Genomic DNA, 56,426 nt, shown 5'->3' with positions numbered 1-56,426 from the left:
GACGCGGGCGTGCTCGCGCGCGCCATGAAGGGCGCCGCCCAGCCTGTCCTCGACGCCATCAACGGCAACGTCTCGGATCGCAACCGCGAGATCCTCCAGTCCGAGATCGCCGCCGTGGGCCCGGTCCGCGCGTCCGAGGTGCAGGAGGCCCGAGCCTCGATCGTCCGCGCCATCCGCGAGCTCGAGGCGAGCGGCGCGATCACGGTGCGCCGCGGCGAGGAGGACGACCTTGTCTACTGACGCTTCCCTCTGGACCGCTCCTGATGCGGTGACTGCCAGGCCTGTCGTCTACCCGGCGCTCAGCCCGTCCGGGGAGGCAGAGGGCTTCACGCGCGGCCACGCCGCCGGCTACGCGGCGGGCCTCCGGCGCGCCGAGGCCGAGCTCGCGGCGCGCCGCGAGCAGCTCGATGCCCAGCACGCCGAGGAACTCGAGCGCAGCCGGGTTCAGCTCCGCGGGGCCCTCGCGGTCCTCGACGAAGCCGCCCGCGCGCTCGCCGGGCGCACCGCGCCCGTCCTCGAGGAGGCGGACGCCCAGCTCTCCGCCGCGGCCCTCGCGCTCGCCGAGGCCGTCATCGGCCGCGAGCTCTCGGACGCCCCCACCGCGGCGCGGGCCGCGCTCGAGCGGGCGCTCTCCGCGCCCGACGCCGACGCGGTCGTCGCCGTGCGGCTCCATCCCGCGGACCTCGCGCTGCTCGAAGCCGCGGCTGGTCCCCTCCCGGGCCCGGCCGCCGTCGTCCTCGTGCCGGACCCAGCCCTGGGGCGCGGGGATGCCGTAAGTGTCTACCCCGATGGCGAGCTTGACGCTCGGATCGGGACCGCGCTGGCCCGCGCCGCGGCGGAGCTTGCGGGGGAGGGCGCATGAGGGGTTTGGCCGCCGCTCTCGATGCTGCCGCCCCCGAGCGCGCCGGGGTGGTCACCGCGGTCCTGGGGCTCGGGCTCGAAGTCGACGGGCTCGCGTCCGCCGTCGGAGACCTCGTGGCCGTGACGAACGACGACGGCGCCGTCACCGAGGCGGAGGTCGTCGCCTCGGCGCGGGGCGTCCTCACGTGCATGCCGCTGGGGCGGCTGGCCGGGATCCGTGCGGGCAATGCGGTGCGCGCCCGGCGCGGGGGGGCTCCGCGTCCCGACCGGCGCCGGGCTGTTCGGCCGAGTCGTCGACGGGCTGGGGCGCCCGATCGATGGCCGCGGACCGATTGCAGCCGCTGAGCGGGTGCCGCTCGACCACGACGTGCCGCCCGCGATGAACCGCGCCCGCATCGACACGCCCCTGCAGACCGGAGTTCGCGCCCTCGACACCCTCACGACCGTGGGCCGCGGCCAGCGCCTCGGCCTGTTCGCAGGTTCGGGTGTGGGGAAGTCCTCGCTCCTGTCCATGGTCGCCCGAGGGACCGAGGCTGAGGTCTCCGTGATCGCGCTCGTGGGCGAGCGCGGCCGCGAGGTCCGGGAGTTCCTCGACGACGATCTGGGCCCCGAGGGCCTAGCCCGCTCGATTGTCGTGGTCTCGACCTCGGACGAGCCCGCGCTCATGCGCCTCCGCGCGGCGTTCACCGCGACGCGGATCGCAGAGTCGTTCCGCGACCGCGGCGCCCACGTGCTGCTCATGATGGATTCCCTCACGCGTGTGGCCATGGCCCAGCGCGAGATCGGGCTCTCGGCAGGCGAGCCGCCCGCCACGCGCGGCTACCCGCCGTCGACCTTTGCCCTGCTCGCGCGGCTCCTCGAGCGCGCGGGGACCGCGGAAGCCGGCTCCGTGACGGGCATCTACACCGTCCTCGTCGACGGCGACGACCACAACGAGCCGGTCGCCGATGCTGCCCGCTCGATCCTCGACGGTCACGTGGTCCTCGACAGGAAGCTCGCGGTCATGGGCCACTACCCGCCGATCGACGTGCTCGGCTCCGTCTCGCGCGTCGCATCGAAGGTCAATCCGCGCGAGCGCACCGAGTGGGCCGCCAGCCTGCGACGCGTGCTCGCGGCTCGGAAGGCCGCCCAAGACCTCATCGATGTGGGGGCGTACCAGCGCGGCAGCAATCCGCTCGTGGACGCGGCCCTCGACCACCGTGGCGAGATCGACGCGTTCCTCTCCCAGCACCTCGACGACCAGACGCCGCTCGACGTCGCGTGGGCCCAGCTCGCGCGGCTCACCACGATTCTCGGAGGTGCCCGATGAGCCGCCAGTTCCCCCTCGCCGGCCTGCTCCGGCTGCGCCAGCTCGAGCAGGACCAGGCCGCCGCGCGCTTCGGTGCCGTGAATGCGCGTTTCCGCGCGCTCGCGGGCCGTGAGGAGGCCGCACGCGAGCAGGCCGACGGCATCACGTCCGAGGTCGACAGCTCCGCCGCGCTCCGGGCCGTGGCCGCCGCGCGTGCCTCGTCGATGAGCATGCTCGCCGACCTGCGCGCGCTCAGCGAGCTCGCCGCATCCGAGCGTGAGGATGCCCAGGTCGAGTTCGCCGCCGCCCGCGCCCGGACGATCGGCCTCGAGAAGCTCGAGGCCCGGCACTCCGAGGCCGTCGCGGCGGCCGAGCTCGCCGCGGAGCAGGGCGTCCTCGACGAGCTGGGCACCGCGGCGGGCGGGGCCTCCCGGCGCCCCCAGACCGTGGGGCAGCAGGCCGGGCAGCAAGCCAGCGTGCAGCAGGCCAGCGTGCAGCAGGCCAGCGGGTCGCGGGCGGTGGGCCCGTGAGCATCACCGACGCCATGGGGCGGGTCCAGGAGATCCAGTCCACGCTGACCCGGTTCGATCCGTCGGGCGGACTGCGCGCCGCGTCGGCGGTGGCCGGGGCATCGGAACCCGGCTCCGCTGCGCGGGCGAGCGCTACGGCCAGAGCGGGCCTGTTCGGTCAGATGCTCGCGACGACCGCCGCCAGCGATCCGGCCGGCATCGGCTCGCCCGACAGCCCGTCCGGCACACCGACTGGCGGGCAGATCGCCGCGGACGCGCAGAAGTATGTGGGCGTGCCCTACGTGTGGGGCGGCACGGATCCCAGCACAGGACTGGACTGCTCGGGGTTCGTCCAGCGGGTCTACCAGGACCTGGGGGTCTCGCTCCCGCGCGTCGTCCGTGATCAGATGACGCAGGGGACGCCCGTTGCCTCGCTCGCCGACGCGAAGCCGGGGGACCTGCTCGTGAGCTTCGGCGGCGAGCATGTGGCCATCTACCTCGGCGATGGCAAGGCCATCGACGCGCCCGAGCCGGGAAAGACCGTCCAGGTCCGAGACGCGTGGGAGAAGTACGGCCATCTCACGGGGATCCGACGGATCGTGCCGGAGGCGACCGCCTCGGGCGCCGGGCTCGCTTCGCCTGCCGGGACCGCGCCGCTCGACGCGACGCAGCTCGGCTACGCCCGCGCGATTGTCGGGGAGGTCCGGGCCCGCGGCCTTCCGGACCAGGCGGCCGTTGACGCGATCTCCACCGCGCTCCAGGAGTCCTCGCTGCGCATGTACTGGAACCCGAAGGTCTCGGGCTCGCAGGCGCTCACCCCGGACCGGTCGGCCGTGGGCACCGACGGGTATTCCGTGGGCCTCTTCCAGCAGCAGGTCAACGGGAGCCAGTTCTCGTGGGGCACTGCGGCGGACGCCATGAACCCCGTGAAGTCGACCGACATGTTCCTCAACCGGCTCACCGCCATCCCCGCCTGGCAGAGCCTGTCCGTCTCCTCCGCCGACCAAGCGGTCCAAGGCTCCGCACACCCCGACGCGTACGCGAAGTGGGAGCCCAAGGCTCGCCAGATCGTCGCCGCGCTCTCGCAAGGCGGGTCGGCGTGAGCGGGGCGCTCGCGGGGGCGGCCTCCGGGTCCGCGATGTCCGGCGCCGCGTCGTCGAGTTCTGGGCGTGCTGGAGGGGCGGCGGACGCGTCCGCCGGGGTCGGGCTGTTCGCGGCGGCGCTTGCAGCGCTGCAGCCCGGGCGAGGGGCGCAGGCCGGGGCGCGTGAGAACGACGGCGACGCCCCTGCAGCGCCGACGGCGCCGTCCTCGCCTTCCCGGCTCGCGCAGGCTGGCCAGGCCGAGCTCTTGGCCCGGGCCAACGACGGCGGGGTTCGCCGTGCGGGCTCCAAGCCCGGCGACGCAGGCGGGCAGGATTCGGTGACGGCCGGGTCTCAGGGCGCAGGGATCGCGGTCGACGGGACCGGGGCCGCCGCGACGTTCGCCGCTCTCGCGGCCTCGGGAGCGGGTCTTCTTCCGGGGGCGATTTCTCCTGCGGCGTCCGCTGCGGCCACGGGCGATGCGCTGCCCGAGCCGCCCCTTCGGGCGGGCGCGATGCCGTCCGCCCCCTCGACTCTCGGGAGCCCGCCGCTGGGGGGTGGGCTCCCGGGTGCTGTCTCCGCGCAGCCCGTGGCTGCGGCGTTCGGGGCCGCGGTGCAGGGCTCGGCGGTGCAGACTTCGAGTGTGCCGAATGGGGCTGGGCCGAACGGGGCAATGCAGAATGTCGCCGGGCCGAACCGGGCTGCGCGCCGCACGGGCACGCCAGACTCAGCCGCGCCGGACCCAGGTGCGCCGGGCTCAGCCGTGGCGGGAGTCGCGGAAGGTGCGCGGTCGCCGTCGTACGCCGTGGCCGGATCGCCTTCCCTGCCCTCGCCGGCGTTCGGGCCGGAGGCCGGCACCAGGCCGGTCGGCGCGCGGCCCGGCCATGCGCTGGGCGAGGCGACCGGGGTGCCCGGTTCGGCGGGGACGGCCGCGGCCGCCGCCGTCGTCCGTTCCGAGCTGGCCGCTCCCGGGCAGGCCTCCATGGCGCAGCCGTCGGCCGCGCAGCCCGCCACCGGGCCCACGCCCGCGCCGCCGGGATTCGCCGCGCAATTCGCGCGCCCGCTCGCGGGCCTCGCCACCTTGGCGCCGGGGGAACACGTCCTGACGCTCCGGGTGACGCCGGAGAACCTCGGGCCCGTGACGGTTCAGGCGCACATCGGCGCGGACGGCGTGCGGTTGGAGCTCTTTGCGCCGTCGGACGCGGGGCGCGCCGCCGTGCAGGCGGTGCTTCCGGACCTCCGGCGGGACCTCGCCGGCACCGGGCTGGGGGCAACTTTGGACCTCTCAGGCCGCAGCGCCCCGCAGTCCCACGGCGGGCGGGGCGACGGCGGAGACCCCAGCGGTCGGTCCGACGGCGGCCGGTCCGACCGGGGCCGCGACGGCGCCCGCTCGGCCCGCACGCCGCGCGTCGACGGCGCGCGGCCTTCCCGCGCGGCCCCGCCCGCCCGGTCCGGCATCGACACAAGCCTCGACATCCTCGCCTAGGAGCCCAGAACTATGACAATTGGTCCCGTCAGCAGCCCGGTCGGTGGGACGGCCGCGAGCAGTCCCGTCGGCACGACGAGCCTGACCTCCGCGACACCCACGCGCGCACCCCAGCAGACCATGGACTCGAGCGTCTTCATGGACCTGCTCGTCACGCAGCTCAAGAACCAGGACCCGAGCTCGCCCATGGACACGAACGCGATGATCAGCCAGACCACGCAGCTGGCCATGATGGAGAAGCTCACACAGCTCGCGTCGGACACAACCTCCGGGCTCAGCGTCCAGCAGCGCTCCGCCGCGGCCGCGCTCATCGGCAAGGCCGTCACCTATCTCGCCGCCGACGGCACCGCCGCCAGCGGCACCGCGAGCTCCGTCGCCTACAACGGCACGACGCCGACCGTCACCGTAGGCGGCGCCTCCGTCCCGCTCAATTCGATCACCGGAATCACCGGCTGACCCTCCGAACCCCACAACCCGAAAGGCAGTGCCATGCTCCGCTCGCTCTATTCAGGCATCTCCGGCCTGCGCGCCCACCAGACCATGCTCGACGTCACGGGCAACAACATCGCCAACGTCAACACGGTGGGCTTCAAGGGGTCGTCGACCGAGTTCGAGGACACGCTCTCGCAGCTGACCCAGGGCGCCTCCGGACCGCAGGCCACAACGGGCGGGACAAACCCGGCCCAGATCGGTCTCGGGGTCAAGGTCGCGGCCGTCACCACGAACTTCAACCAGGGTTCGGCACAGTCCACGGGCAAGGCCACGGACATGATGATCTCCGGCGACGGCTTCTTCATCACGAGCCGCGGCGGGCAGCAGCTCTACACCCGCGCGGGCTCCTTCGGGTTCGACGCCTCCGGGCGGCTCGTAGCGCCCGACGGCGGCCTCCTCCAAGGCTGGACCGCGGACGCTGCGGGGGTCATCAACACGGGCTCGCCGGTTGGGAACATCACGCTTTCGCCGACGGCGACGATCGCCGCCGTCGCAACGACCACGGCGACGGTCGACGGCAACCTGCCCTCGGACGCAGCCTCGGGGACCGCGCTCGAGCGGGATCTGCGCGTCTTCGACGCCAACGGCGTGCCGCGCAACCTCGCGCTCACGTTCACCCGCTCGTCGTCCGGCTGGGACGTCTCCGCCGCCGACGCCAACGGGGCCGCGGGCGCGGGTTCGCTCACGTTCACGAACGGGAAGCTCGCGTCCGGGGGCTCGCTCGCGGTGGGCGGGATCACCGTGGACCTCGGCACGGTCACGGGCTACGCAGGCATGACGACCGTCGCGGCCACGGGTCAGAACGGCTCCGCCGCCGGAACGCTCGAATCCTTCACCCTCGGCGGCGACGGCTCGCTCGTGGGGGCGTTCAGCAACGGCCTCAAGCAGACCGTGGGCCGGATCGCCCTCGCGAAGTTCACGAACCCCGCGGGCCTCGAGAAGACCGGCGACTCCGACTACACGACCACGGCGAACTCGGGCACCCCTCAGATCGGGCAGGCTGGGGACCCCGGATTCGGCTCGCTTGCGGGCGGGGCCTTGGAGATGTCGAACGTGGACCTCTCGCAGGAGTTCACAAACCTCATCGTCGCGCAGCGCGGCTTCCAGGCGAACGCGCGCATCATCACGACGTCAGACCAGGTGCTGCAGGAGCTGGTGGATCTGAAGCACTAGTTCTTGGGGAAGCGCTGTCTCCGGCGGGGCATTTGTTCTTTTGGTCAGGTGAGGTGGTCGAAGTCTCCGCGCATCCAGTGGATCTGCCGCTGAGCGGAACGCTGCACCTTGAGATCGGCGTCTTCCGTGATGGCGATTCCGAAGTTCGACCAGAGCTGCTGGTAGCGCAAGCTGGACATGGCGCGCGCGATTCTCTCGACAACCGTGCCGGAGAGCGGGATGCGGTTGGGGTAGCTGCGCAGGAAGCTCACGGTCTCGCGATCGCTGTTCACCATGACTGTGTCGCCGGCCAGGACAACGCCGTCGCCGCCCGCACCGGCGGACCAGTGGGCGATCGCGCTTCCCGGGAAGTGCCCGCCGAGCGTGTGCAGGCTCAGGCCGTCGGTCAAGGCGAGGGTGCCCGACCACTCCTTCAATGCCGGGTCGCGGCGCTGGACCCAGGCGCCGTCGGCCGCGTTCACCAGCACCGGCGGGTTCCCCAGGGCGCGGGACCAGGCCACTTGCGCGCCGTACATATGCGGGTGGCTTGCGACGATCGCCAGGATCGGACCCAGGGAGCGGATGAAGTCCGCCGTCTCAGCGTCGACGAAGCCCGTGGGATCCCACAGGAGCACGCCAGCGGGCGTGCGCACGACCTGCATCGTCTGGCCTATGCCGACGTGCTGGGCGGTGACGCCCCACTGGTCCGGGCCGAGTTCGGTGATGCTGACCTCGGCCCGCGCGGCCCACTCCGCCTGGGTGATCCAGGCCTGGCCGGTGGCGGGGACATACTGCCGCTCGTCGGCGCAGATGGGACACAGCTCGGGCAGCGCGTGGCGTTCGGTCCCGAATTCGACTCCGCACGTGGCGCAGCTGATGGTCTCCGGTTCGGTCGGAATGGCGGGCATGGCGGTTCCCTTCGGCAGGCGGCTGCGGCTGCTGGCTGGGGCCATTCTTCCGGACAACGCGCACGGGTGGGGCGGATCGCCGAAGCGGCTCCCCGCCGTCGTCCGATAGAAGGACGACGGCGGCACTCGCCCGCGCCGTCGGCCTCGGCTTGATTGCCCCCCCGGCGTCCGCGACCTCTGGCCATCTGCCGCGCGGCTGCCTACGGTCGTGGTGGAAGCCGATTCGAAGGCCTCCGGGAGCGGCCCGGGGTCGACGGCGACGAAGGGAGGACTGCGATGTCGAGTGCGAGCGGGCCCGAGGAAGTCGATGTGGAGGGCCTCGAGGAACAGGGCGGGTACGGCAGCCCGACCGTCGAGCAGGAGACCGCGCCGCCCCAAAAGGACCCCGGCCAGCAGGGCGAGGTCTCAGATGCTGAGGGCGACGAGACCCCGGCGGATGAGTCCGACGCCGGATAGGCGCGGTTCTGCGCGTGCCGCGGGGTAGCGGGCGGTTGCTCTGCCGGGCCGGCAGGGGTCAGCTCACGGCATCTCTGCCCACCGGCGCGACGGGCGCAGAACGACGGCGGCGCCCCCTGATGTCAGGTGGCGCCGCCGTCGTTCGACTTCTGGGTTACATGCCCGGCATCGACAGGCACTCGAAGACCTCGAGCGTGCCAACCATGGTGTGCGGGTGGCCTTCGAGAATCGAGTCCAAGGCCTCACGCGAGTCGGCCTGAAGGATCGAGTAGCCGCTGACTGACTGATCGGGGCCGGAGAGCGGGGAGCCACCGTCGATGACAGCCTCGCCAGCCTTGCCGAACCAATCCGTCCAAGCCTTCATGCCTTCCTGGGCCTGCTCGGGGGTGACGTTTGCCATCTGGTCGACAGCACTGACGTCCGAACGGTAGAGAACGAGGAACTTGGCCATCTGATTGCTCCTTGCCTAGTGAGTTGATTCTGCTGGGAGTTAGGCCTGAGCCTTGACCCAGGCCCGGTCGGCGCGAGCGGCGCTTCCCGGGATGATCTGGAAGAGCGTTTTCGGCACGATGCCGAGGAAACCATAAGTAGCGCCGTTTGCGGTCACCGTGTAATTCGGGTTTGCGTCGGGTGCCTTCGCGGCAGCGCCCACGGAAACCGCAAACGCGCACTTGCCGTCGAACGCCATCTGCTTGCCGGTCATCTGATCCTCATCTCGTCGTGCTGTTGCGAAAGGTCGGCCGCGCAGCAGCTCTCGAAGGACCGATCCCACCGAATACGTTAGCAGTGACTAACGCATTATGCAAGCGCGCGCCCCGGGCCCTGTCGCGGGGGCGCACGTTTCCTGCCGGGGCGCACGTTTCCTGGTGTTGAGAGGTGCGCCCCCGCAGTTTTCATGCGCTCTCGCGGCTCGGTTGTCGCGTGGTCTCGGCGAGATGCCGAGATTGCGTACTTTGGGCTCCGCACAGAGTGGCGCCTCTGGACTCAATCACGTACTCGCCACTCGTGTCCCGAGCAAAAAATGGGGCGAAGCTTGATCGCGTCGGCAGTTCCGGGATGGGGAGGTCTGGTGGGCGAGCACAGCATCATGGACGGCACATCGGTACCGGTGCAGGAGACTAGCCATGAAGGCTGATGCTGCGTTTCGGGCGGAGCTGATGAAGAGAATTCGGACGCAAGAAGCCGGGTCTGTAGTCCTGAACACAATCATTCCGAATGTTGAAGCCGAGATCGACGCGCTGTTCGCGGTCGTTCACAGCCCCAGCGGGAGCCTCATCGAGGGTCAATGCTCCAGCTGCGGGCAGATATGGCCTTGCGGTGTATTCCGGAGCACCGCGGCGAAATACCACATGACGCCGTTCGGCTGACTGCGGGTCCTGGTGGGACTCGAATTATGCCGGCCCTTCGGTGAAGGGTGAGGCCTTTGGTTGATGAGGAGGCAGCGGCCGCCGTGCGCCTGAGCGTGAGCTGCGCCCGTCACGGCGGCCGCGCCTGCCCTCATCAGTGCTAACTAGCTGCGGCGCGTACGGCGCATGCCTGCGAAGAACGCGAGGCCTGCGAGCAGCAGGCCACCCATGAGGAGCAGCGCCCAGAAATGCGGAGTGCTGTTGCCCTGCTTCTCGGCCGCCGTCTGGATGTTCAGGCCGCGACTGGTGTTCTGGATGCCGCTAGCCTGAACGCCGACGCTCGACGCCGATGCGCCGCTCGCAGCGGTAGCAGCGCTGTTGCCCGCGACGTCAGAACCGGAGGTGCTGTCGGTCGAGCCACCCATTCCTGCCATTCCTGCCGTGCCGGTCACGTCAGTGGCGCCGCCGATGCCTGCACTCGTGGCGGGGTTGAGCTGGACGCTGACCTCCGGAGCGGGAACCGTGCCGGCGCCAGGGAGACCCGGGGTCACTGGCGAGCCCGCGACTGGCGAGCCCGAAATGGACGCGCTGGTCGTCGGGTTGAGTGCTGCGAGAGTGCTGACCGTGGCGGTGGCCGGGACGGCCGGGGCCGTGACGGTGGCCAGCGGGGAGCCGGTGTTCGTGCCGGCGACCGGACCGGCGACCGGGCTGGCGGTGGTGCCGGTGGTGGTGCCGCCCGGGTTGAGTGTGGCGGTGTTGGCGACGGTGGCTGTTGCCGGGACGGCCGGGGCCGTGACGGTGGCCAGCGGGGCGCCGGTGGTGGTGCCGGTGACCGGGGTGGTGATCGTGCCGGTGGTGGTGCCGCCCGGGTTGAGCGCGGCGGTGTCGGCGACGTTGGCTGTTGCCGGGACGGCCGGGGCCGTGACGGTGGCCAGCGGGGCGCCGGTGGTGGTGCCGGTGACCGGGGTGGCGGTCGTGCCGGTGGTGGTGCCGCCCGGGTTGAGCGCGGCGGTGTCGGCGACGTTGGCTGTTGCCGGGACGGCCGGGGCCGTGACGGTGGCCAGCGGAGCGCCGGTGGTCGTGCCGGTGACCGGGCTGAGGGCCGGGGTCGTGCTGGTGCCGCCCGGGTTGAGCGTGGCGGTGTCGGCGACGGTGGCGGTTGCCGGGACGGCCGGGGCCGTGACGGTGGCCAGCGGAGCGCCGGTGGTCGTGCCGGTGACCGGGCTGAGGGCCGGGGTCGTGCTCGTGCCGGTGGTGGTGCCGCCCGGGTTGAGTGTGGCGGTGTCGGCGACGGTGGCTGTGGCCGGGACGGCCGGGGCCGTGACGGTGGCCAGCGGGGCGCCGGTGGTGGTGCCGGTGACCGGGGTGGTGACCGGGCTGGCGGTGGCGCCGGTTGTGATGCCGGTGCTCGTGCCGGGTGTTGTGCCCGGGTTGAGTGCGGCGGTGTTGGCGACAGTGGCGGTTGCCGGGACGGCCGGGGCCGTGACGGTGGCCAGCGGAGTGCCGGTGGTGGTGCCGGTGACCGGGGTAGTGACCGGGCCGGCGGTCGTGCCGGTGCTCGTGCCGGTGGTGGTACCGCCCGGGTTGAGCGTGGCCGTGTCGGCGACGGTGGCGGTTGCCGGGACGGCCGGGGCCGTGACGGTGGCCAGCGGAGCCCCGGTGTTCGTGCCGGTGACCGGGGTGGTGACCGGGGTGGTGACCGGAGTGGTGATCGGGCTGGTGGTCGTGCCGGTGCTCGTGCCGGTTGTGGTGCCGCCCGGGTTGAGCGTGGCGGTGTCGGCGACGGTGGCGGTTGCCGGGACGGCCGGGGCCGTGACGGTGGCCACGGGAGGGGTGGCGGCTGAGGCGGCTACCTCACCGAGGCCCATAAGGCCTCCGGCGATGGCTGCGCCAAGCAGTACGCGTCGGGCAAAGGTATTCACAATGTCTTCTCCTGGCTTGACAGTGAGCGCGTCAGTGGGCGCGCGGGACGGGGGCGTGTCCGCCGTGAAGGCAGACCTTGCCCCTGTCAGTCAGGAGTTGAGCCCGGATCGAACGCGGGGGAGGACTGAACGTGTTCGTTCGAGGGCCGAAGAAGGCCGGTCACCTCGAGCGCGGGGACAAAGAGGAATCCTGCGGCGAGGGCCGCGTGGCTGCCCGCGGCGCCGGTGGGGCCAGAGTCCCCGCCTAGGCCGACACCGCTCGGCTGCGGAGCGGGCAGCGGCGCGGGGGCAGGGTTACCGGTCGGAGTCGCGGGCGTGCCGACTGGAGGTGCGTTGTGGGCGACGGCGGTCGCTGACGACGTCGCCGCCAGAGCCGACCAGGGCGTGACCTCTGCCGAAGTCGCAGCGCTCGCAGACGACGGCGCCGCCGCGCCGGTCGCGGGCACCGCAGCATCTTCCGGGGCAGAGGCAGGGGCCTGGGCGGACGAGGTCGAAGGCGCCACAGCAGGTGCCGAGGTGCCGAGCGAGTCGCCCAGTGCCGAAACGGCTCCTCCCGCGCTCGAAGCGGTCGCGTTCACGACGGGGGCGGCGGGCGCAAGGGGACCCGTCAGTATGGGTGCCACGACGGCCGGAGCCGATTCGACGACGCCGGAGAGCGCCGTCGTCGTCTGCTGGACCGCGGTGCCGGCCGTGCCAGCCACCTGGGGCACGGCCGGGTGGACGCCAGAGGCGGCCCTGCTGACCGGCGCGGTGATCGTGGCCGCGGCCGCCGAAGCTCGTGGCGTGACATCGGAGACCGTCGCCTTGATCGGGGCCGCCACGGGTGCCGCGACGGAGGAAGAAATGGAAGTGAGGGGGTCTGTGCCCGAACCAGTCGACGGGGTGCCGAAGTGGTCGCTCGAGGCAGAGGCGGCAGTGCCGGAGAGCAGCAGCCATGCGAGGCCGAGGCCCGCGGCGATGAGAGCGCAACGCAAGAAGGCAATGACGCGGAATTGCAAATAACGCATGCTGCCCCCTTCAGCGCCCCCTGCGTTGTGACGCAGAAGTATTCCCCGATTCGAGTGCGGCTAACCACACCCGACTATTCCCCAAACACGATTTATCCTTACCCGGGCCAACTGATCAGCACAAGGCGCGAGGCGCGTCGAATTTCTTTTCGGATCGGAGCAGCGGCTGGCGAAAGTGCAGACCGCGTCTCTTCTGAGCAGGGCCGCGGCCCGTCAAACTCGGTCCGTTAAACGCGGCACCGGCCCTCGAATTCATCGTCGAATTCGGGGGCCGGCGCCAGCTGTTTGAACGGCCTTCTGGGCAGCCGCCCGTGGTCTGCGTGCGTCGGGAGGCGTCAGCCGCCCCACACATCGCCGGCGGAGAGCCGGGCGATCTGGGCGCGTGCCTGCTGCTCGCTCAATCCAGCCTTCATGAGCGACGCGAGCAGGCGTTCCTGCCCGGTGACGGTTTCGTAGTCGGCGGGGCGGTGTCGGCGTTCTGAATCCACAGTTCTCCTCTCGGCGGGTCCACGGCGCTCAGACTCGATCGGCCGGAGCCGTGAAAAGTGGGTAGGAACTAGCCTCGCGAAAACGGGAGCTTGTCCACAGGGCCCAAAGTCCCTTGACGGGATCCGTCGGGCGCGCGATGGCCGTGTGGGTCCTTCCGTTGGAAGGCTAGGGGCGGCTAACCGGTGCTCGCGACGCGCGCGGCGAGGGTCGCCTCGATGCCCGCGGGGGAGAGGATGTGCTGGGAGACGAGCTGGCTCGCTCCCATCACGGCGGCGCGTTCGCCGGCGCGAGAGAGGACGATGCGCAGATTGGTCGTGGCGAGTGGCGGCGAGCGGTGGTAGACGACCTCGCGCACGCCGGCCATGACGTGCTCGCCCGCGGCGGCCATTGAGCCACCGATCACGATGACGCTCGGGTTGAGAAGGTTGACGCACGTTGCGAGGACCTCGCCGATGTCGCGCCCTGCCTGGCGGAGCGCCTGGATTGCCGGGAGGCTGCCATGGGCGGCGAGTCCCACGACGTCTCCGCCGCTCTCCGCTGGCACGCCGTGGGCGGCCAGTCCGCGGGCGACGGCGGGGCCTGAGGCGAGCGCCTCGAGGCACCCTACGTTTCCGCACCGGCAGACGATCCCGTCGCCGCGCGCCACCCGCACGTGCCCGAGGTCGCCGGCTGTTCCGTCAGCCCCGCGTTGAAGCTGACCGCTGCTGATGATGCCCGAGCCGATACCGGTTGCGACCTTGATGAACAGGAGGTCGTCGACGCCGGGCCAGAAGCCGGCGCGCTCGCCGAGCGCCATGATGTTCACGTCGTTGTCCACGAGCACGGGCACAGGGAGGGCGCGCTGTACGAAGCCGACCACGTCGAAGCCGTCCCATCCGGGCATGATCGGCGGCTTCACGGGGCGTCCTGTGGCGTGCTCGACGGGGCCCGGAAGCCCGATGCCCACCCCGGCGAGGAGCGTTTCTGGCCGATGGACGTCGCCGAGGAGACGCTTGCCGGACTCGAGGACGTAGCCGAGCACGGCCTCGGGGCCGGAGGCGACCGGGAGCGCCGTGCGCTCTTCAGCGAGCACGTCGCCGTTGAGGTCGGTGAGCGCCACACGCACATGGCTCGCGCCGACGTCGACTGCCAGGACCGTGCGCGCCTGGGCGTGGAAGGCAAAGCGCGACGGCGGGCGGCCGCCGCTCGAGAGGGCCTCGCCCACCGAGACTACGAGCCCGGAGCTCAGAAGCTGGTCGACCTTGCCCGCGACGGTGGACCGTGCGAGTCCCGTGGTCATGGCGAGTTCGGCGCGCGTCCAGGGCTTTCCGTCGCGCAGGAGTTGGAAGAGATCGCCGGCGCGGTAGACCGCGGCGGCGGAGGCCTGCTCGCCGGGGGCGGTCTCAACGAGCGTGCGTGGCCCGTTGCGTCGGTCGTCAGCCATGCAGCATAGTGTCGCACAGGGGCTTCCGCAATTCCACAAACCAAAAGCACGACGGGCACTTTTCAACTTTTGCTTGCGTGCCGTCAAAAGTCCTTCTACGCTGCCAAGTGAAGCAGCTCACAGGCGTTGAGGCCATTCACCCTAGCCGACTGCCTAGCTTGAGGCTCGCTACCGACCCGATATCTACCGAGAGGACACTGGTTCCCATGGCCTATTCCGTCCAGCTCTACACCGTCCGGGAAGCCATCGAGGCCGACCTGCCGGGCGCGGTCCGGCGGCTCGCCGAGATCGGCTTCACCCAGGTCGAGCCCTACAAGTTCGCCGAGCGTGCCGTGGAGTTCGCGGCGGCGTTTGCCGAGAACGGCCTCACCGCCCCGACCGGACACGCGCCGCTGCTGTCCTCGGACCAGGACGAGATCTTCGCCGCCGCGAAGCGCCTGGGCATCGGCACGGTGATCGATCCGTACCTCCCGGCCGAGCACTGGCAGGACGCCGAGACGATCCGAGACACGGCCGCCCGCCTCAACGCGGCCGCGAAGAAGGGGGCCGAGTACGGCATCCGCGTGGGCTACCACAACCACAACTGGGAGCTCGAGTCGAAGGTCGAGGGCACCACGGCGCTCGAGTACTTCGCGTCGCTCCTCGACCCCGAGCTGATCCTCGAAGTCGACACCTACTGGGCCGCCCAGGGGGGCGTGGATCCCGTCGCGCTGCTCGAGCGGCTCGGCGAGCGGGTTGTGGCCATCCACATCAAGGACGGTCCCCTGAACGGGGACCGCTTCGCCCAGGTCCCCGCGGGCCAGGGCGAGGTCGACGTGTGGGGCGTGATCGGTGCCGCGAAGCACCTCGAGGTCGGGGTCGTGGAGTTCGACGAGTACGCCGGTGACATCTTCGAGGGCGTCGCGGAGTCGCTGCGCTACCTTGAAGCTGGCGCTCCCGCCGCGGCGAACTCTGGGGCTTCCGCGTGAGCCGCGGACCGGTGGGCGTCGCCATCATCGGCGCGGGCGTCATCAGCAAGCAGTACCTCGACAACCTCACGAAGTTCCCGGACGTCAAGGTCCACGTGATCGCGGATCTGTTCCCGGCGGCTGCCAAGGCCCGCGCCGAAGAGTACGGGATCGCCGAGCACGGCGCCCCGGAGCTCGCGCTCAATCACCCGGACGTCGACATCGTGGTGAACCTGACCATCCCCGCGGCACATGTCGAGGTCGCCACCGCCGCGGTGCGCGCGGGCAAGCACGTGTGGAGCGAGAAGCCCTTTTCGCTCGACCGCGAGAGCGGGCTCGGGCTGCTCAAAGAAGCGGACGACGCCGGCCTGCGGCTTGGGTGCGCCCCGGACACCTTCCTGGGAGCGGGCCTGCAGACGGCGCGACGGGTGATCGAGCGCGGCGACATCGGCGTGCCGCTCACGGCCCAGACGGTGTTCCAGAACCCGGGCCCCGAGTCGTGGCACCCGAACCCCGCGTTCCTGTTCCAGCGCGGCGCCGGCCCGCTGTTCGACATGGGTCCGTACTACCTCACGGCCCTCGTGCAGACCTTCGGCAGCATCCGTCGGGTCGCGGCGCTCGGCTCGAAGGCCAAGGCGACTCGCGTGATCGGGTCGGGGCCGAAGGCCGGCGAGGAGTTCGAGGTCGAGGTGCCCACGCATGTGAGCGCCTTGGCGGAGTTCGAGTCTGGTGCCTCCTCGCACAGCGTCTTCAGCTTCGAGTCCCCGCGCTCTCGCGTGGGCTTCGTCGAGATCACCGGGTCCGAGGCCACGCTCTCCCTCCCCGACCCGAACTACTTCGACGGCGATCTCGAGATCTGCAAGGCCGGCGAGCACGAGTGGACCAAGGTTCCGACGACCGGCCCGGCGAACGGGCGGGGCATGGGCGTGCTGGACATGGCCCGCTCGATCCGTGCCGGCGAACTCCACCGCGCCACGGGTCAGCTCGCCTACCACGTGCTCGACACCATGGTGTCGATCTCCGAGTCCATCGACTCGGGTGCGTTCACCGACGTCGCCAGCTCGGCGCCGTCGTCCGCTCCGCTCCCCGAAGACTGGGCGCCCGAGGAAGCGACACTCGACGGGGTCCTCACATGAGCGGTTCGGCAGGCGCTCCCGGCGGCCCGCTCGGGGTCGCCGGAATCGGGTATGCCTTCATGGGCAAGGCGCATTCGCAGGCGTGGCGGAACGTGGCCGCTTACTTCGACGTGCCGGCGGTTGAACAGCGCGTGCTCGTGGGCCGGGACGCCGAGCAGGTCGCTGGGGTGGCGGCCCGGTACGGGTGGGCCGAGTCAGCGACGGACTGGCGCGAGGTGATCGCGCGGGACGACATCGACATCGTGGACATCTGTGCCCCGGGGTGGCTGCACGCCGAGATCGCGATCGCGGCCCTCGAGGCGGGCAAGCACGTGCTCGTGGAGAAGCCGCTCGCGAACTCGCTCGCGGAGTCGGAGCGGATGGTCGCCGCGGCGGCCGCCGCGCGCGGTCGCGGGGTCCAGTCGATGGTCGGGTTCAACTACCGCCGGGTGCCGGCCCTCGCGTATGCGTGCCAGCTCATCGCGGACGGGCGGCTGGGCGTGGTCCGGGAGGTCCGCGCGTCGTACCTGCAGGACTGGCTCGCCGACTCCGAATCGCCCATGACGTGGCGGCTGCACAAGGAGACCGCCGGGTCCGGGGCGCTGGGCGACATCGCCTCGCACGCGATCGACCAGGTCCAGTTCCTCCTCGGCGACACGGTCACCGAGGCGTCGGGGCGGCTGCACACGTTCGTGGGGCGCCGGCCCGGCCCGTCGGGGGTCGAGGACGTCACGGTCGACGACGCCGCGTGGGCCACGCTGGTCCTCGCCGGCGGTGCCGTGGCCTCTATAGAGGCCTCCCGGGTCGCGCTCGGCCGGAAGAACTCGCTGCGGATCGAGGTGTACGGGTCCGCGGGGGCGCTCTCGTTCGACCTCGAGCGGCTCAACGAGCTCGAGTTCCTCGACGGCACTGGGCCGGCGGCGGAGCAGGGGTTCCGGCGGATCGTCGTGACAGAGCCCGAGCACCCGTATCTGGAGGCGTGGTGGCCGCAGGGCCATGTGATCGGATGGGAGCACACGTTCACGCACCAGATCCGCGACTTCCTGCTCGCGATCCGCGACGGTGCCGCGCCGTCGCCGTCGTTCGAGGAGGGGCTTCAGGTCCAGCGCGTGCTCGCCGCGATCGAAGAATCCGCCGCCGCCAAGTCCGCCACGGTCCACCTCTAACCGTCTCGGGTACGCCAACTCGCGCCTCTGACCGTCTCGGGTACGCCAACTCGCGCCTCTGACGGTCTCGGGTACGCCAACTCGCGCCTCTGACCGTCTCGGGTACGCCAACTCGCGCCTCTGACCGTCTCGGGTACAGATCATCTGTACCCGAGACGGAGAAGCCACAGCCTCGGGTGCAGAAACACACTCGGCAGATACACACTCGGCAGATACACACAAGGAGAGGAATCCCATGCCCCGCCCGTTCACCCTGTTCACCGGCCAGTGGGCCGACCTGACCCTCGAGGAGGTCGCCCGGCATGCCTCGGAGTGGGGCTACGACGGGCTCGAGATCGCCGTCTCGGGCGAGCATCTGGACGCGTGGCGGTGGGACGACGAGTCGTACATCGCCGAGCGCCTCGGGATCCTGGAGCGCCACGGCCTGAAGCTGTTCGCGATCTCGAACCACCTCAAGGGCCAGGCCGTGTGCGATGACCCGATCGACTTCCGCCACCAGGCGATCGTCGGCTCGCGGGTGTGGGGCGACGGCGAGCCCGAGGGCGTGCGCCAGCGCGCTGCGGAGGAGCTGAAGAACACGGCGCGCCTCGCCAAGGCCCTGGGCGTGAAGACCGTCGTCGGGTTCACCGGATCGAGCATCTGGCAGTACGTGGCCATGTTCCCGCCCGTCCCGGCCGAGGTGATCGAGGCCGGGTATCAGGACTTCGCCGACCGGTGGAACCCGATCCTGGACGTCTTCGACGAGTGCGGGGTCCGCTTCGCCCACGAGGTCCACCCGAGCGAGATCGCCTACGACTACTGGTCCACCCAGCGCGCCCTCGACGCCGTAGGGAACCGGCCGGCGTTCGGCCTGAACTGGGACCCGTCCCACATGATGTGGCAGGGCCTGGACCCGGTCGCGTTCATCACCGATTTCGCGGACCGGATCTACCACGTGGACTGCAAGGACACCCGGATGCGGATGGGCAACGGCCGCGCCGGGATCCTCTCCTCGCACCTTCCCTGGGGCGATCCGCACCGCGGCTGGGACTTCGTCTCCGCCGGCCGCGGGGACGTGCCGTGGGAGGACTGCTTCCGGGCCCTGACCGCGATCGGCTACGACGGGCCGATCTCGGTCGAGTGGGAGGACGCCGGCATGGACCGGCTCCAGGGCGCGCCCGAGGCCCTCGCCGCGCTCAAGAAGTTCGACTTCGCCCCCAGCACCCAGTCCTTCGACGCAGCCTTCAGCAACCAGGGCTGACCACAACACGGACGACGGCGCGCGGCGGCTCACGCTGGGAGCCGCGCTCCGCCGTCGTCCGCTCATGAAAGCGTCCCGACTTTGAGAGGAGCTGCAGTGACCGCGGTCCCTATCCGCCACACGGTCGTCTTCCGGCTTGTCCACGAGCCCGGCTCGGCCGCGGAGTCGGAGTTTCTCCGCTCGGCTGCGGAGACGCTGGCGGCCATCGATGGCGTGGCCGAGTTCGAGGTGAACCGGCAGATCAGTGCGAAGGCCGACCTCGACTGGCAGTTCTCGATGGTCTTCGCCGATCAGTCCGGCTACGACGCCTACAACGCGCATCCCGCGCACGTGGCGTTCGTCGAGTCCCGCTGGAAGACCGAGGTGGCCGCGTTCCAGGAGTACGACTTCACAGCTGGGTAGGGGTCGCCACGTGGGTAAGGGTCGTCACGCAGACCCGTCCGCTCATCAGTGTCTCGGGTACACCAACTCGCTCTTCTAGGCGTCTCGGGTACAGATGATCTGTACCCGAGACGTCTGAGGGTGGGGAGTTTCTGTACCCGAAACGAGGCGAGGGAGCTTCGGGCGCAAGGAGTCTTGTCCTGGCCGTCGCCCTTTCGGCATACTGGCTGGTCCGAGGGGGGGAACATGCGTCTCGCTGGAACCAGGTCGTGGGAATTCCGAGCCGACATCGGGCAGAGCACGCACGCCGCGCTCTATGTCCGGGACTCACTTCGATTGGAGCATTCTGGCAGTGGAGTCCCGCCTGGTCTCATGGGCGACGTGCCCGACCAGTCGGAGCTCCTCGACGCCGCCGAGCGCGCCGCCGTCTCGCGCGAGTGGCTCGAGGCATGGCACGGAATGGCTGACCACCCGCCCGTGGTCCCGACCGTCCGCGCGGACGATGCTCGGATCCGTGCGCTCTACGACGAGGCCCACCTCTGGTTCCAGCCAGTCCGGCGGAACGTGATTCGCGAGAACCCGCAGCTCATCGCGTGGGCCGTCATCCGCGATGCAGTGAAAGACGTGGCGAGCGCTCGGGGTGTACCCACCGGAAGCCTTCGTGGTACCGCCGAGGTGCTTCTGGTGCGAGGGGTCTGGTGGCGCGTGCTGTCGCCGGGATTTGTGCTCGCGTCAGTCGGGGCAGTGAGTGACCCCGCGGCGGCAGGCGACCTCGTTCGTGCGTGCCTCGAGTCGGGGCTCGACGGCACGGCGCCCTAGCGCGAAGTCACCTTCCCGCAGACCCGAGTCACTGTGCCGCAACCACGTGCCCTCGTCGCAGACTTGTCGGCGAGAAGGTGACTGCCATTCGCGAGAAGGTGACTTCTGGGGTGTATCTGTACCCGAGACGTCTCAGGAGGGGAGTTTCTGTACCCGAGACGTCTCAGGTGGGCAGTTTCTGTACCCGAGACGGGGGTGGGGGGCTAGGTTTGCAGCGACTCCCGCATGGTGCGCATGAGCGACGCGAAGCGCGGGTTGGCCGCGAGCCCGTCGAGCAGGACCGCCTTGCCGTCCGGCCCCGCGAGCGGGATGTGCCAGTTCGGGTACTCCTGACTCGTCCCCGGCTGATTCTGCGTGCGAGTCTCGCCGACCGCGTCCACGAGCGCGACGCCGAGCAAGGACGACGGCGTGAGCGCCGTGAACGCGTACAGCGCCTCGACGATGCGCTGCACCTCGTCGGCCGACCGTGCGCCGGGGTGCGGCCCCGGTCCGGACGCGGATCCGGCCATCGCCCCGTCGCTCGGCGGGAGGAGGCCGCGCTCGCGGACCCGCTCGAGCACGGACTCCTGCTCCGCGGCGTCGGCCGCCCGCTCCTCGTCGACCGGCCGCCGCAGGAGCCCGAGCGACTCCCGCAGCGTCACATGCTCGCCCGCGAGGTAGCCGGCCGTGGGCGGAAGATCGTGCGTGTTGACGCTCGTGAGGCACTGCGTTCGGTACCGCTCGGGCGCAAGGGGAGCGCCGTCGTCGTGCTCGAACCACAGGATCGAGGTGCCGAAGATGCCGCGCTCGGAAAGGTAGTCGCGCACCCACGGCTCGAAAACTCCGAGGTCTTCCCCGATGACGATCGCCCCCGCCCGCTGCGCCTCGAGCGCCAGGATCCCGATGAGCGCCTCGTGGTCGTAGTAGACGTAGGTGCCCTGGTCGGGCCCGGCACCCTCGGGGATCCACCACAGGCGGAACAGGCCCAGAATATGGTCGACGCGGATCCCGCCCGCGTGGCGCAGGATCGTGCGGAGCATGTCGCGGAACGCCGCGTACCCCGAGGCCTCGAGCCGCCCCGGATGCCACGGCGGCTGGCTCCAGTTCTGGCCCTGCTGGTTGAAGACGTCCGGCGGCGCGCCCACCGTGACGCCGCGGGCCAAGACCCCGGACAGCATCCACGAGTCCGCGCCGTGCGGCTCGACGCCGACCGCGAGATCGTGCACGATGCCGAGCCGCATCGCGGCCTGCGCGGCGGCGCGCTGCGCCGTCTCGAGCTGGTCGTCGCAGATCCACTGCAGCCAGCGGAAGAATTCGATCCGCTCCGCGAGCCGCGCTCGGTGCGCGGCCACGGCGGGCGCGCCGGGGCTGGCGAGTTCAGCCCACCCGGACGACGACGCCGGCATCTCCTCCCGCAGCGCGCACCACAGGGCGAAGTCGTCGAGCCCCGGCCCCAGCTCAGCGCAGAAGCGCCGGTATTGGGCCTCGCGCACGGGGCTCCGCGGCACCTCGAACACGAGCCCGAGCGCGCCGAGCTTCGCGTCGAAGCTCGTGTTCCGGTCCAGCAGGTCGGCGGCGTGGTTGGCGGGGTGCATGCCCTCGGCCAGCTCCTCGATCTCGGCGCGGGCCGCGGGCTCGAGGTAGCCGAATTCGACGATGTCCTCGACCCGGATGTAGAGCGGGTTGAAGAAGCGCCGCGACGTCGGAAGGTACGGAGAGTCCTCCACAGGCGGGGCCGGCTCGGCGGCGTGGAGCGGGTTCACGAGCACGAAGTCGGCACCCTCGGCCCCTGAGACCGCGGCGAGGTCTGCCAGGTCGGCGAAGTCGCCGATGCCCCAGGAGCGCGACGAGCGCACCGAATACAGCTGCGCCATGACGCCCCACCGCCGCCGGTCCACGAGCCGCTCTGTGTGGAGCCGCACCGGCGTCACGACAAGCGGGCACTCGGCCGTGCGGCCTTCGGTCTGCGCGTGCAGCGTGTGCCAGCCGAGCGGGAGGTCCTGGGGGAGGGCGAACGTCGCGCGGCCGGTCAAGACGCCGTCTACCTCGCGCGGCTGCTCCCAGTCCTCCTCCTGCGCCACTTCGTGGTGGCTGCCGTCCTCCGCCGTGATCCAGACCCGGACGTCCGAGCCATGGGGCACGTGCACCCGCACGTGGTAGTCCCAGCCCTCGCGCTGCACGACGACGGGCGGCAGGAAGCGCCGCCACGGGACCAGATCGTGCTCGGCGAGGGACGCCTCGACGGCCTCCGGGGTGTCGGTCGGGACGCCGAGCGCGGCGAGGACCTTGCGCAGCGTCGCGGGGGAGACGGCCCGCTCGGCGCCGTCCCACCCGTAGAACGAGGTCGCGACGCGGTGCCGTTCCGCAAGCTCGAAGAGGAGTTGGTCTACGTTTTCGTGCCGGGCGTGCTCGGTTCCGTCCACCATGGCCCCCACTGTATTGGGCTGTCGCGGGGTGGGAACAGTCACGCCGCGGCGGGTCACGGCAGCCCGAGGAGATCGCGCACCCGGGTGCGGGCAGGGCCCTTACGCCCGGGCCGCGCCCGCCGATAGAGGTGAGGGAAAGAAGACGCCCCGGCTCAGCACGACCAGAAACGGCCCCATGATCGTTGTCACCCGCCTCAATGGGTCCCGCTTCGCGGTCAACCCGGACCTCATCGAGCGCATTCAGGAGAACCCTGACACGACGCTCGTGATGGTGGAGGGCACCACGTACGTGGTGCGGGAGAGCCTCGCCGAAGTCATCGGGCTCATCGCGGACTACCGCGCGCTCGTCCTCGCGACCGCGCGCGGCCTCCCGGCCGTGGAGGGGCAGCGGCTCAGCCTCGTGCCCCGTCCGCCCGAGGACGGCGCCGACGACGAGCCAGACGGCGAGCCGGACGACGGCGGCGCACCCCACAGCGGCGCGGGCGACGGCGGCGCGGGCGACGGCGGCGCACGCGGCCCGGGCGCCGCGACACCCCTCAGGCCAGGACAGCGCTAGGAGCACGGACTATGGACCCCTCAGCAGTCGTCGGCCTGCTCCTCGCGTTCGGCTCGGTCGTCGCGATCGTGACGCTCGAAGGCTCGAACATCTCGGCCCTCCTGCTCCCGCCGCCCATGATCCTCGTGTTCGGCGCGACGCTCGCCGTGGGCCTCGCCGGGAACACGCTCAAGGACACGCTCCAGGCCTTCAAGGCAGTCCCCCAGGCCGTGGTGGGCAAGGCCCCGAAGCCGCAGGAGAGCATCGACAGGATCATCGGGCTCGCGGAGAAGGCCCGGACCGAGGGCCTCCTCTCGCTCGAATCGGAGGCAGGCGACGCGAAGGATCCCTTCCTCGCGCGCGCCCTCCAGAACGTCGCCGACGGCACGGATGCCGAGGAGCTCCGCGTCATGATGGAGGACGAGATCGGCACGAAGTCGCGGGCCGATCACGTCAACTCCAAGTTCTTCGCGGCGCTCGGCGGCTACGCCCCGACCGTCGGCATCATCGGCACGGTCGTGTCCCTCACGCACGTGCTCGAGAATCTCTCCGACCCCGGAAAGCTCGGCCCCATGATCGCGAGCGCGTTCGTGGCCACGCTGTGGGGCCTGCTCTCGGCCAACTTCATCTGGCTCCCGCTGTCCTCCCGCATCGCTCGGCTCTCGGAGCTTGAGATCGAGCGCATGACCCTCGTCATGGAGGGCATTCTCGCGGTGCAGGAGGGCGCGCAGCCCATGCTCCTCGCCGACCGCCTCCGCGCAATGGTCCCGGCCCACCACTTCAAGGGCCAGGGCAAGGCGGACGCGAAGGAGAACGTCAGGTCGGCAGCGTGAGGCAGCCATGATGAAGGGGACAGCGTGAGTCCGCGCCGCCGTCGCCCGCTCAAGAAGCCCGAGCCGTTCCACGTCGATGAGCGCTGGGCTGTCTCCTACATGGACATGATCACGGTCCTGTTCTGCCTCTTCGTGGTGCTGTTCGCGATGTCCGCCGTGGACCAGAACAAGTTCGAGAAGCTCCGGAACTCGCTCGCGACCGGCTTCGGGACCACGGTCACGGACAAGATCGACACGGCGACCGGCACGGTCGTGCCGGCGGACCAGGCCAACAAGGACGCGCAGGGCTTCTCGAACCTCGACCTCGCGCGCAAGGAGGCCGACCGGCTCTCCGCCCTCGAAGAGCAGATGAACAAGACGCTCACGGCCGAGGGCCTGAGCCAGGACGTCCAGTTCCAGATCGATCAGCGCGGCCTCACGGTCAAGCTCGTGGGCTCGCAGACGTTCTTCAACCCGGACAGCTCGGACCTGACCCAGACCGCGGACCGCGTGCTCGACGCCATCACCCCCGCGATTGTGCCGACCACCCTCGACGTCTCGATCGAGGGCCATGCGGCGAACCTCTCCACGGCCTATCCGTCGGTCTGGGAGCTCTCCTCGGAGCGGGCCACGAAGGTGCTCCGGTACATGGTCGAGCACGATCGGCTGCCGGGCCCGCGCGTCGGTGCCACGGGCTACGGGGCCTCGCGTCCGGCCAACGCCGACCAGACGGACGCCGAGCACGAGCAGAACCGCCGCGTGGACGTCGTCGTCCTCTCGGACCAGCCCGAGGCGGTCCGCGCGCTCATCCCCGAGGCACTCAAGGCGCGCGCGGCACAGCGCTAGAGCCGGGGAGGCGGACCTCTCGGTCCGGCCCGAGTAGGGCCGGTCCGATCCCGGGCGGACTCGAGTACAGGCAAGTGTGGTTTCTGAGTACGGCGCCTTGGGACAGTGGATGTACCGGGCACCTGAGATAGGTCATAGGGGAGCTGAGGAGGGCGCGGTCATGGTGGGCACGGATGATGTAGTGCATGTCTGGCACCGGGCGGGGAACCCGATGCCGGAGCAACGCCTCGGCCTGTACGCGAAGGCCCTCACCGCGGACCATCCGGTGGGCGCGTATCACGCCCTCGACGACGACCAGGAGGACCGCGCGATCCTGGCCCTGTACCGCGTCGACCGCCCCCGCGCGACGTTCGCGGACCTCCATCAGGCGCCGCCCCTGGCCCTCTCGAGCTACTACCAGATGCTCCACGACCTCGCGCGCGAAGGACTCGGCCCGCTCGAGCTTCGGTAGCGCACGGGAGTCCACGTGCCCGCGGCGGCCTTACGCACCTGCGGCCCCTGCCGATAGTGCGGGGCGTGACTGTGCAGGACCTCGGAGTGCCCGCCCCGAAGACCGTCGAGGCGTACGACTTCCGGCGTCCCACGACGCTCGCGCGCGAGCACAGCCGCATCCTCGAGGTCGGCTTCGAGACCTTCGCGCGCCAGTGGGGGACCCAGCTCACGGCCAAGGTCAGGGTCAAGTCCACGGTCGCGGCCGAATCGCTCGTCATGCAGTCCTACGACGACTACGTGGCCTCCCTGCCGTCCACCACCTCGATGGTCCTGTGCGTCATGGACGGGCAGAGCAATTCGGGGAAGATGGTCGTACAGTTCCCCACAGCGGCGGCCCTCGGCTGGGTGGCCCGCATGCTCGGCGGGCACGGCGACAAGTCCGGCCTCGAGCGCAAGTTCACCCCGCTTGAGTACGCGCTCATCAAGACGCTTGTCGACGAGGCGCTCGACGTCCTCTCGTACTCCCTGGGCGGCCTCCTGACGGGCACGGCGCACGTCGAGTCGATCCAGTACAACTCGCAGTTCGCGCAGGCGGCCGCCACGACGGACCTCATGATCGCGGTCGCGTTCTCGGTTCGCGTGGGCGATTCGGCCACCGGGGTGACCCTCGCGATCCCGGCCGATGCGCTCCTCCCGCAGCTCGGTGCCGTGAACCCGATGGCGAGCCATGCCAACGCGGCGGGGCTGGTCCGAGACCAGCTCGCGCACGTCCCGGTCGACGTCGCAGTGCGGCTTGCGCCCGCGGCCGTCACGCCGGCCCAGATCCTCAACCTCGCCGTGGGGGACACGATCCCGCTCCCGCATCCCGAGCACGAGCCGTTTCACGTCGCCGTCGGCGGCAAGGACCTCGCGCAGGCGATGGTCGTCCGCAAGGGCTCGCGCGTCGCGGCCCGCATCGTCGCTGTCGAAGGAAGAAGCCTTGACTGAGGAGAACCTCCCGTGAGCAACCTGGCCCTCCACGTCTCCGCCGCCGAGCGGCTCGCCGTGTCGCTCCCCGTTGCGGGGCTCGCCGTGACGGGCACCCTCGACGCGGGCGCGCTGCCGGTGGCCGGCGCGACCGTCGTCTCGGCCTCCTTCGTAGGAGCGCTCACGGCGGACTTCGCGCTCGCAATGGCCGACGCCGGCTTCGTCCCCGAAGCCGGCGGACGGACGACGGCGCGTCCCACCGACGTGCTGCGGCCAGCCTTCGAGAGCGCCGCCGAGGCGCTCCAGGGAGGGGTCCTCTCCGAGCTGGCCGAGGGCGATCCCGCGGCGGTCTTCGCGGATCCGGACGCCGCGATCTTCGAGATTTCCGACGGCGCCGCGCCGTTCGGCTGGTTCGCGGTCCGGATCAGCGAGGGCCTCGCGGGCGCGATGGACGCCGGCGACACCGCCGCGTTTGCGGGAAGGCTCGGCCGGATCCACGACGTCGAGATGGCCCTGACGGTCGAGATCGGCCGGACGCGCATGAGCGTCCGCGACGCGCTCGCGATGGAGCCCGGGAAGGTCATCGAGCTCGACCGCTCGGCCGGGGCGCCCGTGGACGTGCTGCTCAACGGGCGCAAGATCGCGCTCGGCGAGGTCGTCGTGGTGGACCAGGACTACGGCGTCAGGATCACCCGGATCCTCGACGTCGCCGAGGCGCCCCGCTGAATGGACCAGCTCATCCTGGGCCTGCGGGTCCTCGTCTCCCTTGCCGCCGTGCTCGGGCTCATGTGGGTGCTGGCCCGGCGACTGCGCCGCGGGACGGCCTCGCCGAAGGCCAAGGCGCTTTCCGTCGTGTCGCGCCAGACCGTGGGACCCAAGGCCACGGTGGTCCTCGTGGACACGGATGGCCGGCGCTTCCTGCTCGGCGTGACCGAGCACGGAATCAGCGTCCTGCACAGTGGCGAGGCCCCGGCCGTGGAAGCCCTCGTGTCTGAGCCGGTTGGCGGCGCCGACCGCGAGGCTGCTTCCGTCCGTGCGGCTGCTCCCGTCCCCGAGGCTGCTCCGGCCCCCGAGGCGGCTCCCGGCCTCGAGGCGGCTCCGGACCCCGAGATGGTGCCCGAAGCGGTGCCGATCTCGCGCCGCGCGGCGCGCCACGCCGTCGACCCCTCCGCGTTCGACCGGGAGCTGCAGCGGCAGCTCGCCACCGGTCCCGAGTCGCAGCCCCTCGCGGGCTCGATCCTCGACCTCGACACGTGGCGGCAAGCCGCGGGCGCGCTCCGGGCCGGTCGCCGGCCGTGATGCGCGGGGGTCTCGCGCTCACGGCAGGCCGGATCGCCGTCGTCGTCCTCCTCGCGCTGGTGACGGTCTATGCGGTGCTGCTCGTCACGTCGGCCGCGGTGCACGCCGCCCCGGTAGGCCCGGTCCAGCCGAGCGCGCCCGCGACTCCGACGCCCGCGCCGTCGTCCGGCACCCTCAGCCTGCAGATCAACGCACCGGACAACGGCCCGTCCTCGGCGGTCGTGACGCTCATCGGGATCACGCTGCTCTCCGTCGCGCCCGCGTTGCTGCTCATGATGAGCTCGTTCACCAAGATCTTCGTGGTCCTCGCGATGACGCGGAACGCGCTCTCGCTCCAGTCCGTGCCGCCGAACCAGGTCCTCGCTGGCCTCGCACTCTTCCTCTCGCTGTTCATCATGTGGCCCGTGGTGAGCGACATCAACACGGGTGCCGTCCAGCCGTATCTGAGCGGTCACCTCGACTTTGCGGGCGCCTTCAACGCCGCCGCCGGGCCGCTCTCGAAGTTCATGGCCGCGCACACGCGGCAGGAGGACATCGCGCTCATGACGCGGGCCGCGGGGCTCCCCAACCCCGCGACGCCCGCCGACACACCGCTCCAGACCCTCATCCCGGCGTTCATGATCTCGGAGCTCCGCGCGGCCTTCATCATCGGGTTCGTCGTCTTCATCCCGTTCCTCATCATCGACCTCGTGGTCTCCGCCGCGCTCATGTCGATGGGCATGATGATGCTCCCGCCGGTCATGATCTCGCTCCCGTTCAAGATCCTGCTGTTCATCCTCGTGGACGGCTGGGACCTCATCATCACGGCGCTCATCCAGAGCTATCGGGGCGGCTGAGCGTGAACACGTCCGCCGTCCTCGACATCTGCCTCCAGGCCCTCATCGCCGCGGCAAAGCTCTCCGCGCCCGTGCTCATCACGAGCCTCGTGGTGGGTCTCGCGATCTCGCTCGTCCAGTCCATCACGCAGCTCCAGGAGGCCACCCTCTCCTTCGTGCCGAAGGCAGTTGCCGTCGCGATCGCGCTCGTGGTGTGCGGGCACTGGATGATCTCCGAGATGGTGAGCTTCACGAACGACCTGTTCGCCCGCATCCCCGGCCTCCTGAACGGTTCGTGAGCGCGTGGACACCCCGGTCATGAACATCCCCATCGACCAGGCGTACGTCGAGGCCGTGATCCTCGCGGCCGTGCGCATGACCGCGTTCCTGTTCGTCGCGCCCCCGTTCGCCGACAACGCGTTCCCCGCGCGCATCAAGGCCATGCTCGGCGTGGGGCTCGGCCTCGCCGTCGCGTCGATCGCGGGCCGGGGCTACACGCCGCGGGACACTGCGGGGTTCCTGACCGGGCTCGTGCTCGAGGCCGTGACGGGGCTCGCGCTCGGCTTCCTCGTGTACCTCGTGTTCGCGGCCATCCAGTCGGCTGGCTCGCTCATCGACCTGTCGAGCGGCTTCCAGATGGCTCAGGGATACGACCCGCAGAGCATGGTCAACGGCGCCCAGTTCACGCGGCTCCTGCAGATGGCGGCGCTCGCCCTCCTCTTTTCCTCCGACGGGTACCAGCTCGTCATCGCGGGCCTGACGGGCACGTTCAAGGCGCTCCCGCTGGCCGGGGGCCTCGACCTCTCGCGGCCCGTCGAGGCCATGACCTCCGCCGTCACCGGGATGTTCGTCTCCGCGGTCCAGATCGCCGGGCCACTCATGGTCGTGCTGTTCCTCGCGGACCTCGGGCTCGGCCTCCTGACCCGCGTCGCGCCCGCGCTCAACGCGTTCCAGATGGGCTTCCCGCTCAAGGTGCTCCTCACCGTGACCCTCGCAAGCGTCATGTTCCTGGCCCTCCCGCGCGTCGTGTCCTCGCTCGCGCAGCAGGCCGCGACCTCGCTCCTGGGGGGTGGGGTGAATGGCTGAGACGGGGGAGCGGACCGAGCAGGCCACCGACAAGCGCCTGCGCGAGGTCCGGTCCAAGGGCCAGCTCTCGCGCTCGCAAGACCTCACCGCGTGGCTCGCGGTCGGCGCGGCCGCGCTCATGCTGCCGTTCACGGTCTCGCGTGCCGCGGCGGCGGGGAGCGCGCAGCTCTTCGCCGTGACGTCGATCGTCTCCAACCCCGATCCCGGAAAGGCCGTCCAGGCGCTGTCCGACGGGCTCGGCTCGCTCGCGGGGACGCTCGGTCCGCTCGCGGCCGTCGTGTTCGGGGCGGTGCTCGCGGGCTCGGCGGTCCAGGGCGGCGTGCACTTCAAGCGCTTCGCCCCCTCGTTCGAGCATTTCAACCCGATCGCCGGCATCAAGCGCATGTTCGGCGTCCAGGCGCTGTGGGGCGGGGTGAAGGCGCTCGCGAAGACCGCCGTCGTCGGCCTCGTGCTGTGGAGCGTCGTCCAAGGGCTCGTCCCGGTCCTCCTGTCCGCGGGCGGTCTCCCGCTCTCCGGCGTGCTCGCCGCGGCGGGCGACGGCGCGGCCTCCCTCATCCGGTTCGCCGTCGCCGCGGGGCTCCTGCTCGCGCTCGCGGACGTCTTCGTCGTGGTCCGCCGGAACCGGACCAAGACCCGCATGACCAAGCGCGAGGTCAAAGAGGAGACGAAGACGAGCGAGGGCGATCCCCTCCTCCGCTCCCAGCGCCGCTCGCGCCAGCTCGCGATGTCCCGCAACCGCATGATTGCCGCGGTGGCGGGGGCCGACGTCGTCCTCGTGAACCCAACGCACGTGGCCGTGGCGCTCAAGTACGAGCCCGGGAAGTCCGCGCCGCGCATCGTCGCGAAGGGTGCCGGGACCATCGCCGCGCGGCTGCGCGAGGAGGCCGAGCGGGAGCGCGTGCCCATGGTGCGCGACGTCCCGCTGGCCCGCGCGCTGCACGCCGCGTGCGAGATCGGGGACGAGATCCCGGTCGACTTCTACACGGCCGTGGCGGGCGTGCTCGCGTTCGTCATGGCGCTCAAGGCACGCGGCGCCGCCGCCGGGGTGCACACCGTGCCCCCGCGGCCGGTTCGGTCCGGCCCCGCGCTGCACGCGAGCTCCACCCGCCCCGCCGGCTCCACCGGCTCCGCCGACTCCACTCGCCCGGCCGGCCCCACCGGCCCCACCCGCTCACCCAGCCCGCAAGGAGGGCGCACCCCGTGAACCGAAACCTCGCCCGCCTGGCCGTCCCGATCGGCATCGTGGGCATCGTGCTCCTGCTCGTCGTGCCGGTGCCCGCGCCGCTCCTCGACATGCTGATCGTGTGCAACATCCTGCTCGCGCTCGTGATCCTCCTGACGAGCATGTTCGTCAAGCGGCCGCTCGACTTCTCCGTCTTCCCGTCGCTGCTCCTCGTCGCGACGCTCTTCCGGCTGGGCCTGAACGTCGCCTCGACGCGGCTCGTCCTCGGGCAGGGCTACGCGGGGCAGGTCATCGACGCGTTCGGCAAGGTCACGGTGGGCGGCTCGCTCATCATCGGCGCCGTGGTGTTCGTCATCCTCGTGGTGATCCAGTTCGTCGTCGTGACGAAGGGCGCCGAGCGCGTGGCCGAGGTCGGCGCGCGCTTCACGCTCGACGCGATGCCCGGCAAGCAGATGGCCATTGACGCCGACCTCAACGCGGGCCTGATCACGGACGTCGTCGCGCGGCAGCGGCGCGCCGAGGTCTCCGCGGAGGCCGACTTCTACGGCGCGATGGACGGCGCGTCGAAGTTCGTCAAGGGCGACGCGATCGCGGGCATCGTGATCATCATCGTCAACATCGTGGGCGGCCTCGGGGTGGGGATGGCCCAGCGTGGGCTGTCGATCACCGACGCCCTCAACACGTACAGCCTCCTCACCATGGGCGACGGCCTCGTCTCCCAGATCCCCGCCCTCCTCATGGCCGTCTCGACCGGCATGATTGTGACACGCTCGAACGCGGAGGCGGACCTCGGCCAGGCCGCGTCGACCCAGCTCTCCCAGTCGCGCAACGCGTTGCTCATCGCGGGGATCGCGGCGGGTGTCATGGCGCTCATCCCCGGGATGCCGCCACTGCCGTTCCTCGGCGTCGGCGGTGCTCTCATCTTCGCCTCGCGCCGGATCAAGCCAATGGCCGACGGCGGTGCTGCCGCCGGCGCGCCCGGCGCGCCCGGCACGGCGGGCGACGGCGCGGGTGCGGCGGGCGAGCAGGACCCGAACCAGCGGCTCATGGAGGAGATGCGCGTCCACCCCCTCGAGATCCTGCTCGCGCCCGATCTCGTGGACCTCGTGGGCGGCTCCGCGGACGATCTGCTCGCGCGTGTGAAGTCGCTGCGGCACAAGATCGCGATGGACCTCGGCGTCGTCATCCCGCCGGTCCGCACGCGGGACTCGGTCGAGCTCCCGCCGGCCACGTACGCCATCCGGATCGCCGGGGTCGAGGCCGGGCGCGGCACGGCGCCCTCGGGGAAGCTCCTCGCACTCGGGGACTTCCTCGACGCCTTGCCGGGCGCCGCCGTCGTCGAACCCGTCTTCGGTCTCGCGGGGAAGTGGGTGCCCGCGGAGATGCGGCACAGCGCCGAGATGACGGGTGCCACCGTGATCGACCGCGTGAGCGTGCTCGTCACGCACCTCTCCTCGATCGTCAGTGCGAACGCGTCCCGCCTCCTCTCGCGCGAGGACGTCCGCGTGCTCACCGAGGGGGTCAAGGCCGGGAGCCCGGCTGCCGTCGAGGAGCTCACGCCCGGGCTGCTCTCGCTCGCGGAGATCCATCGCGTGCTCCAGGGGCTGCTCGCGGAGCAGGTCCCGATCAACGACCTCACCCGAATCTACGAGTCGCTCACGCTCCGGGCGAAGGCCTCGACCGAGCCGGAGGGCCTCGTCGAGGCGGCGCGGCTCGCGCTCGGGCCCGCGCTCGTGGGGCGGTTCATGGACGGCGACCGGCTGAGCGTCATCACGATCGAGCCGGGACTTGAGCAGTCGCTCGTGCAGGAGCTGCGGCCGGCGGAGAGCGGCACGCAGCTCGTGATGGACCAGGCGAAGCTCGACGCGATCATGACCTCGCTGAGCTCCGCCGTCGCCGCCGCCGAGTCCGCGGGGAAGAGCGCCGTGCTCGTGTGCGCGCCGGTGCTGCGGCCCGCAGTCCGTAAACTGGTTCCGCTTCCGCCGGGCGGCGTGCCCGTGCTCTCCTATGCGGAAGTCACGTCGACGAACGTGAACATCGAGACGATCGGGGTGGTGCGCCTTGGCGCAGCAGTTCCTGCTTAGGGGCACGACGCTCGAGGACGCGAGCCGCCAGGCGTCCGAACTCTATGGTCCGGCGGCGCGCATCGTGCGCGCCGAGCGCGTGCTCGACGGCGGCCTGGGCGGATTCCTGGGGCGGCGGCACGTCGAGGTCACCGTGCACATCCCGGACGACGGCGACCCAGCCGTGGTCGCCGTCGAGCCTGCGGGGCCGCACGTGCTCACCGGGCGAGCCGGGATCGCGGCGCTGCTCGACGACGCCGATCGGGCCGAGGACGAGTTCCTTGCCGACGCGTCCCCGTTGGCGTCGCCCTACGGCGCGACGTCGTGGCCGGCACCCGGAGGTTCGCTCGGGGGGCTGGCTGACGCGGGGCCGGCCGGGGCGGCGTGGGGTGATGCCGACCCAGACGCCGACCCCGTCGCGGGTTCGGGCGCGCGTTGGGCTGCCGCAGCGCCGGCCGCTGCGAGCTCTCCCGCCGTGGGGCCGGCTGTCGCCGATTCGACCGCCGCGGGCTCGACCCGCCCGGGACAGGCGGCCGTCTCGACTCAGGCCATGGGCTTCGACGAGCTGCTCGAGCGGCTGCGGAGCGAGGTGGTCGTCGAGACGCGGGTCCCGGACGTGCTGTCCGCGCCGGGCGACCTAGTCCTCGTCGCGGGGCTCGGCGACACGGCGTTCGACGTGGCGCGGGACATGGCGCGCGACGGCTCCCGCTGGGAGCTGTGGAGCGCAAGCACCGACGGCGCCGCGGCCGACTCCTCGACCTCGCCCTCCGCAGGCGCCGAGTCCTTGCGGCGGGCTCACGCTGGCACGGCGCTCGGGGCCGCTCGTGCGGGGGATTCGGGGCCTGATGGTCTGCGTCCGGGGGACGAGCGTCTCGACGGCCTTCGCCTCGGACGACGGCGGCTGGGCGGCGCGCCGCTGGGCAACCGCCGGGACGCCGAGGCCGCGCGCGCTCGGGGCGTCGAGACCGAGACCGCCGCGGTGGTGTCATGCTCGCTCGGCTCGGCGGTGGACGGTCTGCCACTCGTCGGCCTCGCTCGGGAGCTCGGCGCCGACCAGGTGTGGCTCGTGGTCGACGCCCGTCACAAGGCGGATGAAACGGCCGACTGGGTGGCCGCCGCCTGCGCCCAGCTGCCCGTCGACGCCCTCGCGGTGGTCGGCGCGCGCGAAACCCGCTCCGCCAGCAGCATCAACAGCCTCGGAATCCCCGTAGGCTGGGTCGACGGATCACCAGCACCACGGACGGTGCTCTGAGCAGGCGCCGCGCCTGCCGTGCCAGGGAAGGAAGCCATGCTCGTACTCACGCGCAAGCCGGGCGAGAAGATCATGATCGGCGACGAGATCGTCATCACGTTCCTCGAGAGCCGCGGCAGCGAGGGGATCCGGATCGGCATCGACGCGCCGCGCCACCTCGCAATCAAGCGGGAAGAGATCTTCGAGGCCGTCGCCGGGGCCAACCTGGAGGCGGCCCAGGCCGCGGCCGGGGACATCCTGAAGGGCCTCCCGGGCCAAGCTCACCAGCTTTAGGCTTCAATCCACGGCGGGTTGCTCCGAATCACCGGTGAGTCCCGCCGTCGTCGGCCTTGAAGACGGTGAACCTCCCGCGCAGGTTCCGTGGACTGGGGGGCGGCCCGCAGTGACCTGCCCGGCCGTTAGACGCCGCCCCCCTCGGCGCCCCGATCCCCGCCGGCAATTACTCAACCTGTCAATGCGCACGACACGCCGCGCAAATGGACATGTACAACCCTGCTTCACCGTAGAAATAGACATGTCCAACGAGTGAGGTGGGTCCTGCGTGACCTGCGGTTTCTCTCCGGACTCCCGGTAAGCAGGTCACAGCAGAGGTGCATGTGGAAATCGAAGAACGCAACCGTCTCGTGGTGGACAACCTTCCACTCGTCGGTTACCTCGTCTCCGACCTGTGCGCTCGCGCCACGCACCTCTCTCGCGAGGACATGGCCTCGGCCGGATCGCTCGGCCTCGTGCTCGCCGCCGAGTCCTTCGATCCGTCCGCCGGCGTGCCGTTCGGAGCCTTTGCACGCCGCCGGATCACGGGCGCGCTCATGGACGAACTCCGCTCCCTCGACTGGGCCGGCCGCGGCACGCGCAAGCGCATCAAGGCCGTCCAGGCCATGTCCGAGACCCTCGCGAACGGCCTGGGCCGCGCGCCAAGCCACGACGAGCTCGCCACCGCCCTCGGCCTCGGGCGGCAGGAGGTCGCCGCCGCGCTGGCGGACGGTGCGAGGACGGTCGGGCCCCTCGACGAGACGGTCACGGACTCGCTCGTCGCCGAGTCCATCGCGCCGGAGGAGGCCACGCTCGCCGTCGAGCAGACGCGGTACGTTCAGGCGGCGGTCGGCTCCCTGCCCGAGCGCCTGCGGCAGATCGTGACCGCGATCTACCTCGAGGGCCGCTCCGTCAAGGAGGTCGCGGAGGAGCTCGGACTCACGTCGTCTGCCATCTCCCAGCAGCGCAGCGAGGCCATCCGGCTCCTGCGCGAGGGGCTCACGCTGCACTATGCCGACGCCGCCCAGACCGCAGCCTCGGGCCCCGTCGAGGTCAAGCAGTCGGCCCGCCGCACCGCCTACCTCGAGACCTTCGCCGACGCCGTGCGCGGCATCAAGCGCGGCCCGGCGCTCGCAGGCCCCCACAACAGCCCAATGGCCGCCACAGCCGCATCCTGACCTGCGAAAGCTCCGCCGCGCCGCCAGACCAACCTCGCCCGAACCGGTGTGACCCGCAATACACTTCACCCGTAGGACTCAATGTTGAGGGGGAGGCCCGGTGGACGTCGGCATCGCGCGGGAGCGGCTCGCGGGAGAGAGGCGCGTCGCGGCGACGCCGGAATCGGTGCGGCAGCTCGTAGGGCTCGGCCTGGGCGTGCGGGTCGAGGCCGGCGCGGGGGCCGGGGCAGGACACTCCGACGCGGAGTACGAGGCGGCCGGAGCCCACATCGTCCAGGCCCTCGACTACGCCGCCCTCGACGTCCTCGCGCACGTCCGCCCGCTCGACCCCGCCGAGGCGGCGCGCCTCAAGCCCGGCGCCGTCACCGTGGGGCTCGCGTCGCCGTCGACCGAGCTGCCCACCGTCCGCGCGCTCGCAGACGCGCACGTCGGGGCATTCGCACTCGAGCTCGTGCCGCGCATCTCGCGCGCCCAGTCGATGGACGCCCTCACGTCCCAGGCCCTCGTGGCGGGCTACCGCTGCGTGCTCGAGGCCGCGATCCGCTTCCCGCGCTTCTTCCCGCTGTACATGACGGCGGCCGGCACGGTCCCGCCGGCGCGAGTGCTCGTGCTCGGCGCGGGCGTGGCGGGCCTGCAGGCCATCGGGACGGCGAAGCGGCTCGGCGCGCGCGTCTCCGCCAACGACATCCGCCCTGCCTCCGCGGACGAGGTCGCCTCGATGGGCGGCACCTTCATCCGGCTCGACGTGGATTCGCCGGAGGCAACGGCGGCCTCCGGCGGCTACGCGCGCGAGCTCACCGCCGACCGCGGCGCCCTCCAGCGCGAGCTCCTCGCCCCGCACGTCGCCGAGGCGGACGTCCTCATCACGACGGCCGCTGTGCCCGGCCGCCGCGCGCCGCTGCTCGTCACGCGGGACATGGTCGCGGCGATGCGGCCGGGCTCGGTGGTCGTGGACATGGCCGCGGAGCAGGGCGGGAACGTCGAGGGCTCGGTCGCGGGCCAGGACGTCGCCGTTCCGGCGGCGGGCGGCGGGGGCGAGGTCACGGTCGTTGGCCTCAAAGACGCGGCGTCCGCCATGGCCTCGGACGCGTCCCGCCTGTACGCGAAGAACGTCGCGAACTTCATCGCGCTCATGGTCTCCGACGGCGAAGTGGCGCCGGACTTCACCGACGAGGTCGTCGCCGGGGCGTGCCTGACGTACGACGGCGAAGTGCGGCACGAGCCGACGGCGCAGGCTCTCGCGGCGCTCACCGCGGCGACGGCAGGCCCCGAGGGGCTGGGCGGCCCGGGCGGATCAGCGTCGCGGGCCGACGACGAGATCGAGGGAGGTGCGGGCTGATGGGCGGAATCGAGCTGCTGACCATCACGGTGCTGGCCGTGTTCGTGGGCTTCGAGGTGGTCTCCAAGGTCGCGAGCATCCTGCACACGCCGCTCATGTCCGGGGCGAACGCCATCCACGGGATCATCCTCGTGGGGGCGATCACGGTGGCCGGCCAAGCGACCGACGGATGGGTCCTCGCAGTGGGGCTCCTCGCCGTCGTCCTCGCTACCGCCAACCTCATCGGCGGGTTCGTGGTGACGGACCGCATGCTCGAGATGTTCCGCGGCCGGAACGTCTCGGGGAAAGGCGGCAAGGACGCCGCGGCCCCGGAGAAGGGCGGCGCGAAGTGACGATCCTCGACCCCACGTGGACCGCGCTCCTCTACCTTGTCGCGGCCGTCTGCTTCATCCTCGCGCTCAAGGGCCTCAGCTCGCCCAAGCACGCCCGGCGCGGGAACCTCGTCGGGGCCCTCGGTGCGCTCGTGGCCCTCGTGACCGTGTTCGCGTCGAGCCGGCTCGAGAATATCCCGTGGATCCTCGGGGCGATTGTCGTCGGCGCCGCCATCGCGGCCCCGGTGGCCCGGCGGGTCAAGATGACGCAGATGCCCCAGCTCGTCGCGATGTTCAACGGCGTGGGCGGCGGCGCGGCGGCGCTCGTCGCCCTCCTCGAGCTCCCGAACGCCAGTGACGGCTGGCTGCGGCTCGCGATCGCGTTCACCCTGCTGGTCGGCGCCGTCTCCTTCGCGGGGTCCGCGATCACGTTCGCGAAGCTCCAGGAGCTCATGACCACCCGCCCCGTCGTGTTCCCGGGGCTGCCCGTCGTCATGGGCGTCGTGCTCGTCGCGGCGGTGGGCGCGGGCGCCGCCGTCGTCATGAGCGGCTCGGCGGGGATCGCCGTCGTCCTTCTCGGGGTCGGGCTCGTGGCCGGCGTGCTGCTCGTCCTCCCGGTGGGCGGGGCGGACGTGCCGATCGTGATCTCGCTGCTCAACGCGTTCACGGGCCTCGCGGTCGCGGCGTCTGGCCTCGTGCTCGGGAACGTGCTGCTCGTGGTCGCGGGCACGCTGGTCGGCGCCTCCGGCACGATCCTGACCCGGCTCATGGCCGCCGCGATGGGCCGCAGCGTGGCCGGCATCATGTTCGGTGCGTTCCGGGGAGGCTCGACGGCGGGGTCCACCACGGTGAGCGAGCGGCCCGTGCGCTCGTCGAGCGCGGAGGACGTCGCCGTGCTGCTCGGCTACGCTCAGCGGGTCATCATCGTGCCGGGGTACGGGCTCGCCGTCGCGCAGGGCCAGCACACGGCGGCCGAGCTCGCGCAGGCCCTCGAGGCCCGCGGCGTGGCTGTCGAGTTCGCGATCCATCCCGTGGCCGGCCGCATGCCCGGGCACATGAACGTGCTGCTCGCCGAGGCAAACGTCCCGTACGAATCGCTCAAGGAGATGAGCGAGGTCAACGGGGACTTCAAGCAGGCCGACGTGGCGCTCGTGGTGGGGGCCAACGACGTCGTGAATCCCGCCGCGAAAACCACGCCCGGCTCGCCGATCTACGGAATGCCCATCCTCGAGGCCGGCGATGCGCGGCAGGTGGTGTTCCTCAAGCGGTCCATGCGGCCCGGGTTCGCGGGGATCGAGAACGAACTCCTGTACGAGCCGCAGACCACGCTCCTGTTCGGCGACGCGAAGGACTCGCTCGCCAAGGTGCTGACGGCGGTCAAGGGGCTGTAACCCCTCGGACCCCAGCCGCCCTCCAGGCGTCTCGGGTACAGATACTCGCGCGCTAAGGCGTTTCGGGTACAGAAACTCGCGCGCTGAGGCGTTTCGGGTACAGATACTCGCGCGCTGAGGCGTTTCGGGTACAGATACTCGCGCTCTGAGGCGTTTCGGGTACAGATACTCGCGCGCTGAGGCGTTTCGGGTACAGATACTCGCGCTCAGGCGACGGCGGCCTGGGCCGACGCCGCGCGCTGTCCGGCGGGCCGGAATCCACGGATCACGAGGAACAGGGCCAGGCTGAGCTCCCAGGCGAACACCGGGATCGCGGCGAGGGCGGCCACCGGTGAGGCCTGCGGCATGGCGCCGAACATCTGGGCCACGCCAGAAGCGAAGACGAGCGGTCCACCCACGAGCCCGAGGACGGGAATGAAGCGCTGCACCAGGCCGGATCGAAGCAAGACGGCCGCAAGCACCACGGTGTTGACCCCGCACACGAAGCTCGGGCCGATCAGGAACGTCCAGTTGTGGAGGGACGCGAGGGTCTGGACAAGCGTTTCGTTGCCTGCCGTGCCGTGCGCCTGCACGAGGCTCACCGCCGCCACGAGCGGCGTGACGCCGACCGCGATGATCGCCGCTTCGAGTGTGCGCAGCCCGGCGTAGCCCAGGGCCATTCCCTCGTTGATCCGCTTGATGATCGGGTACCACGCGACGCTCGTGCCGACAATCGCGAGGCTGAGGACCACCTCGAGGAAGCCGCCGAACAGCGCCCGGCCCGCCGCGCCAGGGCTAGCGAGGTAGTCGGCGTACGTGGTGCTCGTGAGCACGGGGCCGTAGAGAGCAAGGCCCGCGACCGACGTGACGTGGGTGATGAGGTAGAGCGCGCCGATCACGATCGCGCTGCGTCGCGTGGGGGCCATGGCGAATCCCGTTCCTTCTGACTGACAGGTGTACGGCGTACACCTCTGACATCCGAAGCTAGGTGTACGCAGTACACTTGTCAAGAACTAGTCGGGCTGGAGGGCGAACATGGCCAAGGATGGCGAGCGCCGGGACCCCCTGAACCGCGCGCGCGTGCTTCGCGCCGCCGTCGCGCTCGCGGACGAATCGGGCCTCGAGGCGATCAGCATGCGCAAGCTGGCCCAGGCCCTCGGCGTCGTGCCGATGGCGCTCTACAAGCACGTGGCCAACAAGGACGAGCTCCTCGACGGCATGGTCGACGCCGTTGTGAGCGAGGTCGAACCGCCCCAGGAGGGGCTGGACTGGAAGGCGGCCGTGCGCCGTCGGACGCTCTCTGCGCGCGCCGTCATGCTCCGGCATCCGTGGGCCCGGCGCATCATGGAGGCCCAGGCGGCGCCGACCCACGTGATCCTCGCCTACACGGACTCGATGATCCGCACGTTTCTCGCGGGCGGGCTCTCCGCGGATCTCGTGCATCACGTCATGCATGCGCTCGGCAGTCGCATCTTCGGCTTCACCCAAGAGCTCCACGAGACCGCGCCGACCGCGCCATCGGACCTCAGCCCGGAGCAGGTGCAGTACATGATGGCCACGTTCCCCGGGATCGTGGCCGTCGCGACGGCCCGCCCGCACGATCCCACCAGCGTGGTCGGCTCCGGGTGCGACGACCAGTTCGAGTTCGAATTCGGGATCGACCTCATGCTCGACGGCGTCGAGCGCCTTCACCGCAACGACTGGCGCTCGGCCGATCACGACCGCGAGGCCGCCTCCGTCCTTTAGGCTCCGTGCTCTAGGCGCGCCGTCCCGACCCTGTTTTGAGCTCGCCGGAGACGGACGACGGCGGAACTTCCGCGTGATTCCACGGCTCGCCGAGGCGGTGCTCGCCAAAAGAGGGTCGGGAAGGGGCACGTTGCTCGGGGGCCGATGCCAGCGCGACCGGGAACCACATCGTTGCAACCCGCCCGCAACTCACTCGCTCCTACGCTCAAGGCAACGCCGGCACCACCGGCCCCGACGGGTCCCAGAGACCACGGGTCCCAGAGACCACCGGAACCAGAGACAAAGGAGTCGCCATGACCGTCTACGCGCAGCCGGGCACCGAGGGCAGCAAGGTCACCTTCAAGGACCGCTACGAGAACTTCATCGGCGGCGAGTGGGTGGCCCCGGTCGCCGGCGAGTACTTCGAGAACGTCACTCCGGTCACCGGAAAGGTGTTCTGCGAGGTCGCCCGCTCGCAGGCCGCGGACATCGAGCTCGCCCTCGACGCCGCGCACAAGTCCGCCCCCGGCTGGGGCCGCACGAGCGTGGCCGAGCGCGCGCTCATCCTGCACCGCATTGCGGACCGCATCGAGGAGAACCTCGAAATGCTCGCCGTCGCCGAGACCTGGGACAACGGCAAGCCGATCCGCGAGACCCTCGCCGCGGACCTGCCGCTCGCCGTCGACCATTTCCGCTACTACGCCGGCGCGATCCGCGCCCAGGAGGGCTCGCTTTCTCAAATCGACGAGACGACGACGGCGTATCACTTCCACGAGCCGCTCGGCGTAGTCGGCCAGATCATCCCGTGGAACTTCCCGCTCCTCATGGCCACGTGGAAGCTGGCCCCCGCGCTCGCGGCGGGCAACGCCGTCGTCCTTAAGCCAGCCGAGCAGACCCCGGCGAGCATCCTCGTCCTCGCCGAGCTGATCCAGGACCTGCTCCCCGCCGGCGTGCTCAACATCGTCAACGGCTTCGGCGTCGAGGCGGGCAAGCCGCTCGCGTCGAGCCCGCGCATCCGCAAGATCGCGTTCACGGGCGAGACCACCACGGGCCGGCTCATCATGCAGTACGCCTCGCAGAACCTCATTCCGGTCACGCTCGAGCTCGGCGGCAAGAGCCCGAACCTGTTCTTCAACGACATCGCCGACGCCGACGACGCCTTCTACGACAAGGCCCAGGAGGGCTTCACGCTCTTCGCGCTCAACCAGGGCGAGGTCTGCACGTGCCCGTCGCGCGCCCTCGTCCAAGAGGGCATCTACGCGAAGTTCCTCGGGGACGTCGTCGAGCGGACCAGGAAGATCAAGCAGGGCAACCCGCTCGACACCGAGACGATGATCGGCGCCCAGGCCTCGAACGACCAGCTCGAGAAGATCCTCTCCTACATCGAGATCGGCAAGGCCGAGGGCGCGAAGGTCCTCACGGGCGGCAAGCGCGCCGAGCTCCCCGGCGACCTCGCGGGCGGCTACTACGTCGAGCCGACCATCTTCGAAGGCAGCAACACCATGCGCATCTTCCAGGAGGAGATCTTCGGGCCGGTCGTCTCGGTGGCGAAGTTCGCCGACTACGAGGAGGCGCTCGAGATCGCCAACGACACCCTTTACGGCCTCGGCGCCGGAGTCTGGAGCCGCAACGGCAACGTCGCCTACCGCGCGGGGCGCGAGATCCAGGCCGGGCGCGTGTGGGTGAACAACTACCACGCGTACCCCGCGCACGCGGCGTTCGGTGGCTACAAGTCCTCCGGCATCGGCCGCGAGACTCACCTCATGATGCTCGAGCACTATCAGCAGACCAAGAACCTCCTGGTCAGCTACAGCGAGAACAAGCTGGGCTTCTTCTAGACTCGGCCACCCGAAGGCGGACGACGGCGGGTGCGCGCCGCCGTCGTCGGCCTCGCCTTGGGCTCCACTTGCGAAGGAGGATCCGATGTCTGATGTTCTCGACGCGCGGCCCGTGCGCCCGGGGGAGGACTTCTCCCGGGTCGCGCTGACCGAGCCCGCGCTCGCGCTCCTCGACGCGCTCTGGGAGCGTCACGGGCCGCTCATGTTCCACCAGTCCGGCGGCTGCTGCGACGGCTCCGCGCCCATGTGCTACCCGGCGGGGGAGTTCCTCACGGGCGACGCCGACGAGCAGCTTGGCGTCTTCGACCTCCCTGGGCGCGGCGAACTGGGGTTCTGGATGTCGAAGGAGCAGTTCGCGTATTGGTCGCACACGCACCTGACGGTCGACGTGGTGACGGGCCGCGGCAGCGGCTTCTCGCTCGAGGCGCCGGAGGGGAAGCGCTTCCTGATCCGGAGCGAGATCCTGGACATCCCGTAGGGGGCCAGGGACCCCGCAACGAACCGGACGGGACCCCGCAACGAACCGGACGGGACCCCGCAACACTGGCAAGCGTTGCGGGGTCCCGTCCCTCGGTTTGCGGGGTCTCTGGCGGAGGTTTGTGGGGTCCCGTCCCTCGCGTTGCGGGGTCTGGTTGCCTCCTCGATCCCTACTTCGAGCCGCGCACCCTGTTGCCGAGCTCATGGATCGGCGTGCGGAACGTCTCGCGTGCCCAGATGGCGCCGATGAGCGCGAGGACCGAGGACCCCGCCACGATCCAGGCCGCCGGCCCCCAGTTCGACGGCACGCTGCCCACGAGCGCGGTGCCGAGCAGCGGCGTGAAGCCTGCACACAGGATGCCGATCTGGAGGCCGATCGCCATGCCCGAGTAACGGACGCGGACGTTGAACAGCTCAGCGAACCACGCCGGGTAGATCGCATTCGACATCGCGTACGTGCCGGCCGTGATGAGCGTGCTCGTGAGGAAGACGAGCGGAACGTTCTTCGTCGAGATGGATGAGAAGTAGATGAAGATCAGCGCGGCCGAGCCGATGATGCCGCTGATGAAGAGCGGCTTGCGGCCGAAGCGGTCCGCGAGCATGGCGGCGAGCGGCTGAGTCGCGATCGCGACGACGTTGCCCACGACGCTCACCCACAGCATCGTCGACGCCGGGATGCCCACCGACACGGCGTACGCGAGGCCGAACGACTGCATGAAGGTGTTCGTCACCGTTTGGAAGGACATGAGCGCCACCTGGAGGAACTGCGGCGTGTGGGTCTTGAACATGTCCGCGACCGGCAGCTTCACGAGGTCGTGCTGCTCGGCCTTCTCCTCGAAGATCTCGGGCTCTTCGAGCGAGCGGCGCACGAGGTACGCGACGACGAGCACCACGATCGAGCTCCAGAACGGGATGCGCCAGCCCCACGCGAGGCGGTCGGCCTCGCCCATCGCGGCCACCGGGAGGAACACGAGCGAGGCGAGCACGATGCCGGTCGAGATGCCGCTCATCGAGAAGGACGGGAAGAACGCGCGGCGGCCCACGGGCGATTCCTCCATGGTGAGCGCGGACGCGCCGGCCGTCTCCGCCCCGGCTGACAGGCCCTGCATGAGGCGCAGCACCACGAGCAGGACCGGAGCGAGGTAGCCAGCCGCGTGGAAGTCGGGGAGCGCGCCGATGAGGAACGTCGCGCCGCCCATGAGGACGAGGGTGAGCACGAGCGTGTTCTTGCGTCCGATGCGGTCACCGAGGTGGCCGAAGAAGACGGCGCCGAACGGCCGGGCGACATAGGCCACCCCGAACGTCGCGAACGAGGAGATGAGGGCGATCGTCGGGTTGCCCGAGGGGAAGAAGATCTTCGAGAACACGAGCGACGCCGCTGTCGCGTAGACGAAGAAGTCGTAGTACTCGAGCGCGCCGCCAAGGAAGGCCGCGAGGGCGGCCTTCTTGGCGCGACGCAGGCGCCGCGCCTGCTCCTCGGGCGTTTTGACGTCGGGATCGACAATGCCGCTGAACTCGGCCATGAGCTCTCGCCTTTCGTGCGAACGGGGTGTGACAGATGGGAGGGTCAGTTCACGAGCGCCGGGGCCGGCGCCGTGCTGTCCCGGACGATGAGGTCACCTGAGAGGTGGACTGTGTTCGCCGGGCGGGCCGGATCTGCGATCCGCTCGGTGAGGAGGCGGAGGGCGACGGCGCCCCCGCGTTCGTAGGGGGTGCTCACCGTGGTGAGCGCTGGCCGCGTGGTCGACGCGAGCCAGATGTCGTCGAACCCGATCACGCTGACATCTTGACCGGGCTTCACCCCGCGGTCCGCGAGGCGGTTGATGCAGCCGAACGCCATGAGGTCGTTGTGGGCAATGACGGCGGTGACCGGCTCGGCGAGGACGAGGTCCGCGGCGCGGACGCCCGCGGCGTAGGTCGGCTCCACGTGCGTGAGCACGACGAGAGTGCAGCCGTGGTGGTCCGCGGCTTCCTCTGCGGCAGCCAGGCGCACGCGGCTCGAGTAGTTGTCCTCCCAGCTCGCGAGGTACGCGATGCTGCGGTGGCCGAGCGCGGCGAGGTGTTCGACGGCCTGCCGCGCGCCCTCCGGAGCAGAGAGGACGACGGCGGGAAGCCCGTCCGCGACGTGGTTGATGAGGACCACGGGGGAGACGGCGTCAAGGGCGCGGAGCCGCTCCGCGTCCATGCGGGGCGCGAAGACGAGTGCGCCGTCGACGCGGCCGATGATCCGCTCGAGCTCTTCGGCGTCCGCCTCGGGATCGTCCTCGCCGTCGACCACGAGCAGCGAGAGCGACTGGCGCCGGCACGCGGCCTGGATCGCCTTCACGAGCGGCGGGTAGAACGGGTTCGCGATGTCAGGGATGAAGAGCGCGACGGTTCCCGTGGCCTCGGCCTTCGGCGGAGCCGGGTTGTAGCCCAATTGCGTGGCGACGGACAGGATGCGCTCCCGCGTCTCGGCGTTGACCGAGTCGGGGCGGGTGAACGATCTGGACACGGTGGACTTCGAGACGCCGGCTGCCTGAGCGATTTCGGCAATGGTCGTCATCGGAACCTCCTTGTTCAGTCGCGCGAGCTGTGGTCGCCATCACAGCGACTGAACCAGAGTGACATCGTTTCTGCAACAAGTCAACGGGTTGCTGCAACACTCTCTACCCAGTGATCGATGAGCGCGTTGAGCTCCGCCTTACGCCGCTCGCTCGCGAAGGATGCCTCGACCGAGTTGCGGGCCAGGCGCTCGAGCGTCTCGTCGTGAAGCCCGAAGGCCTCGACGAGCCCCGCCAGATTGTCGCCGAGATGGCCGCCGAAGTACGCGGGATCGTCCGAGTTGACGGTTGCGAGGATTCCCTGGTCGAGGAGCTCCGCGATCGGGTGCTGCGCGAGATCCGAGACCACCGCGAGCCGCACGTTGGAGAACGGGCACACCGTGAGCGGGACGCGCTCGCGCCGCAGGCGGTCGATGAGCTCTGGGTCTTCGAGGGCGCGCACGCCGTGGTCGATCCTTTCGGCCCCGAGGAGGTCGAGCGCGTCCCAGACGTACGACGGCGGTCCCTCCTCGCCGGCGTGGGACACCCTGTGCAGGCCGAGCTCCTTCGCGCGGGCAAAGACGGGCACGAACAGCTCGGGCGGATACCCGACCTCGGCGGAGTCGAGGCCCACCGCGAGCAGGTCATCGGTGCGGTGGGCGAGGGACTCGAGCGTGTCCATCGCCTCCTGCACGGGCCGATCACGGAGGAACGACAGGATGAGCCCTCCCGTGATGCCCTTCTGCTCCGCGGCACGGAGCGCGTCGAGCAGGCCGTCGAGGACATCCTCGGCCTCGACGCCGCGGACCGTGTGCGCCTGGGCATCGAAGAAGATCTCCACGTGGCGGACGCCCTGCTCGTGCGCTCGCTGAAGGTATCGCTCGCCCAGGGCGCGGAAGTCGTCCCGCGTCCTCAGCACGGACATGCATTCGTAGTACAAGTTCAAGAACGACTGGAGGTCGTGGAACCGGTAGCGGCTGCTGAGGTCCTCGAGAGACTCGAACGGCACCGAGACGCCGTTCCGCTCGGCCAATTCGAACACCATGTCCGGTTCGAGCGTGCCCTCGATGTGCAGGTGCAGCTCGGCGGTCGGGAGGCTCCGAATCCGGGCCAGGCGCTCGGCGCTCAGTCCGGGGTTCGCGTGATCTGCCGAGGGTGCCAAGGGTCCGCCTTCCGTGATGTGCCGCTCCCCATCGCCATGGCGGGCCACTGCGGCCCCGGCGTGGGCAGCCCGAGAGCTACCAGCTTCCCACGGCCGGGGCGCGGTCGGGTGCGGCCGGCGGGCTACCGGGCCGCGGCAACCTTCGGCGCTGCCGATGCCGCGTGCAGGGCCTCCGCCTCGTCGTCGATCTGCGCGAGCGTCTTGTGCGCGGTCTCCTTCGCCGTGAGTGCGGCGCCAGCCGCGATGAGGCACGCGATGATCGTGAACCAGGCCACGGGAACCCAGCCGTCGGCGCCCTTGCCGGCGATCGCGGCGGTGATCGTGGGGGCGAAGCCCGCGATCGCGAAGCCGACCTGCGTGCCGATCGCCATGCCGGAAAGGCGGACCTTCGTGGGGAACATCTCGGAGAAGAACGCCGGGAATATCCCGTTCTCAGCCATGTAGAGGATGCCGGACATGAGGATCGCGACGCCGAAGATCGCCGCGTAGTTGCCGCTCACGATCGCCGGCATGTAGAGGAACATGGCCGCGCCCGAGCCGAGGACGCCGATGATGAACACGGGCTTGCGGCCGATCCTGTCCGCGAGGAGCGCCCACAGCGGGATCGTCACGAGGGAGAGCAGGTTCGTCGTGACGCCGACCCAGAGCATGATGCCCTTGTCGAGGTGGACCGTGCTCGTCGCGAAGGCGAGGGCGTACACCCCGTAGATCGTGGAGACGGTCGAAACGAGTGCGCACAGGGCCACACGGATCACGGCCTTCCAGTGGTGCCGGAACAGGATCGCGAGCGGCGTCTTGGCGACCTCGTTGGACGCGGCCTCCTCCTTGAACACGGGCGTCTCGGTGAGGCGGGCGCGGATGATGAGGCCCGCGATGACCACGAGGGCGGAGATCCAGAACGGGACGCGCCAGCCCCACGTGAGCAGCTGGTCGTTCGGGAGTGCGGAGACCGGGATGAAGACGGCGGCCGCGAGGACCTGGCCGAACTGCGTGCCCGCGAGCGTGAAGCTCGTGAAGAAGCCGCGACGGTTCTCGGGGGAGTGCTCAAGCGACATCGACGTGCCGCCCGACTGCTCGCCGGAGGCGGAGAAGCCCTGCAGGAGGCGGAGCGCGACGAGGAGCACGGGGGCCCACACGCCGATCTGCGCGTAGGTGGGCAGGCAGCCCACGAGGAACGTCGAGATTCCCATCAGCAGGACGGTCCCGATGAGGACATTCTTCCGGCCGAACTTGTCGCCCCAGTGGCCCATGAAGAACGCGCCGATGGGCCGGGCCACGTAGCCGACGCCGAACGTCGCCATCGAGAGCAGGATGTCCACGCCGGGCGCCGCGTTCGGGAAGAAGATCTTGTTGAAGACGAGGGCGGCGGCGGTGCCGTAGATGAAGAAGTCGTAGTACTCGAGCGCACTGCCGACCCAGCTCGCGAGCGCGGCGCGGACCGGGGTCTTCTGCGGTGCAGCGGATGCTGTCGTCATGGGGGATTCCTTAGTTTCTGTGGTCAGTTCTGCGTCGATGCAGCGGGGGTTCGGGCGGGTGGGACGGGCTGAACAGATGGGGCAACGTCAACGACGCCGCCAGTCCGGGCGGCCTCGAGGACTGCCTGGACGACGCGAAGGGATTGGAGTCCGTCCCTTCCCGTGACGAGCGGCTCGGCCTCGCCGCGGACGACGGCGGCGAAATGCGCGAGCTGGGCCGCGAGCGGATCATGGCGTGCGACGGCGGCGACGCGGCTCTCGAAGGGCTCCCACCAGGAGGCGCTGCCCGCGTAGGTCCGGAGGCGCATCGTCGGGATGCCGAGGGAGCCGCGCGTTCCGGCGATGAGGTAGCAGTCCTGATCGTCGGCGTTCGAGTACGCGGGGTTCTCCCGCGAGGTCTGTTCCCACGAGGCGACGGCCGCCGCGGCATCGGAGAGCATGAACGTGCCGAGCGCTCCGTTGGCGAACGTGAGCGTCATCGCCACGGTGTCCTCGACCTCGAAGCCGCGCGCGGTGTTCGAGGCCGTGGCCTGCACCCTCACGATCTCGCCGCACAGCGCCCGGAGGCCGTCGGCCTCGTGGATGAGGTTGATGAGGATCGGGCCGCCGCCCGGCTGCTTGCGCCACGGCCCGGCGTCGAAGTAGTCGTCCGGCTTGCGGAAGAGGGCTGTGCCGACGACGGCGACGACCGCTCCCAGCCCGCCCTCGCCGATGATCCGGCGCGCCTCAGCGAGGAGGGGGCTGTGGCGACGGTGGTGCCCCACGAGGAGGGGAATGCCTGCGGCCTCGGCAGCAGCGACGAGCCGCTCGCCGTCGTCGGCCGTTTCGGCGATGGGCTTCTCGACCAGCACGGGCACGCCGGCCGCGATGCACTCGAGTCCGCCGGGCACGTGGAAGCGGTTCGGGCTCGCGAGGATCACGCCGTCCGGCCGCTGGGCGGCGAAGAGCTCGGCAACGCTCCCGAAGAGGGGAACGCCGTGCCGATCGGCGACGTCGCGGGCCGCAGGTGCTGGGTCGACGATCGCACTGAGCTCCGTCTCCGGGTTCTCGGCGATGCGGCGGACGTGCTCCTGCCCGATCAGACCGGAGCCGGCAACGGCGATCCGTACACAGCGTCGTGTGGTCATTGCTCCTGCTGGGGTTCGTGCGGATTGCGATTTATAACCGCATCGTGGAAGTTACTTTCGCGATACAAACGATAATCCTGTGCCTTGGCTCACAAGTCAAGCGCTATTTCCACAATCTGGTGAGCGTTGCCGCATTGTGGGAACTGTGGCACCATCGAGCTATGACCTCAATCACCTCGGATGAGATCCCGGCCGAGAAGCCCGCGAAGACTGACATGGTCGGCAAGGCCCTGAGCCTGCTCGTCATGCTCGGCGACACCCCGGGTGCCACAACGGCGGCCGATCTCTCGCGCCGCGCGGAGCTCCCGTTCAGCACCGCGTACCGGCTCCTGCAGTCGCTCCAGCGCGCGGGGTTCGTGGACTTCGAGGCCGAAGGGAAGAAGTACAGCCTTGGGCTGCGGGTCTTCCAGCTCGGCCTCTACGTCTCGAACAGCCTCGGGTATGCGGGCACGGCCACCCCGGTGCTCACCCGCCTCACCGAGAAGACCCAGGAGGCGAGCATCCTCGCCGTCCAGGACGAGGACCGCTTCCTCACGGTTGCGAAGGTCGACGGCCCCAGGGCGTTCCGCGTCACGAGCGATCCCGGCTACCGCGGCCACCTGCACTGCTCGGCGGTCGGGAAGGCGCTCGTCGCGTTCGCGGAGCCGGAGGAGCGCGAGCGCCTCGTCGAGACGCTCGAGCTCGTGCCCGTCGCGCCGAAGTCGATCACGGACCGCGACGAGTTTCGCGCCGAGATCGAGCGCATCCGCACGCAGGGCTACTCCCTCATGGACGAGGAGAACGAGGTGGGCATGCGCGCCGTCGCGGTGCCCGTCCTCGACGAGGACGGTCGCGCCATTGCCGCGATCGCGTGCTCCGCGCCCACGGTCCGCATGACGGCCGACGAGCTCGTCGCCCAGGTTCCGGCCCTCCAGGAGACCGCCGAGGAGCTCGCCGCCCGCCTCCCGCGGCACTGACGCAGGCCCTCCGCACGAGCGCGCCGTCCCCACAGCACCACCGCACCCACCCCGCCGCCACAAGAGCCACCCCGAAGGAACCGCGTTGAGCCTCACCCACGAGTCGTATCTGATCGGACTGATCGGCGACGGCGTCACCCCCTCCCTGACCCCTGCCATGCATGAGCGCGAGGGCGCCGAGCACGGCCTCCTCTACCTCTACCGGCCCATCGACCTCACGACGCTGGGCCTGCCCGCGGCCAGCGTCGGCGAGCTGGTCCGCGCCGCGCGGAACCTCGGCTTCAACGGGCTCAACATCACGCACCCGTGCAAGCAGCTCGTGATCGGGCACCTCGACGAGATCGACGACGACGCCGCTCGCCTGGGTGCCGTCAACACGGTCGTCATTCGCCCCGACGGCACGACCGTGGGGCACAACACGGACTGGTCGGGCTTCCTCAACGCCTTCCGCGCGGGCCTGCCCGACGCGGCGCTGGGCCGTGTGGTGCAGCTCGGAGCGGGAGGCGCGGGCTCCGCCGTCGCCTATGCCCTGCTCACGGCCGGCGTGGAGCACCTCAGCATCGTCGACGTCGACCACGCGCGCGCGGCCGACCGCGCCGCCGAACTCGCATCCCTTTTTCCGCAGTCCGTCATCGACGGGCGCACGACGGCGGAGCTCGCCTCCCTGCTCGAGGCGGCGGACGGCGTCGTCCATTGCACCCCGGTGGGGATGGCCGCGCACCCCGGCACCCCGTTCGACACCTCGCTGCTCGACCCACGGCAATGGGTTGCGGACATCGTGTACCGGCCCATCGAGACGCAGCTCGTGCGGGACGCCCGGGCGGCCGGGTGCCGCGTGCTCGACGGCGGGCGCATGGCCGTGGGCCAAGCCGTCGACGCCTTCCGCATCTTCACCGGCATCGAGCCGGACGCCGAACGGATGCGCGCGCACTTCCTCGAGCTCATCGAGCGCGAGGCTGCGTCGGAACCGGGCTCGGCGTCAACGCTCGCGGGCGCCGCGGGAGGCCGCTGATGCGCACCGGGATCGCGACGGTCTGCCTGTCCGGCACCCTCGAGGAGAAGCTGCGAGCCGCCGCGAAGGCGGGGTTCGGCGGCGTAGAGATCTTCGAGACCGACCTCGTCACATCGTCGCTGAGCCCGGAGCACGTGCGCCGCCTCGCCGACGACCTCGGGCTGGGCCTCGACCTGTACCAGCCGTTCCGCGACTTCGACTCCGTGCCGGACGAGCTCTACCGCGCCAACCTGCGCCGCGCCGACGCGAAGTTCAAGCTCATGGCACGGCTCGGAATCGACACGATCCTGGTCTGCAGCAACGTCGCCACTGCGAGCATCGACGACGACGCGCTGCGCGCCGAGCAGCTCCACGGCCTCGCCGAGCTCGCCGCCGACCGCGGCGTCAAGGTCGCCTACGAGGCGCTCGCGTGGGGCACGTACGTCAACGACTTCGAGCACGCGTGGCGCATCGTGGCGGACGCCGACCACCCCAGTCTCGGGACGTGCCTCGACACCTTCCACATCCTCTCGCGCGGCTGGGACACCGCGCCGATCGAGGGAATCCCCGGCGAGAAGATCTTCTTCGTCCAGGTGGCCGACGCGCCCAAGCTCTCCCTCGACGTGCTCAGCTGGAGCCGCCACTACCGCGTCTTCCCTGGGGAGGGACAGTTCGACCTGCCCAAGTTCCTCGGCCATGTAGCACGCACGGGCTACAACGGGCCGGTCTCGCTCGAGGTCTTCAACGACACGTTCCGGCAGTCCGACGTGGAGCGCAACGCGGTCGACGCCATGCGCTCGCTCATCTGGCTCGAGGAACGCACGGCGAAGCATCTCGCGGTGTCGGACGCGGCCCGGGCCGCGGGGCTGGGTGAGACGGCCGACGGCGCGGCCGCCACGGTGCCTTTGACACCCGCGCAGCTCGCCGCGGCGTCGCGCGCCTACCCGATGCCGCTCACGACGCTCCCGCAGGTTGCGCCGCCGTCGGGCCTCAACTTTGCAGAGGTCAAGTCGGCGGACGGGGGAGCGGCGACCGCCGAGCTCGAGCGGCTGCTCGGCCAGCTCGGCTTCGAGCCGCGCGGCGAGCACCGGACCAAGCCCGTGAGCCTGTGGACGCTCGGCGACGCGCGAATCGTGCTCAACCGGCAGCAGGCCCGCGGCGTGGAGCCCGGGATCTCCGCGCTCGGGTTCGACGTCGAGAACTCGGTGTCCGCCGTCGCCCGGGCCCTGCAGCTCAAGGCGGTGCCGGTGCCGCGCACGTCGCAGGCGAACGAGGAGGTGCTGCAGGCCGTCCAGGCGCCCGACGGCACCGAGGTCTTCCTGTGCCAGGACACGCTGTGGATGGAGGAGTTCGGCGAGTCCGGTCCGCCCGGTGGCGGGTCGCCTTCGGGCGGCGCACCCGACCCGGCTCCGCGCGCCGCTTCGCTTGACGCCGGCTCCGCAATCCCGACGCCGATGCCGACAACGCCGATGCCGACGACGCCGACGTCGCTGTCGGTCGCGCGGATCGACCACATCAATCTGGCGCAGCCCTGGCAGCACTATGACGAGGCCGTGCTGTTCTATTCGTCGGTGCTCGCGTTGAGCCCGCAGCCCTCGCAGGATGTGTCGAGCCCGGCCGGACTTGTGCGCTCGCAGGTCATGCAGACCGAGCTTGCCGCGGGGGACCGGGCCGTGCGGCTCGCACTCAATCTTGCGCCGTGGGTGCAGGCGGACAGCGTGCGGGGTACGGTGCGGGACACGTTCAAGGAACACATCGCGATCGTCGTCCCGGATCTCGTGGCGACGGCGCGGGCGTGCCGCGCGCGGAACCTGACCTTCCTCGCGATCCCGGAGAACTACTACGAGGATCTCGACGCGCGGTACGGGCTCAATCCCGAGTTCCTCGCGACGCTCCGCGAGCTCGACCTCCTGTACGACCGCGACGCCGACGGCGAGTTCCTGCACTTCTACACGGCCACCGTGGGGAACGTGTTCTTCGAAGTGGTCCAGCGGATCGACGGCTACGACGGCTTCGGCGCGGCCAACGCCCCCATCCGTCACGCGGTGCAGCACTCGGCCCAGCCCTAGACGTTTCGGGTACAGATAATCCGGTGGGGAGGCGTTTCGGGTACAGATAATCCGGTGGGGAGGCGTTTCGGGTACAGATAATCCGCGGGGGAGGCGTTTCGGGTACAGATAATTCCCGGTGGAGAGGGGCGCCTCGATCACGGGCTCTCCGGTGAATCTAGGTGAATCTGGTGAATCTCTTCTGATTTTGGGGCAGTCTTGCCAGACCCCGGTCAGGCGGAGGCGCGCGGGGCGAACATGATCACGGCGACGCCGAGCAAGCAGATGACGGCACCCGCGACATCCCAGCGGTCCGGGCGGAATCCGTCCACGACGACTCCCCAGAAGAGGGAGCCCGCCACGAAGACCCCACCGTATGCGGCCAGCACTCGGCCGAAATGCGCGTCTGGCTGGAACGTCGCGACAAAGCCATAGGCGCCAAGGGCGGCGATCCCAAGTCCGGCCCACCACCAGGGCTTCCCTTCTCGCACCGACTGCCAGACGAGCCAGGCTCCGCCGATTTCGGCGGCCGCCGCGAGGACAAACAGCGCGGAAGACTTGAGAATGTTCACGGCCCCATGATCCCAGCGCATCGGGGGAACCGGCCTCAGCGGCGTATTGGCGAGCGCGCGCCCGGAGTAGTCCTCGGGAGACGAACATCACACCATCAGACGAGCCACTTCGGGATTCGGCGTTGTCTGCCATCTTGCAGGATGTGTAAACTTGCAGAGTCTGCAAACTTAGGCAACCGAACAGGGCCTCATCGAGTTTGCCCCCTCTGAGAGATTCGGATTCCTTCTCATGTCCCATCCTGCGGCCGGTTCTACGGCGCGCGACGCGCGGAGCGCCGCTCCGTCCAGCCCGGTGATGACCCACCGGCAGATCCTCTTGGTCATCTACGGCCTCATGGCGGGGATGTTCCTCTCCTCCCTTGACCAGACCATCGTCGGTACCGCGATCCGTACTATCGGCGACGACCTCCACGGACTCGACCAGCAGGCCTGGGTCACCACGGCGTACCTCATCACTTCGACGATCGCGACGCCGATCTACGGCAAGCTCTCCGACATCTTCGGGCGCCGCCCGCTGTACATCTTCGGTCTCGGCGTCTTCATCGTCGGCTCGATGATGTCCTCGTTCTCGACCTCGATGCTCATGCTCGCCGGGTTCCGCGCGTTCCAGGGCATCGGCGCCGGCGCGCTCATGTCCCTCCCGCTCGCGATCATGGGCGACATCCTCGCCCCGCGCGAGCGCGCCAAGTACCAGGGCTACTTCCTCGCCGTCTTCGCGGTGTCGTCGGTGGTCGGCCCGCTCATTGGCGGGCTCTTCTCGGGGGCGAGCCAGATCCTCTTCATCTCCGGCTGGCGCTGGGTGTTCTTGGTCAACGTCCCGATCGGCCTCATCGCGCTCGGCATGGTGCTCGCGTTCCTGCACCTCCCCAAGTTCCATGACCGCACCACCTCCCGTATCGACTGGTGGGGCGCCACGTCCGTCATCGTGACGCTCGTTCCGCTCCTCCTCGTGGCCGAGCAGGGCCGGGAATGGGGCTGGGCCTCGGCCGGCTCGATCGCGTGCTACGCCATCGGCGCGATTGGCCTGATCGCCTTCATCATCATCGAGACGGCCATGAAGGACGATGCGATCATCCCGATCCGCCTCTTCCACAATTCCACCTTCTCGATGGCCACGGTGCTCGGCTTCCTGGTCGGCTTCGCGATGTTCGGCGCCATGCTCACGCTGCCGCTGTACCTCCAGCTCGTGACCGGCCTGAGCCCGACCGAGTCCGGCTTCGCGACCCTGCCCATGGTCGGCGGCCTCATGATCGCCTCGATCGTGTCCGGCCAGATCGTGGCCCGCACAGGCAAGTACCGGATCTTCCCGATCACGGGCACGCTCGTGACAGGCTTCGGCTACCTCGTGCTCACGTTCATGACCATCGACAAGCCGCTCTGGTTCCTCATGATCGCGATGTTCCTCATCGGTCTCGGACTCGGCCAGCTCATGCAGTCGCTCACGCTCGCCTCACAGAACTCGGTCACGCCGCAGGACATGGGCGTCGCGACGAGCTCCGCGACGTTCTTCCGCCAGATCGGTGGAACGCTCGGCACCGCGGTGCTGCTCTCGGTCCTGTTCGCGCTCATGCCCACGAACATCACCACCGCGATGCAGAACAAGGGCGATCTCACGAGCGCGCTCGACGCGGCCCTCACCCCGTCTGTCGCGACCGATCAGGCCAACGCGGGCATCATGCAGCAGATCTGGAACCCGATCGTCACCCCGATCAAGGCCCAGATCCAGTCGGGCCTCGACAAGGGCACGACCGCAGCAAAGCAGGCAGCCGACCAGGCCGTGACGCAGCAGGTGACCGCCGCCGTCCAGCAGCAGGTCGCCGCCGGTGCCATCCCGGCGTCGGCCGCGCCCTCGGTGATCGACCAGCAGTCGGCCGCAGCCAAGCCCGCCGCCGAGCAGAAGGCGCTCGCCGCTGCCGCGCAGCAGGCCGGAGCCTCGGTGGTCGACGGCCGCCTCGCGATCGACTACTCGAACCAGTCGCAGCGTTCCGCGATCGTCGACAAGGTGGTGCCCACCATGATCGACCAGCTCAAGAACGCCACGTCGTCGAACTCGTCCTCCTCGTCGTCGAGCACGTCGGACACCTCGTACCTCAAGGGTGCTGACGCCCGCCTCACGCGCCCGTTCATGACCGGCTTCAACTCCTCGGCCGTGAGCATCTACTGGGTGGGCCTCGGCGTGATCGCCCTCGCGTTCGTGCTCAGCTGGTTCTTCAAGACCCCGCCGCTCCGCCAGAGCTCCGCGCTCCAGGAGCAGGCGGACAAGCTCGGCACCGCCGACGACCTCGAGGCCTACGCGGTGGCAGCCGCCACGGACGCGGGGGCGCCGACGGCACCGGCCACCGGGCCGATTCGAGTCCACCGGCCGTAGCGTCGCGTGGGGTGCTCGCCGCCTGGCGGGCACCCCACCCTCGCGACCTGCATGACAGGAACCACCGTGAGCACCACCCCCACACCTCTCGCCGACAAGAACTGCTCGCTGCGAGAGCGCAAGAAGCTTCAGACCCGCCACGCGATCCACGACGCGGCGTACGAACTCGTCGTCGAACGCGGTCTGGCCCACGTCACCATCGCTGACATCTGCTCGAGGGCGACCATCTCCGAGCGCACGTTCTTCAACTACTTCCCGTCGAAGGCGGCGGCGACGCTCGGCCTCCCCGCGACGCTCCTCGCGATCGAGCACGAGCAGCGCTTCCTGCAGAGCAGCGGGCCCCTCGTCGACGATCTCTGCGAGCTCGTGGCCAACGTTTCGGGCGGCCCCGACGAGAATCTCCCGCGCCTCCGCGAACTCATGCGGCTCGAACCCGACCTGCTCGCCGCGCTGCACCAATGGACGTCCGGGGTGCGCGAGCGCGTCATCTACCTTGCCGAACAGCGGACCGCGCCGATCCAGGCGCGCCTCGCCGTCGCCCTCGTGTTCGCGGCACTCTTCCTCCACGCCGACAGCGTCTACACGACGCGCCCGGGGCGCCCCGCGCTCGAGGACCTGCGGGTCACGGTCTCGCGACTCTGCGCCGTGGCGGCGGAGTGACCGGACTGCCGACGGCCGGCCGCCTGGGCTGACGGTTGAACCAACCTCCGGCTTGAACGGACAGGCACCCACCCGCCGTCGTCCGTCGCCGTCGCCCGCCGCCGCGGCTCCGCGCCCCGCGCCAGCTCCGCGCCCCTTCGGAATCCGCTTGAGCTCAGGACTTCGAAGCAACGCTTGCGATGATTTCGGGGCATGAGCTGAGGAGTCGCATGGAGCGTAGGGAGCTGACCGCTGAGGATCGGCTGATGATCCAGGCCGGGATCGGGAAGCGGAT

The 56,426-nt window shown here is 70.5% G+C and carries 56 protein-coding genes and 1 pseudogene (1 of these 57 running past the window's edge); 42 read left to right on the top strand and 15 right to left on the bottom strand.

Translation table 11 applies throughout. The features are described from left to right. The 8 genes and pseudogenes from fliG to E6A26_RS15120 form a co-directional block, all read left to right on the top strand. Positions 1–240, top strand: the end of a protein-coding gene (gene fliG / locus E6A26_RS15155) for a flagellar motor switch protein FliG (protein WP_234865552.1). It extends 810 nt beyond the left edge of the window; only the last 240 of its 1,050 coding nucleotides appear in the window; its start codon lies off the left edge, out of view; the stop codon is at positions 238–240. A gap of 28 nt (positions 241–268) precedes the next feature. Next, positions 269–862, top strand: coding sequence for a FliH/SctL family protein (locus E6A26_RS15150; RefSeq protein ID WP_168928758.1), 594 nt, complete (start codon positions 269–271; stop codon positions 860–862). Next, positions 859–2,170 (top strand): annotated as a pseudogene (locus E6A26_RS15145) (FliI/YscN family ATPase). Before E6A26_RS15150 ends, E6A26_RS15145 begins: the two are co-directional and overlap by 4 nt. After that, a complete protein-coding gene (locus E6A26_RS15140; RefSeq protein WP_211129180.1) occupies positions 2,167–2,679 on the top strand; it encodes a flagellar export protein FliJ in 513 nt (170 codons plus the stop codon). The pseudogene E6A26_RS15145 and the gene E6A26_RS15140 overlap by 4 nt, the downstream one beginning before the upstream one ends. Beyond that, positions 2,676–3,761: a C40 family peptidase gene (locus E6A26_RS15135; protein WP_211129178.1), complete on the top strand. Its 1,086-nt coding sequence runs from the start codon at positions 2,676–2,678 to the stop codon at positions 3,759–3,761. The genes E6A26_RS15140 and E6A26_RS15135 overlap by 4 nt, the downstream gene beginning before the upstream one ends. Further along, on the top strand, positions 3,758–5,224 hold the full coding sequence (locus tag E6A26_RS15130) for a flagellar hook-length control protein FliK (protein WP_136612037.1): 1,467 nt from the start codon (positions 3,758–3,760) through the stop codon (positions 5,222–5,224). Before E6A26_RS15135 ends, E6A26_RS15130 begins: the two co-directional genes overlap by 4 nt. 12 nt (positions 5,225–5,236) lie before the next feature. Next, positions 5,237–5,680: a flagellar hook assembly protein FlgD gene (locus E6A26_RS15125; protein ID WP_136612036.1), complete on the top strand. Its 444-nt coding sequence runs from the start codon at positions 5,237–5,239 to the stop codon at positions 5,678–5,680. 33 nt (positions 5,681–5,713) lie between these two features. Then, the gene (locus E6A26_RS15120; protein ID WP_136612035.1) at positions 5,714–6,889 is read left to right on the top strand and encodes a flagellar hook protein FlgE; all 1,176 of its coding nucleotides are present in this window, start codon (positions 5,714–5,716) and stop codon (positions 6,887–6,889) included. Between the two features lie 44 nt (positions 6,890–6,933). Here E6A26_RS15120 and E6A26_RS15115 read toward each other — a convergent pair whose 3' ends face one another. Continuing rightward, entirely contained in the window at positions 6,934–7,776 is an 843-nt protein-coding gene (locus E6A26_RS15115; protein WP_136612034.1) for an MBL fold metallo-hydrolase, read from the bottom strand. Between the two features lie 276 nt (positions 7,777–8,052). On the opposite strand from E6A26_RS15115, the gene E6A26_RS15110 reads away from it, so the two are divergent. After that, on the top strand, positions 8,053–8,232 hold the full coding sequence (locus E6A26_RS15110; protein ID WP_136612033.1) for a hypothetical protein: 180 nt from the start codon (positions 8,053–8,055) through the stop codon (positions 8,230–8,232). Between the two features lie 154 nt (positions 8,233–8,386). Here E6A26_RS15110 and E6A26_RS15105 read toward each other — a convergent pair whose 3' ends face one another. After that, a complete protein-coding gene (locus E6A26_RS15105; RefSeq protein WP_136612032.1) occupies positions 8,387–8,683 on the bottom strand; it encodes a YciI family protein in 297 nt (98 codons plus the stop codon). 39 nt (positions 8,684–8,722) lie between these two features. Continuing rightward, on the bottom strand, positions 8,723–8,935 hold the full coding sequence (locus E6A26_RS15100) for a hypothetical protein (protein ID WP_136612031.1): 213 nt from the start codon (positions 8,933–8,935) through the stop codon (positions 8,723–8,725). Between the two features lie 421 nt (positions 8,936–9,356). Here E6A26_RS15100 and E6A26_RS15095 point away from each other — a divergent pair, with 421 nt between their 5' ends. Then, positions 9,357–9,599: a hypothetical protein gene (locus E6A26_RS15095; RefSeq protein WP_136612030.1), complete on the top strand. Its 243-nt coding sequence runs from the start codon at positions 9,357–9,359 to the stop codon at positions 9,597–9,599. A 143-nt stretch (positions 9,600–9,742) separates the two neighbouring features. Here the strand turns inward: E6A26_RS15095 and E6A26_RS15090 are convergent, their stop codons facing one another. From E6A26_RS15090 to E6A26_RS15080, 4 genes are all read right to left on the bottom strand, one after another. Continuing rightward, positions 9,743–11,500 (bottom strand): hypothetical protein, encoded by a 1,758-nt coding sequence (locus E6A26_RS15090; RefSeq protein WP_136612029.1) that lies wholly within the window; start codon positions 11,498–11,500, stop codon positions 9,743–9,745. An 86-nt stretch (positions 11,501–11,586) separates the two neighbouring features. After that, positions 11,587–12,507, bottom strand: a complete 921-nt coding sequence (locus E6A26_RS15085; RefSeq protein ID WP_136612028.1) for a hypothetical protein — start codon at positions 12,505–12,507, stop codon at positions 11,587–11,589. A 335-nt stretch (positions 12,508–12,842) separates the two neighbouring features. After that, positions 12,843–12,995 (bottom strand): hypothetical protein, encoded by a 153-nt coding sequence (locus E6A26_RS17675; RefSeq protein WP_168928757.1) that lies wholly within the window; start codon positions 12,993–12,995, stop codon positions 12,843–12,845. A gap of 176 nt (positions 12,996–13,171) precedes the next feature. Next, the gene (locus E6A26_RS15080; RefSeq protein WP_136612027.1) at positions 13,172–14,419 is read right to left on the bottom strand and encodes an ROK family transcriptional regulator; all 1,248 of its coding nucleotides are present in this window, start codon (positions 14,417–14,419) and stop codon (positions 13,172–13,174) included. 206 nt (positions 14,420–14,625) lie between these two features. Between E6A26_RS15080 and E6A26_RS15075 the strand changes: the two genes are divergently transcribed. The 6 genes from E6A26_RS15075 to E6A26_RS15050 all read left to right on the top strand — a co-directional run bounded on the left by E6A26_RS15075 (position 14,626) and on the right by E6A26_RS15050 (position 20,087). Continuing rightward, entirely contained in the window at positions 14,626–15,387 is a 762-nt protein-coding gene (locus E6A26_RS15075) for a sugar phosphate isomerase/epimerase family protein (protein ID WP_136612026.1), read from the top strand. After that, positions 15,384–16,502 (top strand): Gfo/Idh/MocA family protein, encoded by a 1,119-nt coding sequence (locus E6A26_RS15070; protein ID WP_136612025.1) that lies wholly within the window; start codon positions 15,384–15,386, stop codon positions 16,500–16,502. The genes E6A26_RS15075 and E6A26_RS15070 overlap by 4 nt, the downstream gene beginning before the upstream one ends. Continuing rightward, positions 16,499–17,647 carry a Gfo/Idh/MocA family protein gene (locus E6A26_RS15065; RefSeq protein ID WP_136612024.1) on the top strand — a complete coding sequence of 383 codons (1,149 nt, stop codon included), beginning with the start codon at positions 16,499–16,501 and terminating at the stop codon, positions 17,645–17,647. The genes E6A26_RS15070 and E6A26_RS15065 overlap by 4 nt, the downstream gene beginning before the upstream one ends. Positions 17,648–17,882: 235 nt before the next feature. After that, positions 17,883–18,887 carry a sugar phosphate isomerase/epimerase family protein gene (locus E6A26_RS15060; RefSeq protein ID WP_136612023.1) on the top strand — a complete coding sequence of 335 codons (1,005 nt, stop codon included), beginning with the start codon at positions 17,883–17,885 and terminating at the stop codon, positions 18,885–18,887. Between the two features lie 96 nt (positions 18,888–18,983). Then, positions 18,984–19,289 carry a Dabb family protein gene (locus E6A26_RS15055; RefSeq protein ID WP_136612022.1) on the top strand — a complete coding sequence of 102 codons (306 nt, stop codon included), beginning with the start codon at positions 18,984–18,986 and terminating at the stop codon, positions 19,287–19,289. A 351-nt stretch (positions 19,290–19,640) separates the two neighbouring features. Next, positions 19,641–20,087: a hypothetical protein gene (locus E6A26_RS15050; protein WP_136612021.1), complete on the top strand. Its 447-nt coding sequence runs from the start codon at positions 19,641–19,643 to the stop codon at positions 20,085–20,087. Positions 20,088–20,290: 203 nt separating this feature from the next. On the opposite strand, the gene malQ is transcribed toward E6A26_RS15050, so the two are convergent. Then, positions 20,291–22,492, bottom strand: coding sequence for a 4-alpha-glucanotransferase (malQ, locus tag E6A26_RS15045; RefSeq protein WP_136612020.1), 2,202 nt, complete (start codon positions 22,490–22,492; stop codon positions 20,291–20,293). A gap of 175 nt (positions 22,493–22,667) precedes the next feature. Between malQ and E6A26_RS15040 the strand changes: the two genes are divergently transcribed. The 18 genes from E6A26_RS15040 to E6A26_RS14955 all read left to right on the top strand — a co-directional run bounded on the left by E6A26_RS15040 (position 22,668) and on the right by E6A26_RS14955 (position 38,252). Continuing rightward, on the top strand, positions 22,668–23,048 hold the full coding sequence (locus E6A26_RS15040) for a flagellar FlbD family protein (protein ID WP_136612019.1): 381 nt from the start codon (positions 22,668–22,670) through the stop codon (positions 23,046–23,048). An 11-nt stretch (positions 23,049–23,059) separates the two neighbouring features. After that, a complete protein-coding gene (locus E6A26_RS15035; RefSeq protein ID WP_136612018.1) occupies positions 23,060–23,860 on the top strand; it encodes a motility protein A in 801 nt (266 codons plus the stop codon). A gap of 24 nt (positions 23,861–23,884) precedes the next feature. Further along, positions 23,885–24,685, top strand: a complete 801-nt coding sequence (locus E6A26_RS15030) for an OmpA/MotB family protein (RefSeq protein ID WP_136612017.1) — start codon at positions 23,885–23,887, stop codon at positions 24,683–24,685. 211 nt (positions 24,686–24,896) lie between these two features. After that, positions 24,897–25,136 (top strand): hypothetical protein, encoded by a 240-nt coding sequence (locus E6A26_RS15025; protein WP_136612016.1) that lies wholly within the window; start codon positions 24,897–24,899, stop codon positions 25,134–25,136. Positions 25,137–25,201: 65 nt separating this feature from the next. Beyond that, positions 25,202–26,104: a flagellar motor switch protein FliM gene (locus E6A26_RS15020; RefSeq protein WP_234865550.1), complete on the top strand. Its 903-nt coding sequence runs from the start codon at positions 25,202–25,204 to the stop codon at positions 26,102–26,104. 12 nt (positions 26,105–26,116) lie between these two features. Next, positions 26,117–26,809: a flagellar motor switch protein FliN gene (fliN, locus tag E6A26_RS15015; RefSeq protein ID WP_168928756.1), complete on the top strand. Its 693-nt coding sequence runs from the start codon at positions 26,117–26,119 to the stop codon at positions 26,807–26,809. Continuing rightward, a complete protein-coding gene (gene fliO / locus E6A26_RS15010; RefSeq protein ID WP_136612015.1) occupies positions 26,810–27,382 on the top strand; it encodes a flagellar biosynthetic protein FliO in 573 nt (190 codons plus the stop codon). It abuts the gene before it with no gap. Beyond that, complete coding sequence (gene fliP, locus E6A26_RS15005; RefSeq protein WP_136612014.1) at positions 27,382–28,218, top strand: flagellar type III secretion system pore protein FliP; 837 nt, start codon at positions 27,382–27,384, stop codon at positions 28,216–28,218. Before fliO ends, fliP begins: the two co-directional genes overlap by 1 nt. A 2-nt stretch (positions 28,219–28,220) precedes the next feature. Next, positions 28,221–28,496, top strand: coding sequence for a flagellar biosynthesis protein FliQ (fliQ, locus tag E6A26_RS15000; protein WP_136612013.1), 276 nt, complete (start codon positions 28,221–28,223; stop codon positions 28,494–28,496). 19 nt (positions 28,497–28,515) lie between these two features. Beyond that, complete coding sequence (locus tag E6A26_RS14995) at positions 28,516–29,283, top strand: flagellar biosynthetic protein FliR (protein WP_136612012.1); 768 nt, start codon at positions 28,516–28,518, stop codon at positions 29,281–29,283. After that, positions 29,276–30,487: an EscU/YscU/HrcU family type III secretion system export apparatus switch protein gene (locus tag E6A26_RS14990; protein ID WP_136612011.1), complete on the top strand. Its 1,212-nt coding sequence runs from the start codon at positions 29,276–29,278 to the stop codon at positions 30,485–30,487. The genes E6A26_RS14995 and E6A26_RS14990 overlap by 8 nt, the downstream gene beginning before the upstream one ends. Continuing rightward, complete coding sequence (locus tag E6A26_RS14985; protein ID WP_136612010.1) at positions 30,484–32,550, top strand: flagellar biosynthesis protein FlhA; 2,067 nt, start codon at positions 30,484–30,486, stop codon at positions 32,548–32,550. The genes E6A26_RS14990 and E6A26_RS14985 overlap by 4 nt, the downstream gene beginning before the upstream one ends. Next, complete coding sequence (locus E6A26_RS14980) at positions 32,528–33,781, top strand: hypothetical protein (RefSeq protein WP_136612009.1); 1,254 nt, start codon at positions 32,528–32,530, stop codon at positions 33,779–33,781. The genes E6A26_RS14985 and E6A26_RS14980 overlap by 23 nt, the downstream gene beginning before the upstream one ends. 36 nt (positions 33,782–33,817) lie before the next feature. Then, positions 33,818–34,054 (top strand): carbon storage regulator, encoded by a 237-nt coding sequence (locus E6A26_RS14975; RefSeq protein WP_136612008.1) that lies wholly within the window; start codon positions 33,818–33,820, stop codon positions 34,052–34,054. Positions 34,055–34,377: 323 nt separating this feature from the next. Further along, positions 34,378–35,211, top strand: coding sequence for a sigma-70 family RNA polymerase sigma factor (locus E6A26_RS14970; RefSeq protein WP_136612007.1), 834 nt, complete (start codon positions 34,378–34,380; stop codon positions 35,209–35,211). A 100-nt stretch (positions 35,212–35,311) separates the two neighbouring features. Then, positions 35,312–36,550, top strand: coding sequence for a Re/Si-specific NAD(P)(+) transhydrogenase subunit alpha (locus E6A26_RS14965; protein ID WP_136612006.1), 1,239 nt, complete (start codon positions 35,312–35,314; stop codon positions 36,548–36,550). Continuing rightward, positions 36,550–36,882 (top strand): NAD(P) transhydrogenase subunit alpha, encoded by a 333-nt coding sequence (locus tag E6A26_RS14960; RefSeq protein ID WP_136612005.1) that lies wholly within the window; start codon positions 36,550–36,552, stop codon positions 36,880–36,882. The genes E6A26_RS14965 and E6A26_RS14960 overlap by 1 nt, the downstream gene beginning before the upstream one ends. Beyond that, complete coding sequence (locus tag E6A26_RS14955) at positions 36,879–38,252, top strand: NAD(P)(+) transhydrogenase (Re/Si-specific) subunit beta (protein WP_136612004.1); 1,374 nt, start codon at positions 36,879–36,881, stop codon at positions 38,250–38,252. Before E6A26_RS14960 ends, E6A26_RS14955 begins: the two co-directional genes overlap by 4 nt. Positions 38,253–38,458: 206 nt before the next feature. On the opposite strand, the gene E6A26_RS14950 is transcribed toward E6A26_RS14955, so the two are convergent. Then, positions 38,459–39,157, bottom strand: a complete 699-nt coding sequence (locus tag E6A26_RS14950; protein WP_136612003.1) for a DUF4386 domain-containing protein — start codon at positions 39,155–39,157, stop codon at positions 38,459–38,461. A gap of 109 nt (positions 39,158–39,266) precedes the next feature. On the opposite strand from E6A26_RS14950, the gene E6A26_RS14945 reads away from it, so the two are divergent. From E6A26_RS14945 to E6A26_RS14935, 3 genes are all read left to right on the top strand, one after another. Next, entirely contained in the window at positions 39,267–39,977 is a 711-nt protein-coding gene (locus tag E6A26_RS14945) for a TetR/AcrR family transcriptional regulator (RefSeq protein ID WP_136612002.1), read from the top strand. 293 nt (positions 39,978–40,270) lie between these two features. After that, positions 40,271–41,794: an aldehyde dehydrogenase gene (gene adh / locus E6A26_RS14940; protein WP_136612001.1), complete on the top strand. Its 1,524-nt coding sequence runs from the start codon at positions 40,271–40,273 to the stop codon at positions 41,792–41,794. Positions 41,795–41,879: 85 nt separating this feature from the next. Beyond that, entirely contained in the window at positions 41,880–42,272 is a 393-nt protein-coding gene (locus E6A26_RS14935; protein WP_136612000.1) for a DUF779 domain-containing protein, read from the top strand. Positions 42,273–42,441: 169 nt separating this feature from the next. On the opposite strand, the gene E6A26_RS14930 is transcribed toward E6A26_RS14935, so the two are convergent. From E6A26_RS14930 to E6A26_RS14910, 5 genes are all read right to left on the bottom strand, one after another. Further along, a complete protein-coding gene (locus E6A26_RS14930; protein WP_136611999.1) occupies positions 42,442–43,794 on the bottom strand; it encodes an MFS transporter in 1,353 nt (450 codons plus the stop codon). A 44-nt stretch (positions 43,795–43,838) separates the two neighbouring features. Further along, the gene (locus E6A26_RS14925) at positions 43,839–44,816 is read right to left on the bottom strand and encodes a LacI family DNA-binding transcriptional regulator (RefSeq protein ID WP_136611998.1); all 978 of its coding nucleotides are present in this window, start codon (positions 44,814–44,816) and stop codon (positions 43,839–43,841) included. Between the two features lie 80 nt (positions 44,817–44,896). Beyond that, positions 44,897–45,955 (bottom strand): adenosine deaminase, encoded by a 1,059-nt coding sequence (locus E6A26_RS14920; RefSeq protein WP_234865548.1) that lies wholly within the window; start codon positions 45,953–45,955, stop codon positions 44,897–44,899. Between the two features lie 122 nt (positions 45,956–46,077). Beyond that, on the bottom strand, positions 46,078–47,430 hold the full coding sequence (locus E6A26_RS14915; RefSeq protein ID WP_136611997.1) for an MFS transporter: 1,353 nt from the start codon (positions 47,428–47,430) through the stop codon (positions 46,078–46,080). Between the two features lie 23 nt (positions 47,431–47,453). After that, positions 47,454–48,557, bottom strand: a complete 1,104-nt coding sequence (locus E6A26_RS14910; protein ID WP_136611996.1) for a Gfo/Idh/MocA family protein — start codon at positions 48,555–48,557, stop codon at positions 47,454–47,456. Between the two features lie 161 nt (positions 48,558–48,718). On the opposite strand from E6A26_RS14910, the gene E6A26_RS14905 reads away from it, so the two are divergent. The 3 genes from E6A26_RS14905 (at position 48,719) to E6A26_RS14895 (ending at position 52,573) form a co-directional block, all read left to right on the top strand. Next, positions 48,719–49,513: an IclR family transcriptional regulator gene (locus E6A26_RS14905; RefSeq protein WP_234865547.1), complete on the top strand. Its 795-nt coding sequence runs from the start codon at positions 48,719–48,721 to the stop codon at positions 49,511–49,513. An 85-nt stretch (positions 49,514–49,598) separates the two neighbouring features. Next, positions 49,599–50,525, top strand: a complete 927-nt coding sequence (locus tag E6A26_RS14900; RefSeq protein ID WP_136611995.1) for a shikimate dehydrogenase — start codon at positions 49,599–49,601, stop codon at positions 50,523–50,525. Beyond that, the gene (locus E6A26_RS14895; RefSeq protein WP_136611994.1) at positions 50,525–52,573 is read left to right on the top strand and encodes a sugar phosphate isomerase/epimerase and 4-hydroxyphenylpyruvate domain-containing protein; all 2,049 of its coding nucleotides are present in this window, start codon (positions 50,525–50,527) and stop codon (positions 52,571–52,573) included. Before E6A26_RS14900 ends, E6A26_RS14895 begins: the two co-directional genes overlap by 1 nt. Before the next feature lie 212 nt (positions 52,574–52,785). On the opposite strand, the gene E6A26_RS14890 is transcribed toward E6A26_RS14895, so the two are convergent. Continuing rightward, positions 52,786–53,124 (bottom strand): YnfA family protein, encoded by a 339-nt coding sequence (locus tag E6A26_RS14890; protein ID WP_136611993.1) that lies wholly within the window; start codon positions 53,122–53,124, stop codon positions 52,786–52,788. Positions 53,125–53,419: 295 nt separating this feature from the next. Between E6A26_RS14890 and E6A26_RS14885 the strand changes: the two genes are divergently transcribed. Together E6A26_RS14885 and E6A26_RS17785 are read left to right on the top strand one after the other, a co-directional pair. Continuing rightward, entirely contained in the window at positions 53,420–55,492 is a 2,073-nt protein-coding gene (locus tag E6A26_RS14885; RefSeq protein ID WP_136611992.1) for an MDR family MFS transporter, read from the top strand. Positions 55,493–55,558: 66 nt separating this feature from the next. Beyond that, positions 55,559–56,152, top strand: coding sequence for a TetR family transcriptional regulator (locus tag E6A26_RS17785; protein ID WP_211129176.1), 594 nt, complete (start codon positions 55,559–55,561; stop codon positions 56,150–56,152). The last annotated feature ends 274 nt before the right edge of the window (positions 56,153–56,426 follow it).

The sequence above is a fragment of the Sinomonas albida genome (assembly GCF_004919045.1).
Lineage (GTDB): Bacteria > Actinomycetota > Actinomycetes > Actinomycetales > Micrococcaceae > Sinomonas > Sinomonas albida.
This window is presented reverse-complemented; position numbering and strand designations above follow the sequence as displayed.

Coding starts and splice junctions, on each gene's coding strand:
- E6A26_RS15125 (WP_136612036.1), top strand. CDS start 5,237: ATGACAATTGGTCCCGTCAGCAGCCCGGTCGGTGGGACGGCCGCGAGC.
- E6A26_RS14960 (WP_136612005.1), top strand. CDS start 36,550: ATGGGCGGAATCGAGCTGCTGACCATCACGGTGCTGGCCGTGTTCGTG.
- E6A26_RS14930 (WP_136611999.1), bottom strand. CDS start 43,794: ATGGCCGAGTTCAGCGGCATTGTCGATCCCGACGTCAAAACGCCCGAG.
- E6A26_RS15100 (WP_136612031.1), bottom strand. CDS start 8,935: ATGACCGGCAAGCAGATGGCGTTCGACGGCAAGTGCGCGTTTGCGGTT.
- fliP (WP_136612014.1), top strand. CDS start 27,382: ATGCGCGGGGGTCTCGCGCTCACGGCAGGCCGGATCGCCGTCGTCGTC.
- E6A26_RS15025 (WP_136612016.1), top strand. CDS start 24,897: ATGCCGGAGCAACGCCTCGGCCTGTACGCGAAGGCCCTCACCGCGGAC.
- E6A26_RS15085 (WP_136612028.1), bottom strand. CDS start 12,507: ATGCGTTATTTGCAATTCCGCGTCATTGCCTTCTTGCGTTGCGCTCTC.
- E6A26_RS14895 (WP_136611994.1), top strand. CDS start 50,525: ATGCGCACCGGGATCGCGACGGTCTGCCTGTCCGGCACCCTCGAGGAG.
- E6A26_RS15080 (WP_136612027.1), bottom strand. CDS start 14,419: ATGGCTGACGACCGACGCAACGGGCCACGCACGCTCGTTGAGACCGCC.
- E6A26_RS15040 (WP_136612019.1), top strand. CDS start 22,668: ATGATCGTTGTCACCCGCCTCAATGGGTCCCGCTTCGCGGTCAACCCG.
- E6A26_RS14945 (WP_136612002.1), top strand. CDS start 39,267: ATGGCCAAGGATGGCGAGCGCCGGGACCCCCTGAACCGCGCGCGCGTG.
- E6A26_RS15105 (WP_136612032.1), bottom strand. CDS start 8,683: ATGGCCAAGTTCCTCGTTCTCTACCGTTCGGACGTCAGTGCTGTCGAC.
- E6A26_RS14975 (WP_136612008.1), top strand. CDS start 33,818: ATGCTCGTACTCACGCGCAAGCCGGGCGAGAAGATCATGATCGGCGAC.
- E6A26_RS15075 (WP_136612026.1), top strand. CDS start 14,626: ATGGCCTATTCCGTCCAGCTCTACACCGTCCGGGAAGCCATCGAGGCC.
- E6A26_RS14990 (WP_136612011.1), top strand. CDS start 29,276: ATGGCTGAGACGGGGGAGCGGACCGAGCAGGCCACCGACAAGCGCCTG.
- E6A26_RS15060 (WP_136612023.1), top strand. CDS start 17,883: ATGCCCCGCCCGTTCACCCTGTTCACCGGCCAGTGGGCCGACCTGACC.
- E6A26_RS15035 (WP_136612018.1), top strand. CDS start 23,060: ATGGACCCCTCAGCAGTCGTCGGCCTGCTCCTCGCGTTCGGCTCGGTC.
- E6A26_RS14925 (WP_136611998.1), bottom strand. CDS start 44,816: ATGACGACCATTGCCGAAATCGCTCAGGCAGCCGGCGTCTCGAAGTCC.
- E6A26_RS15050 (WP_136612021.1), top strand. CDS start 19,641: ATGGGCGACGTGCCCGACCAGTCGGAGCTCCTCGACGCCGCCGAGCGC.
- fliO (WP_136612015.1), top strand. CDS start 26,810: ATGGACCAGCTCATCCTGGGCCTGCGGGTCCTCGTCTCCCTTGCCGCC.
- E6A26_RS14885 (WP_136611992.1), top strand. CDS start 53,420: ATGACCCACCGGCAGATCCTCTTGGTCATCTACGGCCTCATGGCGGGG.
- malQ (WP_136612020.1), bottom strand. CDS start 22,492: ATGGTGGACGGAACCGAGCACGCCCGGCACGAAAACGTAGACCAACTC.
- E6A26_RS15110 (WP_136612033.1), top strand. CDS start 8,053: ATGTCGAGTGCGAGCGGGCCCGAGGAAGTCGATGTGGAGGGCCTCGAG.
- E6A26_RS14905 (WP_234865547.1), top strand. CDS start 48,719: ATGACCTCAATCACCTCGGATGAGATCCCGGCCGAGAAGCCCGCGAAG.
- E6A26_RS14910 (WP_136611996.1), bottom strand. CDS start 48,557: ATGACCACACGACGCTGTGTACGGATCGCCGTTGCCGGCTCCGGTCTG.
- E6A26_RS14915 (WP_136611997.1), bottom strand. CDS start 47,430: ATGACGACAGCATCCGCTGCACCGCAGAAGACCCCGGTCCGCGCCGCG.
- E6A26_RS15120 (WP_136612035.1), top strand. CDS start 5,714: ATGCTCCGCTCGCTCTATTCAGGCATCTCCGGCCTGCGCGCCCACCAG.
- E6A26_RS14995 (WP_136612012.1), top strand. CDS start 28,516: ATGAACATCCCCATCGACCAGGCGTACGTCGAGGCCGTGATCCTCGCG.
- E6A26_RS15140 (WP_211129180.1), top strand. CDS start 2,167: ATGAGCCGCCAGTTCCCCCTCGCCGGCCTGCTCCGGCTGCGCCAGCTC.
- E6A26_RS15115 (WP_136612034.1), bottom strand. CDS start 7,776: ATGCCCGCCATTCCGACCGAACCGGAGACCATCAGCTGCGCCACGTGC.
- E6A26_RS14950 (WP_136612003.1), bottom strand. CDS start 39,157: ATGGCCCCCACGCGACGCAGCGCGATCGTGATCGGCGCGCTCTACCTC.
- E6A26_RS14935 (WP_136612000.1), top strand. CDS start 41,880: ATGTCTGATGTTCTCGACGCGCGGCCCGTGCGCCCGGGGGAGGACTTC.
- E6A26_RS15095 (WP_136612030.1), top strand. CDS start 9,357: ATGAAGGCTGATGCTGCGTTTCGGGCGGAGCTGATGAAGAGAATTCGG.
- E6A26_RS15065 (WP_136612024.1), top strand. CDS start 16,499: ATGAGCGGTTCGGCAGGCGCTCCCGGCGGCCCGCTCGGGGTCGCCGGA.
- adh (WP_136612001.1), top strand. CDS start 40,271: ATGACCGTCTACGCGCAGCCGGGCACCGAGGGCAGCAAGGTCACCTTC.